Consider the following 57,671-nt stretch of genomic DNA (forward strand, 5'->3'; position numbering starts at 1 on the left):
CACGACGCGTCGGCGAAGGGCAGCGACGCTCCGTCCGCGACCGACACCGGGCGACCGAACATCCGCTGCGCCGCGTCGCAGGCGTCCGGCATCGGCTCGGCGAGCATCGGGGTCGCGCCGAGGCGCCGGGCCACGAGCTCCGCCGGACCACCGGTGCCCGCGCCGACGTCCAGCAGCGTCGCGTCCCGTCGTACGCCCATGGTGCGGGCGAGCCACTCCAGACCGGACGGGCTGCCGCTCCCGCGACAGGCGGCCGGGAGGGCGTGGTCGTCGCCGAGCTCGGCGACGGCGTCGGCCACCCAGTGGGCCATCGTGTCGAACTCGGCATCCATCGCGGTGTCAGTGCTCACCGGATCAGGTACCCCTCGGGGGCACCAGCCAGTCAGTGCCTCAGCGCCGCAGCAGCCGACCGATCCCGCCGCGCAGACCGACGACGTAGAAGCCGGAGTTGCCGTCGGAGTACCAGACCTGGCGACGCTCCACGTCCCACGCCGGCTGCGACATGGCGAAGGCGCCGAGCGCGGTCGGGTTGAGCGTCTTGCTGCCGAGCAGGATCGGGCGGTTGAAGTAACCGATCTCGCGCGGCTTCTCGAGGTTGCTGATGTCGAAGAGCCGCAGGCCGGAGGCGATCATCGAGCAGGCGACGATCTTGGGGTTGGTGGGATAGGGCACCGAGCAGTAATGCCCGGCGTAGCCCTGCACAGGGATGGCCGCGCCGGGGTCGAGGAGCTGGCTCTGACGGTTGGCCGGCTGGTGGACGGCGAGCCGCAGGTCGGACACGACCTTCGGGCGACGCGGGTCGGCGATGTCGATGATCCGCGCGGCACCGACGGCCTGATCGCCGGAGAAGTTCTGGTATTCGTCCACCTCGAGCAGGTAGGGCCGGCCGTTGCGCGTGAACGGCTCGGCGACCTGCGGCAGCGAGACGGAGCCCCAGGTGAGGTCGGAGACGACGCGCACCTTCGGGTCGCGGCGGCGGTCCTGGATGGCGCTGACGTCGAGCACGCGCAGCCCCACGGTCTCGACCGGGCCCTGCTGGGTGCCGAGGTTGGCGACGTACATCGTCCGGCCGTCCTGGGAGAAGCGCAGACCGTGGTAGTTGACCTGCGACTGCTCGAAGATCTTGCGGGGCTCGCGGGGCTTGGTGATGTCGACGGCCGTGAGGTTCTGCCCGGCCGCGCCGGCGACCCAGAAGGTGCGACCGTCCGGGGAGAAGCCGCTCTCATGACCGAACGCCGCCTGGCGCGACGACGACAGCAGGCGAGGCTTGCGGCAGTCGGTGCGGACGTCGTAGAGGTCGACGACGCCGACGTTGGTCGCCGGGTTGCCGAGCACGGCCGCGAGGATGCCGCGGCGCTGGTTGACCAGCAGCGACTCGTGGGGGCTGAGCATGGCGGTGCTCGTGAGCTGGGCGGTCTTGCGGGGCTTGCTGGGGTTGGTCATGTCGAGCACGACGACCCCCAGGCCCTGGATGGCGTTGAAGAGGACGTCGCGCGGGAAGAGCAGCGTGGAGTCGTAGAACGCGCAGACCCGGCCGGTCTTGTCGCGGTAGCGCAGGACCTTGAAGCCCCCGGAGCCGCCCTGCTGGGCGACCTGGACGGTGTTGCACTGATAGCCGCGGCGAAAGCGCCCGCTGGTGTAGTCGGTCAGCGGGACCCGGCCCTGACGCCCGGTCTCGAGCCGGTCGTCCGGCCCCTGGCACCGCGCCTGGGGCGTGGCCGAGGGCAGTCGCGGCGCTTCGGCCGAGGCCTGCACCCAGGCCAGGCCGGCGGCCGAGAGGGTGACCACGACGAGCGCGGCCAGGAGCCGTCGTACGGCGGGGTTCGGCGTGGTGGCTCGGGCGGGTCGGGGCATCGTTGCTCCAGGGTCGGCGGGGTCAGGTCGTCATTGTGCGTCAGTCGGACCCGCGGCGGGGCCGTGTCCGACGACCAGGGCCAGGACCCGTCCCATCAGGTCGTCGGGCACGTCCTCGGGCGCGATCATGCGCTCCATGGCCAGGCCGTTGGACAGGGCCATCAGCAGGGTCGCGAGCTCCGAGGCGGGCATCGGCAGGGCCGCACCGGCCTTGGTGGACTGCTCCTCCATTGCTGCCGTGACCGCCGCGTGCAGGGCGGCGCGCCGGTCGCGGAAGGCGCCGTCGGGGTCGTCGGAGCGCACCGCGCGCTGCCAGAGCTCGAAGAAGAGCAGGTGCCAGTCGCGCTGCTCGTCGCCGGCGGCGGTCAGCCGGTCGCCGAGCACCTGCGCGCGCACGGCCAACGTGTCGTCGAGGTCGTCGACGGCCTCGAGGCCCAGGTCGAGGTAGGCCGACGTCCGGTCCTCGGCCAGCGCCGCGACCAGCCCCTCCTTGCTGCCGAAGTTGGAGTAGACGGCGCCCTTGGTGAAGCCCGCGTCGGCCGCCACGTCGTCGAGGCTGGCGCCGTCGATGCCCTGCCGCGCGAAGACGCGCGCTGCGGCGTCGAGGAGGGCCCGTCGTACGTCGTCGCGCGCGGGCCTGCGGCGCCGGTCCTGCAGCTGGTCCTGCTGCCGCTGTTGGTCTGGACGGGAGGTTGACACGGCCCGCACGATACCGGAACGTATCGGATACTGTTGAGTATCGACTGACCGAGGAGCCCCCGATGCTGATCGGCACCGCGCGCCGCACCACCCCCCGTCCGACGGACCGCCTGCGCCCGCTGGTGCGGTGGGGGCTCAACCACGCGCTGCCGAAGCGGGTCATCGGCGGCGCCGCCCGCAAGGGTGACCTGCACGCCCAGCTGATCGTGGCCACCAGCACCAGCAGCGACGTGCCGCTCGAGATCTTCGAGCGGATCCGTGCCGAGGGGCCGCTGCAGCGCTCCCAGTTCGCGTTCGTGACCGCGCACCTGCCGGTGGTCCGCGAGGTCCTGGGCAGCCCCGACGTGCGCGCCGGGGTCGAGATCGGCAACGGCGCCGGACCCCTTGGCCGGCTGGGCGCCTGGGCCGCTGAGACGACCCCGATCGGCCCCCTGACCCCGCCCTCGCTGCTGGTCACCGAGGCGCCCGACCACACCCGCATGCGCAAGCTCGTCACACGGGTCTTCACCGTCAAGGCGGTCCAGGGCCTCCGCGAGCGCACCGAGCAGATCGCCGACGACCTGCTGGACTCCCTGGCGGACCTGCCCTCCGACAGCCCCGTCGACCTGATCTCGACCTACTGCGCGCTGCTGCCCGTCACGGTGATCGCCGAGATCCTCGGGGTTCCCGAGGCCGACCGCGGCAAGGTCCTGGAGTTCGGCACCGGTGCGGCGCCGAGCCTCGACCTCGGGCTGAGCTGGCGGCAGTTCCGCGACGTGGAGGCCGCGCTGTCGCGCTTCGAGGCCTGGCTGACCGACCACATCGAGCTCAAGCGCCGCGAGCCCGGCGACGACCTGCTGAGCAAGCTCGTCACCGCGCGCGACGACGACGGGCTCGCGCTCACGGACGCCGAGCTCAAGGCCACGGCCGGGCTCGTGCTGGCGGCCGGCTTCGAGACGACGGTCAACCTGCTCGGCAACGGCATCGCGCTGCTGCACGACCACCCCGAGCAGCTGGCGCTGCTGCGCCGCGAGCCCCAGCACTGGTCGACCGCCGTCGACGAGGTCCTGCGCCTCGACCCGCCGGTGCTGCTGACCGGGCGCACCGTCGTGCGCGACACCGAGATCGCCGGCGTCGCGGTGCCGCGGGGCGCCGTGGTCACCACGCTCCTCGCCGGCGCCAACCTCGACCCCGACGTCTTCGAGGACCCGCTCACCTTCGACGTCACGCGCGCCAACGCCGCCGAGCACGTCTCGTTCTCCGGCGGGCGTCACTTCTGCCTGGGCGCGGCCCTCGCGCGCATGGAGGGCGAGGTCGGCCTGCGCCGGCTCTTCGACCGCTACCCCGACCTGCGCCTCGAGCCCGGTGCCGAGCGCCGCGAGACCCGCATCCTGCGCGGCTTCGCGAACCTCCCGGCGACGCTGGGCTGACGTCTTCCTCGCTGGTCGAGCAGTGAGGAGCGTCAGCGACGAACGCCCGTCGAGACCGCAGCCACCTCACCGGGTCTCGACACCCTCGGGCCTAGCGGCCCTCGCGGCTCGACCACCGACGAACACTCGCTGGTCGAGCCCGAGGAGCGAAGCGACGAGGCGTCGAGACCCCTAGGGCGACGCGGTCCCCTCGCCGCTCCCGGCGAACAGGAAGACCAGCACCGCGATCACCGCCAGGACGGCCAGGACCGTGGACACGATCTTGATGACCGACCAGGGCCGGTCGCCGGTGACCTCGCCGGTGTTGGCGTTGACCATGACCTGCCACTGCTTGCCGGCGTGGACGTAGGTCGCGAGCCACAGCGGCAGCAGCACGAGCTTGAACATCACCCGGGCGTACTGGACGTTGACCTGGTGCACGCGCTGCTCGTCGCCGCCGATGTCACGGCGTACGTCGCCCTCGATGACCTCGCGCATCTCCTTGCGGGCGATGGTCGAGCCGTCCTGGGGGTCGACGTCGTAGCGCAGGGCGGAGTAGCCGGAGAGGTACTCCGGCTGGTAGGCCACCGCGGTCTCGAGCTTCCACGGCCCCATCTCGTCGAGGCGCTTGGCGGGCAGGCGCTGCGAGGCGGGGACGGTGACGTCGTCGAAGGCCCGGGAGACGTGGCCGGAGGCGGGATGCCAGCGGGTGTGCCGCTCCTGGTAGGTCTCGGTGCGGGTGCCGCCCTTGCCGTCGGAGACCTGGCGGGTCTTGGTGACGTAGTAGTGCTCGCCGCGCTCGCCCTGGTAGGCCGACGCGGTGTTGGCGTCGAAGGTCCAGTGCGGGACGTAGGTGCCCTTCAGGGACTCGGTCGAGCCGACCTTCTTCAACGCGTTGGGGGCGAACCAGCGCGAGCCGATCCACTCCTGGAAGGCCGCCTGCGCGCCCTTGCGCGGGACGCCGAACGGCACCACGGCCTCCGGGGCGACGACGCCCGCGGGAGCGGTGAGCGCGATCAGGTGGCCGCTGCAGAACTGGCAGGTCTCGGCCAGGTCGGTCGACTCGATCTCGGCCGCGCAGCCCTGGCACTTGAGCACCTGGCCACCGATCGTGGCGACCTTGACGTGGGCGTTCTCGGCCATCCAGGCGTCGAAGGAGTGCTCGTCGACGGTCGTGTCGTCGCCGGCCTCGATCGCGTGGTCGGCACCGCAGGCACCGCACTTGAGCGCGGTCGTGCCGGGCGCGTAGGTGACCTGCGAGCCGCAGGTGGGGCACGAGGCGAACATCGCCCTCGGCTTGTCGGGCACCGGAGGTACGTCGGCAGCTCGAGGCCCGTCCTGGGGCGGGAGCGGCGGCGGGGTGGTCGTCATGCCTGCGGCGGCAGCGGCGGCGGGGTGACACCGAACAGCGAGGCGAGCTCGGGCACCTCGCCCGCGGGCTTCCACGCCGACATCGACTCGGTCCACACCAGCGTCTCGCGGCTCAGCTTCTCCGCGGCGACCTGCGCCGGCAGCGCCGAGAGCGCGAAGGGGCCGGCCTGCGCGCCGTTGACCGCGACGTACCACTGCGCGGCGGCGCCGGGCAGCGGCGGCGGACCGGCCGGGGCGGCCTGCTGGGAGCTGGCCATGGCACCGGTGGCGGCCTGGCCGAGGCCCATGCCGACGATCATGCCCGTGCCCTGACCGGCGGCGCCGGGGTTGTTGGCGGCGTCCTCGAGGGCGTTGGCGGCCTGGAACTTGGTGTATTGGTCGAGGTTGCCGAGGATCCCCATCTGGCTGCGCTTGTCGAGCGCCTCCTCGACCTCGGGCGGCATCGAGATGTTCTCGATGACGAAGCGGGGCAGCGTGATGCCGAACTCCACGAGGCTCTCGCTGAGGGTGCCGACGAGCTGCTGGGAGATCGCCTGCTGGTTGGCGGCGAGGTCGAGCATCGGGACGTTGGCGGTCGCGAGCGCCGAGGTCACCTGGGAGACGATCGTCTGGCGCAGGAACTCCGAGACCTCGTCGGTGCGGAAGTCGGGGTCGGTGCCGACGAGCTGGCGCAGCAGCACGCTCGCGTCGGTCACCCGCAGCGAGTAGGTGCCGAAGGCACGCAGCCGCACCATGCCGAACTCTGCATCGCGGACGGTGAAGGGGTTCTGCGTGCCCCACTTCATGTCGGTGTACTGCCGCGTGCCGACGAAGTAGACCTCGGCCTTGAACGGCGAGTTGAAGCCGTACTTCCAGCCCTTGAGGGTGCTCAGGATCGGGAGGTTCTGGGTGGTGAGCTCGAAGGTGCCAGGGGTGAAGACGTCGGCGATCTGGCCCTCGTTGACGAACACCGCGGTCTGGCCCTCGCGGACCACCAGCTGGGCGCCGTTCTTGATCTCGTTGCCCTGGCGGGGGAAGCGCCAGACCAGGGTGTCGCGACTGTCGTCGAGGAACTCGACGATGTCGATGAACTGGCCGCGCACCTTGTCCATGAAGCCCATCTGGCGGTTCTCCTTCGTCGACGGCCTCGATGGCCGTGGGATCGGCCACCACTGTCCCAGGTCACCGGCGGGCGGTGAAGGCTTTTGTGGCAGTGTCGTCGAGGTGACCTCGCTGGCTGACCCCCTCGACCTGCCCCACGGCCCCGCCTGGGCCAACCGCTTCGCCCTCGCGCCGCTCACCAACACCCAGAGCCACGCCGACGGCACCCTCTCCGACGACGAGCACGACTGGCTCGTCGCGCGCGGCCGTGGCGGCTTCGGGCTGGTCATGACGTGTGCTGCGTACGTCGACCGCGCGGGGCAGGCGTGGCAGGGCCAGCTCGGCATCGCCTCCGACGAGCACCTGCCCGGGCTGACCCGGCTGGCCGACTCGTTGCGCGCGACCGGCGCGCGCTCCGCCGTGCAGCTGCACCACGGGGGGCGCCGCGCCGACTCCGCCCTGACCGGCCAGCCGCTCCAGGCGCCGTGGGACGACCCCAAGACCGGCGCCGTCGCGCTCACCACGGCCGGCGTCGAGGCCATGGTCGAGTCCTTCGTCGCGGCCGCCGTCCGTGCCGAGCGCGCCGGCTTCGACGGGGTGCAGGTGCACGGGGCGCACGGCTACCTCGTCGGCCAGTTCCTCGACCCCCGCCACGAGCGCACCGACCGCTACGGCGGGAGCCTGGAGAACCGGATGCGCCCGACCATGGAGGTGCTCGACGGCATCCGCTCGGCCACCGGCCCGGACTTCCAGGTCGGGCTGCGGCTCTCGCCGGAGGGTTTCGGCGTCACTGTCGCCGAGGGCGTCGAGACGACGCGGCAGGTCCTCGCCAGCGGGCTGCTCGACCACCTCGACCTGTCGCTCTGGGACGTCTTCATGAAGCCGCGCCACGACCAGGGCGACCGGCGGCTCATCGACCACTTCACCGACCTGCCCCGCCACGGCGCCCGCCTCGGCGTCGCCGGGCTGGTGCAGTCGGCCGCCGACGCCACCTGGTGCCTGGAGCAGGGCGCCGACATCGTCACCGTGGGCACCGGCGCGATCCTGCACCACGACTTCGCGGCACAGGCCATCGCCGATCCCGGCTTCCGCGTGCGCGAGCGGCCCGTGTCGCGCGAGGTGCTGCGCGACGAGAGCGTCGGCGCCGCGTTCATCGACTACCTCGCCGACGGCTGGGACGGGCTCGTCGCCTGAGATCACTTGCATGTCGTGATCGGGCTGTCCACAATGTCTGCCGTGGACCCGAAACTCCGCCTCGCGATCGTCTCCGAGGACGAGGTCATCGTGCGTGGCCTGGTCTCGGTGGTGGCTGACCTCGCGGAGACGATCGAGGTGCAGCAGGCGCCGGGACCGGGCCCGGACGACGCCCCCGTCGACGTCGTGCTCTATGACGTGATGAAGCTGCACCACGGCTCCGGTGACGACCTCGTGCGGTGGGTCAAGGAGACCGACGCTGCCGTGGTCGCCGCGGCGCGCGAGCTCCGGCCGGGCCTGGCCGACCAGGCCCTCGAGAAGGGTGTCGACGGCGTCATCGCGCTGTCCGCGAGCACCGAGGAGATCCGCGAGGTCATCCAGGTCGCGGCCTTCGGCGACCTGATGGGCGACGGCACCTCCGCCTCGATCGACTACACCCTCAACCCCGACCACGACGACACCAGGGGCGTCCTCTCGGCTCGCGAGACCGACGTCCTGGCCCTGGTGGCGGCCGGCATCTCCAACGACGAGATCGCGCGGCGTCTCTTCCTCAGCATCAACACGGTGAAGACCTACGTGCGCACGGCCTACCGCAAGATCGGCGTCACCAGCCGCTCGCAGGCCGTCGGGTGGGCGCTGCAGAACGGCTTCCACCCCTGACGGGTGGGGCTCACCCCTGCGTCACGGCACGCAGGCCGCACGTGGCGGGACCCTCGAGGACCTCACCGTCCTCGGCGAAGCGCGAGCCGTGCAGCGGGCAGTCCCAGCTCGTCTCGGCGTCGTTCCACCGCACCACCCCGCCGAGGTGCGTGCAGACCCCGGACACCCGACGCACGACGCCGTCCACGGTCGACTCCGCACCTGGCCCGCCCAGGTGGTCGAAGGCGACCCGGCCCTCGCCCTCTGTGGGCGTGGACGCTCGCGTGAGCAGCGGCCGCAACCAGCCGGTGGTCATCTCCAACCCCACCTCGCCGTTGGCGAGCGCCAGCATCGGGAGCCCGCGCAGCTCGGCCGGGCGCTCGGTGGAGAAGACGTCGGCCCAGTCGCACTCGCCGCCTAGCATGCGCGCGGACAGGACCATCGCGGCGGCGACGCCGTTGGTCATGCCCCACTTGGCGTAGCCGCCGCAGACCAGCAGGTGGTCTGCGCCGGGGAGGACCGGGCCGGCGTAGGGCAGCGAGTGGGCGGGGACGTAGTCCTGCGCCGACCACGCGTGCGTCTCGTCCCCGGCCTCCGGGAAGTTCTGCCGGGTCCACACGCGCAGCTCCTCGAGACGGGCGAGAGGAGAGCTCTCGCGTCCGGTCGGGTGACCGTTGCCGCCGACGAGCAGGAGCGCGGAGGTCTCGTCCCGGGCGTCGCGCAGCGAGCGCGAGGGGGCGTCGGCCGCGATGCACATCTCATCGACGAGTGACGTCGGGGTGCGGAAGGCCAGGCCGTAGGAGCGCTGGGCCTTCATGCGGGCGAAGAAGCCACCGCGGTCCAGGATCGGCATGTTGGTCGCGACCACGACGTGGTGGCCGCGACAGTCCCCGAGGGCCGTCGACACGGTGGTCGGACCGCTGCCCGAGACACCGCGCACCCGCGCCTCCTCGATGATCTCGCCGCCGTGGGCCCGCACCTGGTCGGCCAGTGCGTCGAGCAGTGCCACGGGGTCCACCTGCAGCTGGCCGGGGAGGCTGACGGCGCCGGCGGTCTCGAACGGGAGGGCCGCCCGGCCCAGCCAGGTCACCGGGAGGCCGGCCTCGAGCCCGAGCTCCAGCTCGCGCCGCACGGCACGCTGGCCGGAGGCGCCGTTGGCGTAGGTCACCGCGCTGCGCTCCTGGGCGTCGACACCGTGCTCCTGGCAGAAGTCGCGCACCCAGGACTGGGCGGCCTCGTTGGCCGAGACGTAGCGACGCAGTGTCGCGAGCGGGTGCTTGCGCGCGATCTCGGAGAAGCGGGTCCCCTGCAGCACGCTCACCTTGGCCGTGCTGCGTCCCGTCGTCCCGTGCCCGACGCGCCCCGCCTCCAGCACCAGGACGCTCTTGCCGGCCCGAGCGAGCAGGAGCGCCGTCGTCAGTCCGGACAGCCCGGCACCGACCACCACGACGTCGTAGGTCCCACCCACCTCCGTCCTGGTCGGGGCGTCGCGGGGGTGGAGGTCCTGCCAGAGGGAGGTGAGTGCCATGGGTGCCGGTACCCACTCACCGCCCATGACCCGGCCGGGGTCCGGCCCTCGGTCACTAGGCTGACGTCGTGTCCGAGCTGTCGATGTCCTCCTTCTCCTTCGAAGACCTGACCAACGACGAGGTCGAGGCCGCGGAGGCCCTCTACGGCGGCCTCGCCGACGACGTACGACGCCTGCTCGACCTCACCATCCGCACCGGCGTCGATGCGGAGCAGGTCGCGCGTGCCCGGGCGCTGCTGCAGCAGGCCGCCGACGTCCTCGCCGCGGACGCCCCCGACGGACCGGCCGGGATCCACTACAACGCCCACGGCCGCTCGTGGAACTGGGGCAACACCGTGGTGGGCCTGCGCAACGCCTTCGCCCCGCCGGTGCGACTCGAGTGGAGGGACGACGGCACCGTCCGCTCCGCCGTGGAGCTCGGGGCCGCCTACGAGGGACCGCCGGGCAGCGTCCACGGCGGAGTCTCCGCCCTGCTGCTGGACCACCTGATGGGCGAGACCGCCAGCGCCGCACACACCCGCGTGACGGTGACCGGCACCCTCACGTTGCGCTACGTGCAGCCGCTGCCCCTCGGGGCGGTGCGCATGGAGGCGGCAGTCACCGACGAGTCCGACCGCAAGATCACCGTCACCGCCACGATCCGAGAGGACCGTGACGACGCCACCCCTGCGGTGGAGGCCCACGGCCTCTTCATCATCCCGCGCTGGGCGCAGCAGCCCGAGACCCCGACCGGCATCGGATCGCTCGACTGAGGGGTCGTGCGGCGGGCCTCAGCGGTCCACGAGCCTCTCGGGCGGCACCTCGGCGGCGCACAGCGCCAGGTCGGCGTCGCTGCCGCGCCGGCGGACCAGGCTGAGTCGGCACCCCTGGCGCTCGACCCGACGCTTCTCGTCGACCAGTGCCGCAGCCACCTCGGCGTCGAGCCGCGTGGCGGCCGACAGGTCGACCTTGAGCGTCACGGCCAGGGGGGAGAACGTGTGGAGGGCCTCGCAGATCACCGCCGTGTCCTGCCCACGGCAGGCTCCCTCCAGGCGCAGGCGACCGGTCGAGCTCTCGAACGAGATGGAGACCATCGGACATCCTCCTCAATCCCCGGGACCCCGGTGTCCCAGGTCTCGAGGTTACGTCGCAGGTCGGTCCGCGTCACCCGCCCGTCGGGGGGAGGCCAAGGGACCCGGGAGACCTCCCCGCCGTCAGCCGAGGTCGAGCCCCAGTCGCGTCGTGAGCTCGTCCCTGGTGGTGCCGAAGACCTCGACCAGCCGCGCTCCCCGGTCACCGACCTCGAAGGTCGCGACGTCGGTGTAGACGCGGCTGACGCAGGCGAGCCCGGTGAGGGGATAGGTGCACGACGGCACCAGCTTGGGCGTCCCGTCCTTGGCGAAGAGCGTCATCATCACGAAGACCTGCTTCGCGCCGATGGCGAGGTCCATCGCCCCGCCGACGCCGGGGATCGACCCCGGCGCGCCGGTGTCCCAGTTGGCCAGGTCGCCGTGCTGCGAGACCTGGAAGGCGCCGAGGACGCACACGTCGAGGTGGCCGCCGCGCATCATCGCGAAGGAGTCGGCCTGGTGGAAGTACGCCGCCCCCGCCAGCTCGGTCACCGGGATCTTGCCGGCATTGGTCAGGTCGGGGTCGATCTCGTCGCCGTGCGCGGCCGGTCCCATGCCGAGCATCCCGTTCTCGGTGTGCAGCACGATCCCCGAGCCCGGCGCCAGGTGGTCCGCCACCAGCGTGGGCTGACCGATGCCGAGGTTGACGAACGACCCCGCCGGGATGTCGCGGGCGATCGCAGCAGCGATCTCGTGCCTGGTGCGGGGAGTGCGCGGGCCGCTCGTGTCGCTGATCATGCGACCACGACCCGGTCGACGTAGATCGAGGGCGTCACGATGCTCTCGGGGTCCAACCCACCGACGTCCAGGACCTCGCTCACCTGCGCCACCACCGTCGTCGCGGCCGTGGCCATGACCGGCCCGAAGTTGCGGGCCGTCTTGCGGTAGACAAGGTTGCCGGCCCGGTCGGCACGGTGCGCGCCGATCAGCGCCACGTCACCGCGGATCGGCATCTCCAGCACGTAGGTGCGCCCGTCGATCACCCGCGTCTCCTTGCCCTCGGCCAGCGGCGTCCCGACCCCGGTCGGGCAGAAGAACGCCCCGATCCCCGCACCGGCTGCCCGCATCCGCTCCGCGAGGTTGCCCTGGGGCACCAGCTCCAGCTCGATGCGGCCCTCCCGGAAGAGCCCGTCGAAGACCCACGAGTCGGCCTGCCGGGGGAACGAGCAGACCACCTTGCGCACCCGCCCCCTCGCCAGGAGCGCCGCCAACCCGGTGTCACCGTTGCCGGCGTTGTTGGACACCACCGTCAAGTCCGTCGCGCCCTGCTGGATCAACGCGTCGATCAGTGCGACCGGCATGCCCGCCATCCCGAAGCCGCCGACCAGCACCGTGGCTCCGTCCTCGACGTCCGCCACCGCCTCGGCCGCGCTGTCGCAGACCTTCACGAGCTCCGCCCGGCGTTCTCCAGCACGACCGCCAGCGCCTGGCCGACCCCGATGCAGATCGCCGCGACACCCCACCGCTCGCCGCTCTCCCGGAGGCGGTGGGCCAGGGTCGCCAGGATCCGCGCCCCCGACGCCCCGAGCGGGTGACCGATCGCGATCGCACCGCCCTGGGTGTTGACGATCTCGGGGTCGATCCTCCAGGCGTCCACGCAGGCCAACGACTGCACCGCGAAGGCCTCGTTGAGCTCGACCGCACCCACGTCGCTCCAGGTGATCCCGGCCCGCGCGAGCGCCTGGTCGGCAGCCTCGACCGGGGCGAAGCCGAAGTCCTGCGGGTCCAGGGCGTGCGCCCCGCGACCGGCAATCCGCGCCACCGGTGCCAGCCCGACGTCGACGCCCTCTCCCGCGATCAACACCGCCGCGGCCCCGTCGCTGAGCGGGGAGGCGTTGGCGGCCGTGATGGTCCCGCCCTCCGCCACCGAACGGAACGACGGACTCAGCCCGGCGAGCTTCTGCGCGGTCGAGCCAGGGCGGATGCCCTCGTCACGGGTCAGGTCGATGCCGGGCACCGGCACGACCAGGTCGTCGTAGAAGCCCGCCTCCCAGGCAGCGTGGGCCAGGTGGTGCGACCGGGCGGCGAACTCGTCCTGCCGCTCCCGCGAGATCGAGAACCGCTCGGCCAGCATCTCGTTGGCCTCGCCCAGCGAGACCGTCCACTCCGCCGGCATCCGCTCGTTGACCAGTCGCCACCCCAACGTCGTCGAGACCGCCGTCACGTTGCCGGCCGGGAATGCCCGCGAGGGCTTCGGCAGCACCCACGGCGCCCGGGTCATCGACTCCACACCACCGGCCACCACCACGTCGGCATCACCTGACTCGACCGTGCGCGAGGCGATCATCGCCGCGTCCAAGGACGACCCGCACAGGCGGTTCACCGTCGTCGCCGGCACCGAGGTCGGCAACCCCGCGAGCAGCACCGCCATCCGTCCCACGTTGCGGTTGTCCTCCCCCGCGCCGTTGGCGTTGCCCCACACCACGTCCCCGATGCGGGCCGGGTCGAGGTCGGGCGCCTTCGCCAGCACCCCGGTCAGGGCGGCGGCAGCGAGGTCGTCCGGCCGGACCTCGGCCAAGGCCGACCCCCACCGTCCGAACGGCGTGCGGGCGGCGGCGTACAGGTAGGCACTGCCGGGGGTCTGGCGGGTCATGCGTGCTCCTCCTCGAGGACGGACCGGGCGATGCGGAAGGCCGCGGTGGCGTCTGCGACCCCGCCGTGGACCGCCGCCTGGAGCAGGGACTCCCTGATCTCCTCGATCGTGAGGCCCTCCTCGCGGATGGCGTGCAGGTGCGCCTCGAGGTCGTCGTGGTGACCCTGCACGACCAGGGCAGTCAGCGTGACGAGCAGGCGACTGCGGCGGTCCAGCCCGGGACGACTCCAGAGCGTGCCGGCTGCGTGCTCCGCGAGCACCTCCTCGACCTCGCGCGTCAGGTCGTCGGCGGCGTCGACGGGCACCTCCCCCAGCACGTGCTGGCGGATCAGCGCCGCGACCGCGACGGGCGCCTCCGCCGGGGCGAGGTGGCCCACGCCGGGCAGGACCTCGAGGCGACCGTCGCCCACACCCTCGGCGACCTCGCGGAGCAGGTCCGGAGGCGTGACCACGTCGCGCTCCCCCGCCACGGCGAGCACCGGCGCGCGGACCTCCCCCAACCGGTCGCGCACGTCGAAGTCGACCAGCGCCGCACACACCTGGACGTAGCCGTCGTCGACCGTGTCCCGCAGCGCGCCGAGCAACGCCGAGGCCACCGCCGGCTCGCGGTCGACGAAGCCGGGGGCGAACCAGCGCTCCGCCGAGCCGGGCACCATCACCTGCGTGCCGGACACGGCGACCTGCCCCACCCGACCGGCCCACATGGCCGCGTCGCCGATCTTCGCGCCCGTGCACAGCAGCACCGCGGAGTCCACCCGGTCCGGGGCGTCGAGGAGCAGCTGCAGACCGACCGCACCACCCACGGAGTCACCGGCATAGGCGAAGGTCCCGCCGACCTGGTCGCGCTGGGCCAGGACGTCGTCGACGACGACCAGCACGCCCTGCGCCAGCTCGGCCATCGTGAAGCCGTCGTCTCGCACTCCCCTGTTGTGCCCGTGACCCGGGAGGTCCCACGCCAGCACGTCGAACCGATCGGTCAGCCCGGCCGCGCAGGCAGACCACAGCGTCATCGCCGTGGTGCCGAGCGACGGGCCGAGGACGAGCAGGGGCAGGTCGTGACGGTGCGCGGCGCCGGTCAGGCGGACCGCGGTGACGCTGGGGATCGACGGGCTCACCGGACCAGTCTCACGGACGCCTCAACCACCGTGGCGCTGAGCGCGGTCGGGGTCGTAGAGCCCGCTGAGGCGACCGTCGGGATCGAGCCCGACCAGGAGCGCGTCCGTGACCTCGCGCAACGCCTGCACTTGCGGGGGGGTCAGCTGGTCGAGGACGCGTCGCCGGACGGTGTCGACGTGGCCCGGGGCTGCCGTCTCGACAGCCGCCACCCCCTCGGCCGTCAGCGTGGCGTTCGTGGCGCGGCCGTCGTCGGGGCACGGGGAGCGCTGTACCAGACCGCGGTCCTCCAGCCGTCGTACGACGTGCGACAGCCGCGGCAGCGTGGCGTTGGTGCGCTGGGCGAGCACCGTCATGCGCAGGACCCGGTCGGGCACCTCGGAGAGCATCGCGAGGACGTAGTACTCGAAGTGCGTGAGCCCCGAGTCCGCGCGCAGCTGGGAGTCCAGCACCCCGGGCAGCAGCTCGGTGACGGCCACGAGCCGCAGCCACGCGGCTCGCTCGTCCTGGCTCAACCAGCGCGGCTCCATGCCCCCACCCTAGATCATAAGTTGACGGAACAACCATGTCGGTTAGGCTGTTGATTGAAGCAACAACCATCCTCAGGAAGAGGTCCCCATGACCGTCAACGCCGTCCGCCTCAACCACGCCGTGCTCTTCGTCTCCGACCTCGAGCGCAGCATCACCTTCTACCAGCAGGCCTTCGACATGAGGATCGTCGCGCGCGAGCCCCGTGCCGACGCCGCCTTCCTGCGCCTGCCCCGCTCCGGCAACCACCACGACCTCGGGCTCTTCGGCGTGGGCGCCCAGGCCCCGCGCCCCCGTGGCTCGCTCGGGCTCTACCACCTGGCCTGGCAGGTCGACACGATCGAGGAGCTCGAGCAGGCCCGCCTGACCCTGGCCGACCTCGACGCCCTCACGGGCGAGTCCAGCCACGGCGCGACCAAGAGCGTCTACGCCCACGACCCGGACGGCAACGAGTTCGAGGTGATGTGGATGCTGCCGAAGGCCAGCTGGGGCGACTACGCCGACGCCGCCCCCGTCGAGCGTCTCGACCTGGCCGGCGAGGTGCGCCGCTGGGCCGGGGTCCGCACGGCTGCCGAGCTGGTCCCGATCGAGGCGTCGTGACGACCGCGACCTACCCGGCGCCCGTCGTCGCGACGTACGGCTCCACGGACCCGGCCGCGCCCCTGGTGGTCCTGCTGCACGGCCGCGGCTCGGCAGAGCACGAGATCCTCGGGCTCGCCCAGCACCTGCCCGTCGGCCCGGCCTACGCCGCCGTGCGTGCTCCGATCGCCGAGGGCGGTGGCTACGCCTGGTTCGCCAACCGGGGCATCGGGCGCCCGGTCGCCGCGTCGCTCGAGAGCACGATGGCGTGGTTCAGCACGTGGCTCGACGACGTCGCCCCCGCGGGACGGCCGGTCGTGCTCGTCGGGTTCAGCGGTGGCGCGGCCTTCGCCGGCGGCCTGGTCCTGGACGACCCCGCTCGCTTCGCGGGCGCGGCGATCCTCTTCGGCACGCTGCCCTTCGACGCCGGGGTCCCGACCGACGCGGGTCGCCTGGCCAACCTGCCGGTCCTCGTGGCGCAGGGCGACGTCGACCACGTCATCCCGCGCGAGCTGCTCGACCGCACCTGGGACTACCTCCTGGCCGAGTCCGCAGCGACGACGGCCACGTTGCGGCGACCCGGCGGGCACGGGATCGATGCCGAGACCGTGCATGCACTGGGCGAGTGGATCACCACGCTAGCTCTCCTCCACGGACGACCGATGAGGCCCGAGGACGCCGAAGCGACCCTGCGGTCCGCGCGCGGATCGCGCCGCGCCGTGACTCCCTTCACCGACGCCGACCCCGCCCTCGACGCGGCCTGGGGCTACGGCGTACAGGACCTGGACCGGCAGCAGCGCCTGGCCGCCGGCGAGACCGTCATCGGCACCAAGCTCGGACTCACCAGTGAGGCCAAGCAGCAGCGGATGAATGTCGCGGAGCCCATCGTCGGGTTCCTCACCGACGTCATGCGGGTCGACGAGCACTCGGTCGCTGCGTCCCTGGGCCGGTGGATCCAACCGCGGATCGAGCCGGAGATCGGCTTCGTGACCGGGCAGGACATCACCGGACCCCTGGCGCTGGCCGAGGCCGCCCGGGCCGTCGATGCGGTCACCGTCGCGGCCGAGATCATCGACTCGAGGTACGACGACTACCGCTTCCGGCTCCCCGACGTGGTCGCCGACAACACCAGCGCCGCCGGGCTGGTGGCGGGTCCGCTGGTCCGGCTCGACGACCTCGACGCCCTGGTCGACGTCCGGTGCGAGCTCGAGGTGGACGGCCAGGTCGTCCACGCGGCCACGGGCGCTGCCATCCTCGGCCACCCGCTCCTCGCGATCGTCCACCTGGCGACGCACCTGGGCCAGCAGGGCCGGACCCTGCCGGCAGGCTCGCTGGTGCTGGCCGGGGCCCTCACCGACGCCGTCCCGCTGGTCGCCGGCAGCAGCTACGTGATCCGCATGGACACGCTCGGAGACCTGTCAGTCCGGCTGTGACGGCCTGCCCTCGGGCGGTCCGCTCATCCTGCGCAGGAGCAGCCCCAGCACCACCAGGGTGACGGCGCAGAGGATCCCGATCGGAGCCTCGATCGCCCAGACGGCCTCGTGGCCACGAGCGCTCGAGACGAAGGGCACGACCAGGATCGGCAGGCACGTCGACGCGATCCACACGAGCTGACCCACTACGGTCGCGTAGCCCATCGGGTGGCGTCGCAGCAGGAGGACCCCGCTGAGCGCGAGGGCCGGGAGGAAGAACGCCAGGTCAAGGACGTGCACCGGGTTGCTGGGCACGCGCCAGTCGCTGGCACTGGTCGACGGCCGCCCGGCCACCAGGTCCGGCACGATCTCGCTCATCCAGACCGCGCCGAACAACAGCGCGACGGCCACCAGGAAGCCAGCGGTCCTCGGCATCGCCCGGTGCGCGAACCGCGACTCGACCTGCGCGACGTCCACGGCGGACACGCTGCCGATGAGCGCGAAGAGGGCCAGCCCGAGCACCCCCACCCACACGAGGAACAGCGGCCCGAAGTGGAGGGAGAAGGCGTAGATCGCGTAGTTGTAGACCGTGAAGGCCAGAAGTCCCAGCAGGCACAGATGGGACCGCACGGAGCCACGGGCAGCCGCGACCGCGAGCGCCGCCATCGCCGGGGCGGCCAGGGCGAGGTTGACGACGTCCTGCGCGACGGCGGTGTCGGCGAGCAGGGCCGTCTCGCGGCCGTAGACGCGCGAGGTCGCCACGAGACCGACCACGCTGCCGGCACCCGCCAGCAGAGCGGCCGCCAAGGACAGCCAGAGCCAGGGTCTGGGCAGCGTCATGCGGGGCTCGGCACCGAGTCCCGCGCAGCGACGACCAAGCCCGCCGACCATCCCGGGGCACGACCACCCTGGGGCGGGTGGATGGTCGACAGGTCGTGACCGCTGCGCGCCAGCAACCACGCGACGAGCGAGTTGGAGTTCCACATCTCACCCGCGCCGAGCTCGTCGCGACCCCAGGTGGCGGTGGGGAAGGCAGGAGCCAACGACAGGGTGAGCTCGGCCCGGACCGCGTCACTGCTGACCCGTCGCGGGCTGTCGACAGCCTCCGCGAGATCCGGGATCGTGCCCCCCCGCCACCGTCGGACCTCATAGCGGAAGTAGCGCGACCGGCCCAGCCACCTGGACCCCACCGGTCCGTGGCAGACGACCCCGAGGTGCGGCTCGCTCGAGCCCCAGGCGGGCCCCATCTCGATGGTCCACTCGTCGTCGCCCAGCGCAACCACGAGCGCCGCGTGGAAGAGGTCGCCGCGAGGGCGGTGCTCGCGCCCAGCGGCGATCGCCTCGAGGAGCCGACCGTTGGTGCGCACGCAGTGCGTGTTGTCACCAGCTCCGAGCGGCAACCAGAAGAGGTCGACGCTCGCCGGCAGCATCATCGGGTCACTACCCACAGCGCATCACCCTCCCCCACCAGTGAAGTCCGCCTCGGCAGAACCCACCAGGGACGAACGTCCTGACGCCGACGATGCTCCGCCTCACCCCCAGGGGCGAGTAGCGTCGTGGCTGCGGCGCCGTTGTACCTCCATGCCCGACATCCCCCTGGCCCTTGCCCTCGTCTGGCTCGTCCTGGGGGTGGCGGCCGTGACCGCCGTCCTCGTACGACGCCGTCTCAAGCGCAGCAGGTCCCATCAGGTGGCCGGTACGGGAGAACGTCACCACCAGCACCCTCGGATCCACTAGCATCCCCCGGATCCATTCAGGGGGGTTCCAGACGTCAGGAGAGCTCGTTGTCCAGCTGGACGACACGAGGCGTTGTGGCGCCGGCACTGGGCGTCGTATTCCTCACCGCGGCACTGGTCGTCGACCTCGTCGCCAACGTCCAGCTCACGGCGGCCTACGCCACGGCGTCGGTGCTCGCCTCCATCAGCTGCCGCCCCGGACGCACGGCGGCGGTCGCGTGGCTCTCCCTCGCCGCCGCGTTCGTGTCGGGCGCGTCGCACGACACCCTCGGTGACACGGGCTGGTCCATCCGGCTGGCCAGCTGCCTCGTGGCGGGCGCGGCCTCGGTCGTCGCAGCCCACATGGCCAACCAGTACCGCCGCCGGATGCAGCACACCACCAGCCTCGCCCAGGACCTGCTCGATGCCCTCGCCGTCGAGCTGACGGGCGCTCGCACGGAGACCGAGGTCGCGGACGGCTTCCTCGGGAAGGCTGCCGGGCGGCTCGGAGCCGCGTCGGCGATGATCTTCGTGGTGGAGGAGGACGTGCTGCGGTCCGTCTCCTGGCTCGGACGCGGGGGGCCTCAGGCCGACGCCTACACCGAGATCCCGCTCGCCGCCGACCTTCCCGGGGCCGTTGCAGCCAGGTCGGGCCTGCCCCAGCACTACTCCGACCGGGCTGCGATCCTCGACGCCTTCCCGGCCCTGGCCGGCTACTATGAGGAGGAGCGCAGCCTCCACGTGCTCCCGCTGGTCGACGGGGACGCCTCCATCGGCCTGCTGGCGCTGACGTTCCCGCCGGGTGTCGTCGAGACGGCGGAGGAGCGGGGCCTTCTGGTCTCCCTCGCAGGCGCGCTGACGGCCGCCCTGACCCGCGCCCGGTCGCTCGCGCAGACCGATGCGGAGGTGCAGCGCACCGCGATCCTGAGCGAGGCGTCACGCACCCTCTCCCACAGCCTCGACTGGGACGAGACATTGGAGGAGGTGCATCGTCTCCTGGTCCCGCGGATGGCCGACTGGTGCTCCCTGCACCTGCTCCGCAACGGCACCCTGGAGACCGCCGCGGTCTGGCACCGCGACCCGGACACGAGCGCCTGGGCCCAGGGCATGCGGGACGTGTTCCCGGTCGACATGACGTCACCGACCGGCGCCCCGGCCGTCGTGCGGACCGGAGAGCCTGAGCTCTACGCCCACATCCCCGAGGAGCTCATCGAGGCCGCGGCGGTCAACGAGGAGCACGGGGCGCTCCTGAAGCGGCTCGGCCTGGTCAGCGCCGCGGTGGCCCCGCTGCGCAGCGGCGACGAGGTGATCGGCGCGCTGAGCCTGGCCTATGCGGAGTCCGGCCGGCACTACGGCCCCGAGGACACCGAGCTCCTGGTCGACCTCGCCGCGCGGGTCGCCTCGGCCCTGAGCAACGCCGACAGCTTCACCCGTCAGTCCCAGCGACTGACCGAGGTCATGAAGGTGGCGGCGGCCGCCCAGCAGGCGATCCTGGCCCCGCCTCCGCCCCAGGTGGGGCCCTTCGCCCTGTCCGCCCGCTACGTGAGCGCGGTCGAGGAGGCGCAGATCGGTGGCGACCTCTACGAGGTCGTGGCCCTCCCCGACCGGGTGCGGGTCCTGATCGGTGACGTCCGCGGCAAGGGCCTGGGTGCCGTGCGCACGGCGACCATCGTCCTGGGCGGGTTCCGCTCGGTCGCGGTGCTCGACATCCCCGTCGACGAGGTCGCGCGCCAGCTCGACAAGCACGTGCAGGTCTACCTCCACGACGAGGAGGACTTCGTCACCGCGGCGCTGATGGACCTCCACCACGACGGTCGCTTCAGCCTGGTGCTGTGCGGGCACCCGCCGCCGGTCCTCACGCACGACGACACGTGGCGCACCCTCGAGGCCACGCCCACGGTCCCCCTCGGCCTCGGGTCTTCGCCCCGGCCGGCCCATGGGCGCATGGTCCCCGGCGACCGGCTCATCCTCTTCACCGACGGCCTCCTCGAGGCGCGCCAGCCGGACGGCTCGTTCGTCGACCCCGAGCCGCTCTGGGCGATGGTGGCGTCCCAGCCGTTCCCCTACCTCCTCGACTCGTTGCTCGACGCGTTGCGGCACTGGACCGGGGAGCGCCTCCGCGACGACCTGGCGATGCTGTCGATCGAGCTCCAGGAGCCCGACCCGGCGCCGGACGCACCCGAGGGACCCGCGCTGTCACGTGTCGCCCGGGTCCTTCCTCCCGACGGCGCCAGCGTCGGTCTCGCCCGCCGTCTGGTCCGCACCCTGCTGAGGGCGACGCCCATGGAGGCCGCGACCGACGACGCCGAGCTCGTGGTGAGCGAGCTGGTCACCAACGCCCTGGTCCACGCCGGCGGCGAGGTCCACCTGATGCTCGCCCTCGACGGGTCCGGCCTCCGGGTCGAGGTCGCCGACGACAGCGCCCACCCGCCCGTACGCCGGGACTACTCGACGTCCTCGGGCACGGGCCGTGGCCTGCACCTGATCGAGAGCCTCGTGACGCGCTGGAGCACGTTTCGACTCGGCCACGGAAAGGTGGTCTGGGTCGAGATGGAGGATCCGCGCGGGCTCCCGTTCGCCGGAGCCCGCGCACCCTTCCCGGTGCCCGAGCCCGCCGCCGAGGACGTCGCCCTCGTCGAGCTGCGCAACGTGCCGCTCCTCATGCACGCCGCGTGGCAGGAGCACGCCTCCGCGCTGCTGCGCGAGTACCTCCTGGTCAAGCTGGACGACGACCCCACCATCCTCGAGCGGCACGCCCAGGCCAGCGACGCGATGAACCTCCTGCACGAGCAGGTGCCGGCCCCCGACCTGGGAGCCGACCCGGACGCCGTGATGAGCAGCGCGCTCGAGCCCCACGTCTCCATCGCGAGCATGACCCTGCGCGTGCCGGGCAGGTCGGTCGCGCACTTCGCGGTGCTCGACGAGCTCGTCCGTGACGCCCTGCAGCTCGCCGCCTCCCTCCAGCTCCTCGTCCCCCCGACACAGCCGGAGGTCCGGGCGATGTCGCACTGGTTGTGCCGCGAGGTGGTCGAGCAGTCCGGGACCGGCCGGGCACCGCAGGCCTGGAGTTCTCCGGAGCCGCAGCAGGTCTCCACCCCCGGCGCCTCGCAGCTCTGGGTCGAGGGTTGGGACTCCTGCGAGGTGTCCGACTCCCCGCAGGCCCTGATCGCCACCAATGAGGCCAGCCTGATCGTCGCGGTGAGCCGCACGGCTCTCGCGGCGCTCGGCTACGACCAGGAGGGCGACCTGGTCGGTCGTCCGGTCACCTGCATCGTCCCGTCGCGCTACCGGCAGGCCCACATCGCCGGCACCACGCTGCACGTCATCAACGGTCGTGACGCCCTGCTCGGTCGGGCCATCACGGTGCCGGTCGTCCTCGCCGACGGCCGTGAGGCGATGCGCGACATGACGGTGACGTCACGCTCGCTCCCCACCGGCAGGCGGCTGTTCGTCGCGGACCTCACGACAGGGCGCGACGAGTCGTGAGACCTCAGCCGAGCCGCCGAGCGAGGTAGGGCGCCGTCACCCCGACCCCCGCGGCGGCGACCTGACGGGGAGTCCCGACGGCCACCACCTCGCCGCCGCGATCGCCCCCGCCCGGGCCGAGGTCGATCATCCAGTCGGCGCCGGCGATGGTGTCGAGGTCGTGCTCGACGAGGACCACGGTGTCGCCCTCGTCGACGAGGCGGTGCAGCTGGCGCAGCAGCACGACGACGTCGGCGGGGTGCAGCCCGGACGTCGGCTCGTCGAGGAGGTAGAGCGTGTGACCGCGGCGGGCGCGCTGCAGCTCGGTCGCCAGCTTGATCCGCTGGGCCTCGCCACCGCTGAGCTCGGTCGCGGGCTGCCCGAGACGCAGGTAGCCCAGCCCCACCTCCCGCAACGTCTCGAGGCTGCGCGAGGCGGCCGGGCTGTCCGCGAGGAAGCCGGCCGCGTCGTCGACGGTCATCGCGAGCACGTCGGCGATGCTGCGCTCGCGGTAGGTCACCTCCAGCGTCTGCTCGTCGTAGCGCGCACCGTGGCACGTCGGGCACGGCGCGTAGGTGCCGGGCAGGAAGAGCAGCTCGATCGCGACGAACCCCTCCCCCTGGCAGGTCTCGCAGCGCCCCTCGACGGTGTTGAAGGAGAAGCGGCCGGCCGTGTAGCCGCGGGCGCGCGCCTCGTCGGTGGCCGCGAAGAGCTTGCGGACGGCGTCGAAGAGCCCGGTGTACGTCGCCAGGTTGGACCGCGGCGTCCGGCCGATCGGGCGCTGGTCGACCCGCACCATCCGGTCGACCGCCTCGAGCCCGTCGGCCCTGGCCACCGGCGCACCATCGGTCCCCACCGTCTCTGCGTCCTCCTCATCGCCCTCGGGCAGCCCGAGGTGCTCACGCACGAGCTCGGCGAGCACCTGGGTGACCAGGGTCGACTTGCCCGACCCCGACACCCCGGTGACGGCGGTCAGCACACCGGTCGGCACGTCGACCGCGAGGTCGGTCAGGTTGTGCCGGGTGACGCCGCTGAGCCGCAGCCAGCCGCGTGGCTCACGGGGCTCGCGCCCCTCGACCGGACCGAGGTCGAAGAGGTGCCGCGCCGTGACTGACTCGGCGACCTGCTCGAGCCCCGCGACGGGCCCGGAGTAGAGCACCCGGCCGCCACCCTCACCGGCCCCGGGGCCGATGTCCACGACCCAGTCGGCTCGTCGTACGACGTCCATGTCGTGCTCCACGACGAAGAGCGAGTTGCCGGCGGCGACCAGCGCGTCGAGCACGGCGAGCAGCGGCTCGGCATCGGCGGGGTGGAGGCCTGCGGAGGGCTCGTCGAGGACGTAGACCACGCCGAAGAGCCCGGAGCGCAGCTGGGTGGCGATCCGCAGGCGCTGGGCCTCGCCCGGCGAGAGGGTGGTCGAGCTCCTGCCCAGCGAGAGGTAGCCCAGGCCCAGGTCGAGGAGGACCTCGATGCGCGCCAGCAGGTCGGCGCACAGCCGCACCGTCACCTCGGTCTCTGCCTGGGTCGCGAAGGGGCGCAGCAGGTCGGCCACCTCGGCCAGCGAGGTGGCGTTGACCGTGGCGATCGAGGCGCCGGCGAAGTGCACCGCGAGCGCCTCCGCCTGGAGGCCGGTGCCGTGGCACTCACCGCAGGCAGCCTCCTCGACGAAGCGGAGGGCACGGGTGCGCATCTGCTCGCTCTTGGAGTCGGCGAGCACGTGGAGGACGTGCTTGCGGGCGCTCCAGAACTTGCCGTAGTAGCCGTGGTCGATGCGGTCGCGCTCCGGCTTGATCAGCACCGAGGGCTGCTCGTCGGTGAAGAGCAGCCAGTCGCGGTCCTTCTTGCGCAGCTTCTCGAAGGGCCGGTCGACGTCGATCCCGAGACCCGTCACGATGCTGCGCAGGTTGGCCCCCTGCCACGCACCGGGCCACGCGGCGATCGCGCCGTCGCGGATGCTCTTGGACGGGTCGGGGACCATCAGCTCCTCGGTCACGTCGTGGACCTGGCCGAGGCCGTGGCAGCGGGGGCACGCACCCGCCGCGGTGTTGGGCGAGAACGCCTCGGCCGCGAGGTGCCGGGCGCCGTCGGGGTAGGTGCCCGAGCGGGAGTAGAGCATCCGCAGCAGGTTGGACAGCGTGGTGATCGTGCCGACCGTCGAGCGCGAGCTGGCGGCGCCACGGCGCTGCTGGAGCGCCACGGCAGGTGGCAGGCCGGTGACCTCCTGCACGTGCGGGGCGTCGACCTGCTGCAGGAGCCGACGGGCGTAGGGCGCGACGGACTCGAAGTAGCGTCGCTGCGCCTCGGCGTACAACGTGCCGAAGGCCAGCGAGGACTTGCCCGATCCGGAGACGCCGGTGAAGGCGACCATGGCGTCGCGCGGCACGTCGACGTCGACGTTCCTCAGGTTGTGCTCGCTGGCACCACGCACGTGGACGAAGTGGTCGTTCGGGTCATGGGTCACCCGATCCGTTACCCGCCACCCTCGCGCTGAACCGTCCGCCGGGGCCCTCAGCCCACTCCGGACCCGAGGGCTGAGGTGCGGACCTGCCGGGTGTCGGCGTGCCGGAACACGACGAGCGCCACCAGACCGGCCACCACGCAGCTCGCGGCGGCGCCGAGGAAGATCGTCTGCAGCTGGACCAGCCCGGCGTCCTGCAGGATCCGGCTGAACTCCCGGCACCGGCTGTCCCCCTGGCCGCACACCTCCATCGGGGTGGGGAGGTCCGCCTGCTCGGCGAAGTAGCGACGCAGCCCGATGGCAGTCAGCACGCTGATGCCCACCAGCTTGCCGACGGTGCGCGCGACGATGAGCAGGGCGCTGGCCAGGCCGTGGACGCTGGCGTCGGTGGCCGCGAGCAGGGCGGCGTTCACCGGCGCCATCGCCAGGCCGATCCCCAGCCCGGCGGCCACCAGCGGCACCGTGGCCACCGGGCTCTCCAGCGCCTCGAACGCCCACTGCGACATCCACCCGAAGCCGACGGCGGAGACCGCCATCCCCAGCGCCGTGACCACCCCGGCGTTGAGGTGGTGGCTCAGCCACCCGCCGAGGAAGGCGCCGATGGGGAGCCCGACGAGGAAGCGCACCAGCACCAGCGCGGCCATGAGCTGAGAGTCGTTGTAGACCGTGAGCCGGGCGAAGATCGGAATGTCCACCAGGGCTGCGATCACCGCGGCGCCGACGAAGAAGCTGACGACCAGTGCCCCCCACGCCGGCGTCGCCGCCACCGCGCCCGGCGGCACCAACGGGTGGGTGACCGCCCGGTTGCGGAGCCAGAACAGCACGGCCGCGACCGCGCTCGTCGTCAGCAGCCACGGTCCTGCGGGTGAGAAGACCTGGACCTCCGGGTCGGCGGTCGAGAAGGTGAGGATCACCCCGGCCAGGACCACGGAGAGCAGCAGCGCGCCGAGCACGTCGACCTTCGCCAGGGTGTCGCGCCAGGACCGGAGGTCGAGGAGCGGCCGGCGCGCCGTCAGGCACCGCAGCACCAGCAGCGCCGTCAGCGCGAGGCAGGCCAGCGCCAGCGGGGAGAGCCACCGGCTGTCGCCGACGACGGGCAGGAAGGCGAGCCCCACGGTGATGTCTGCCAGGAGCCGATCGGGCTGGGTCATCACCAGCACCAGGCAGGCGAGTGCCGAGGTCGCCAGCGCCAACCCCGGCCAGTCGAGGCCGCGCGGCGCCGCGGGCCCGACGTCGTTCCTCACCGCGCTCCCGACGGCGCGCTGCTGGCGGATGACGGCGGCCAGGACGAAGCCGACGGCCAGGTTGATCCAGAAGATCGTGCGCCAGCTGCCGAAGGCGAGCACGACCGCGCCATAGACCGGGCCCACCACGTTGCCGAGCTCCTGCACCGCCCCGACCACGCCGAGAGGCATCCCGCGGCGGTGCGGCGGATAGAGGTCGGCGACGAGCGCGAGCGTCGGCGGCAGCAGCCCGCCGGCCCCCACACCCTGGAGCAGGCGGCCGACCACCACACTGCTCAGGTCGTACGCCGCCGCCGTGACCAGCGAGCCGAGCCCGAAGACGACCAGCGCGCCGACGAGCACCGGCAGCCGGCCGCGGATGTCGGCGATGCGACCGATGAGCGGCAGCATCGCGATGTAGCCGAGCAGGAAGCCGGAGATGATCGGCGCGGCCTTCTGCAGGTCCTCCGCCGAGAGCCCGGCCGAGCCCATCATGTCGGGCAGGGCGAGCACCACGACGTAGTTGTCCGCCGCGGCGAAGCCCACCGCGACCGCGGCCAGTCCCAGCAGCAGCCGGCCGCGCCGGTCCACTGCCGTGGGCGATACGTCGGGCACGGTCACGGCCTCGTGATGTCCTGGAGCGTGCCGTAGTCGTCGACGCCCACGGTGTAGTCCACGGTGCCTTTCGAGCCGTAGAACGGGCCTGACACCTCCACGCTCCGCAGCCGTCCGTCCTCGTCGATGTGGAACACGACCGGGAAGTCGGCGGACTCGTCGGCGCTCGGGATCGAGGCGTCCACCACCGCGCCGGGCAACGAACCGGCGTAGGTGCTCAGCACCAGCTCGCCGTCGCGGACGCGCTCGCCCTCCTCGATGCCCGTCGCGTCGACCAGCCATGACGACAGTCCGGTCTCGGGGTCCATGAGCCGGGCCGGGTCCGGCGCACCGTAGTCCGCGGGGTTCACCTCGGCGAACTCGGTCGTGAAGGGCAGCTGGGCGTAGACCGTGCCGTCCACCGAGACCACCGGCACGTCGACGTCCAGCCCGTTGACGACCACGGTCAGGTCCCCCTCGAAGGCGGGCGCGTGCGTGGCGGCGCCGGTCGCCTCCAGGACGCCGTCGACCTCGGCCGGGAGCTCCTCGGCGCTCAACGAGAGGGTCACCCCGCTGGTGTCGTCCAGGGCCTGCTTCGCCGCAGCCAGCACCTCCTGGGGGCTCTCCTCGGACCCCCCGCCCCCGTCCCCGGAGCAGGCACCGAGGGGCACCACCAGGACGGCCAGCAGGAGGACCGCACGGGTGCGACCACCTCGCGCCGCATGGCCACGTGCTCCTGCCCCCGTCACTCCACGATGTCTGCTCACATCCCCAGCGTCACGCCCCCGGCGCCTCCCCACCAGGGTCGGAGGTCCGCACCTGACGGGGCCTGCTCGAGCGCGGTCGGCTGTCAGGCGCGGTCCCTCGCACCGGGCGGCTGGAAGGGCGTGGTGCCGCAGGCGAAGAAGTACGGCGTCCGGTCGATCGGGGCCCGGATCGTGGCGGTCGTCGACCCTGCGAACCGTCGGCCCGTGACCGGGTCGCGCCAGCACCCGGGCGGGAACACCACCCGGCGGGTCGTGGCGCCCTGGGTCACGACCGGGGCGACCAGGACGTCGGGACCGAGCAGGTACTGCTGGTCGAGCCTCCCGACCCCGCGCATGCCTGGGTGGGCGAGCCACATCGGTCGCGTGATGGGCATGCCGGTGCGCTTGGCCTCGCGCCACAGCCTCAGGATGTAGGGCTCCGCGGCCCGGTGCAGCAGCAGGGAGTCGCGATGGATCTGCGCGGCCCGGTCGTCCCAGCTCCACGGGAACTTCTGACCCTGCACGGGTCCACCGTGCACCCGGTTGCCCGGCGTGAGCGCGGCGTACCACGACCACCGCAGGAACAGCTCGCGGCTCGGGGGACCGGAGAGCAGGTCCATGTAGCCGCCCGTGTCGCAGTGGAAGCCGTAGGCACCCCCGATCGCACGGTTGAGCATGTCCGTGGTGAGGGCGGCGATGCCGGTGGTGCGGGTCCAGTTGGACTCGTAGTCGCCGCACCAGTTGGCCGACTCGTAGGCCGCCGACCCCGGCCGCCCGGAGTAGCCCGAGCGCACGTAGAACATCGGCTCGGTGCGCTCCGGGTGCTCCCGGTGCCACTCCTCGATGATCCGACGTGTGGCCCGGTGGAAGTCGATCGGGTAGCGGTTGTGCGCGGTGCGGCCGGTCGAGCCGTCAGCGAAGCGCATGTCCCACATCGTCTGCTCGCCGAAGTCCTGCATGAACCCGTCCGCCCCGGCATCGAGCACGGCACGGATCCGTTGCCGCCACCACCGGATGGTGGCCGGGTTGGTGAAGTCGAGCTGCACCGCCAGCCGACCGGGCGCGAGCGTGTCGGAGAAGACGTACGGCGACCCGTCGACCCGCGTGGCGCCGTACCCCTGCCGCAGCGCGGTGGTGAAGGCGTCGTCGTCCTCCAGCCCCTGACCGTCGTTGCCGGCCCAGGCGCGGAAGTAGACCAGCGGACGCATCCCGTGGCGCCTGATGAGCGTGATGATGTCGTCGAGGCGCCCGACCCTCTTCAGCAGCCACCACGCCTCGAAGCTGAACGCCTCGTAGGGCAGGTCGAGCTCCTCGATCTTGCGCAGCGAGGCGCGGATCTCGGCCTCGTAGGTCGCCGGGGACTTGCCCGTGGTGCCGCCGCTGAGGGTCTGGGCGAAGATCGGCGCCACCTGCCAGCGCGGGGGCACCGGCGTGCGCCCCGTGATCGCCGTCAGCGTGCGGATCGCCTTCGGCCCCGATCCCGGAGCGACGGTGAACCTGAGCCCGCGCGAGCTGCTGTCCACCTGCCAGGCGTCGTCACGGTCCGAGCGCATCCGCCACCGCGACAGCTCGCTCTGCTCCAGGAAGAAGCCGTAGGGCCGGGACGAGATGAACTGCGCCTGCTGGTACCACCCCGACTGCGGCTGGCCGGCGAAGGGCGGCTCGTCGAAGATCGTCTGCTCGATCCAGTTGAAGAAGCTCTCCCCCGCCTGGTCCATCGCGTTGCGACGCCCACCGAATCCGCGGAACGCCTCGTCGCGCCCCGAGGTGAAGCTCGCCCCCACGAACGCGACCCCCGTGTCGGGGACCAGGCGCACATGCGTCCGCACGGCGTCACCGCGGTCGGGGCGCACCTCCACGACCGCCCTCCGGCCGGTCGGGTCGTCGGTCGCCACCCGCAGCCGGAGTCCGCCGTCCGGCAGGCGCCTCGAGGACAGCACGTCGGTGAGGGAGTACGTCGCCCCGGCCGACAGCGTGAGGAACGGGTTGGCGGTGACCACCGGGAACGGCTCGGCCTGGGTCATCTCGACCCGGCCGACCGTGAAGGTGATCGGGGCGTAGCGCGGAGGGACGACGTCGGTGTCCCCCACCGTGCCCAGCACGTCGGACACGTGCAGGCTCGGGGTCGGACGGCCGCTGGTGGGCACGGAGGACAGCACCTCGCGGCCGGAGTCACGGAAGGACAACCCGAACGGCCTCGACCGCACCACGGCGCTGGCGCTCCCCGCGCGCACCCGCAGGCTCTGGCGCGGCGCCTCCCGGGAGGTGCGAGCCGTCAGGCCGAGGACCTCGATCGTGCGCTGCGCCATCCGCTGCTCCCCCAGCGCGTTGGGGTGCACGATGACCGGGTTGTCCCCCAGCACCGCCGGCTCGATCCACCGGCGTCCCGCCGGCTGGCAGGCGTCGTGCCCCTCCGAGACCCGCGCGAAGTCGACGTACTCCGCCCCGGTCGCGCGGGCCGCCCGGCGGATCGCGTCGTTGAGCACCGTCTGGATCCGACGCACGTAGGGAACGTCGCCCTGCGCCACCGGCATCGTGGGGAAGCAGCCTCCTGTGCGCGGCAGGACCCACGGGATCCCCAGGATCGCCACCCGCGCCCGCGGCGCCCGCTCCCGCACGCCGCGCAGCGCCCGCACCAGAGCGGGGTACGTCGTCGTGCGGATGGTCCGGGCGAAGGAGTCGCCGTAGGTGTCGCGACACGGGCTGCCCCGTCCCAGCGTGGCGAGGCCGGCCGTGCCGCAGGCGGCCTGGATGCGGAGGAACCCCAGGCTGTCGTTGAGCCCGATCGTCATCGTCACCAGCTCGGTCCCGCGCTCGAGGGCGTCGAGCTGGGGCGGCACGTCGGGGTACTGCGAGGTCCGGAAGTGACCGGTGTCGGCGCCGCCGCAGGTGACGTCCACCCGCCGGGCACCGACGGCCGCGGCGATCAGGCTCGGATAGCTGCGGGTCGAGCGCTGGCACTGCGGGGGCGCGGCGGTGTCCAGCGGCATCACGCCGGCCGCGGAGCTGAAGGAGTCACCCATCGCGACGTAGCGGATCGCACGCCCGTCCGCGGTCCCGCCGGCGGAGCCCGCGGCGCCGGCGGAGCGGTCGCTGGCGGAGAGGTCGCTGGCGGACGAGCCGGGAGCCGTCAGGCCCGCGACGAGCATGACCAGGACGACGAGCAGGGCAGGGGTCAACAGACCGCGGCGGACACGCAACGGGGCTCCTGTGGATCGAGGGTGGAAGGGGTGGCGTGCGTGGTCCGGCGCGCCCCCACGGCGGTCATCAGCATCGGAAAGGCCCGGTGCAGCTCGCGGCGCCAGTAGCGCCAGGTGTGGGTGCCAGGTCCGTAGAGGTGCGCGGTCACCGACGCACCGGCCGCGCGCAGCCGCGCGAGCAGCCGGCGGTTCATCGCACCGATCGTGGCCTCGAGGAGGTCGGCGCCAGCCTCGGCACCACGGTCGAGCGGCCCGGGCGCGCCGTCGCCACTGGAGAGGTAGAGGGGGATCGAGCCAAGACGTGGGACCAGGTCGTAGGGGTTGTGGGCGGCCCACACGTCCCGATCGAGCACCGGATCACCCCAGAGCGCGGTGGGGTCGTCGCCACCGGAGGCCACGAGCCCGCTCGTCAGTGCCGGCCCGCGCACGTCCATCAGGGTGTGCACGACACCGCTGAAGCTCGCCGCGGCCGCGAACATCCCGGGGTGGCGCGCGGCGTAGGACAACGCACCGAACCCGCCCATCGACAACCCGGCGACCGCCCGCCGTGTGCCGCCGCCGTAGTCGCGCTCGACGATGCGCCTGAGCTCCCGGAGGTGGAAGTCCTCCCACCGGGGTGCGCCGCCGCGCCCGTGGTGGGCCCAGTCGGAGTAGAAGCCGGCCCATCCCGCAGGCGGCATCACCACGATGACGCCGTACGTCGCCGCGAGCCGCTCGACATCGGTGTTGCGGGTCCAGACCCGGTGGGCGTCGCGCTCGCAGCAGCCGTGGAGCAGGTAGAGCACCGGCCAGCGTCGTGCGCTGCCGGACGACCAACCGCGCGGCAGCAGGAGGCGTGCCGTCGCACGACCCTGCAGGGCGGGCGAGGCGATCGTGACGTCCACCTCGCGACCCGGACGGATCCAGCGCTCGTCCACGACTCGGGCCGACCCGGGCGCAGCCGAGCCGGCCGTGGTGATCGACGACGACACGGGCGCGGGCCCCGCCCCGGGCGCCGCGCCCAGCAGCAGCGCGAGGACGAGTGGCGCGACCAGGCGCCACCCCGCACCGCTGCTGTTCCCCATGTCGGCCCCACGGATCCTGTCTCGACGGTCCGAGACCGTTGCGTACGGACCTGTACGCGACCAGCAAAGTACGGAGCCGTACCCGACTTTGTCAAGCGTGCCGGCGTCCCGGTAGCGTCGCTTCCGTGACCAACGCTCCCCCTGCTGCCGAGCGGCTGCCGCACGGCCCGCACGGCCTGTCGCGGGAGGAGGTCCGCGCCTCGCAGCGGCACCGGATGCTGGAGGCGACGCTCGTCGCGGTCGGCTCCCGGGGCTACGCCGCCACCACCGTCGCCCACGTGACCGCCCAGGCCCGCGTCTCCCGCAGCGCGTTCTACGAGCAGTTCGCCGACAAGCGCGACGCCTTCCTCGCCGCCTACGACCAGTGGGGCCACCGCTTCTTCGACGACCTGCTGCGCATCGGCAGTCGACCGGCCCCCCTGCGCGAGGTCGTGGCCGCCTGCGGCGAGCTGATCATCGACCGCGGCCTGCGCGAGCCCGAGGCGGCCCGGGCGTTCATCCTGGAGGTCTACGCCACCGGCGAGGTCGGCCTCCAACGGCGCGAGGAGATGCTCACGCTCGGCCAGAGCCTCTTCCACGGCCTCGCCGCCGAGCTCCGCCGCCAGCACCCCGACCTGCCGCCGCTGAACCCGTCCCTGGGTCTGGCCGTGATCGGCGCCTCCTTCGAGCTGTGCGCCCAGGCGTTGCGCCACCCCGACGACGACTCCCTCGACCGCGTGCGCCAGGCCGTCGAGGACCTCTGGCTGCTGGGGCTGACCGGCGTTCCCTCACCCCTGGCGTGACGTCGAGGTCGAGGTCTGAGGGCCTCCTCGCGATCTCGTGCAACCCTGGGAGCACGCGATGCGTGTAAGGGGTGTGCCGCACACAGTGACGAGGGATGCATCCGTGGTGGCGTTCGACTCCTGGCTGGTCGCACGCGAGCCGGCCCTGCAGCGCCTCGCGCTGCTCCTGACCAATGACGAGCACGCCGCCCAGGACCTCGTTCAGACCACGCTGGCCAAGCTCTACCTCGCCTGGGACCGCCTCGACGACCGCGACCGCCTCGACGGCTACGCGCGCCGGATCCTGCTCAACGAGCACCGCTCGGCCTGGCGGCGACAGTGGCGGCGCCGCGAGGTGATGACCGACGACCCACCGGACGTCGGCCAGCCGGCGATCGAGTACGACGGCAGCCGGGAGGCCGTCTGGCGCTTCGTCGCGTCACTGCCACCGCGACAACGCGCCGTGATCGTGCTGCGTTACTACGAAGACCTCTCGGAGGCGGAGATCGCCGACGCCCTCAGCATCTCGCTCGGCACCGTGAAGTCCCAGGCGAGCCGGGCACTCGCCGCACTGCGCACCCGCCTTCCCGAGGAGATGTCATGACCCGGCCCGAGGACCTCCTCAGCGACGCCCTGCGCGAGCGGATCGAGCACTTCGAGGCGCCCTCGACCCCGCTGAGTGACGTCGTCTCCACCGCACGGCACCTGCGTCGTCGCCGCAACCTCCGCGCCGGTGTCGCCACCGCAGCCGCCGCCCTGGTGCTCGCGGCACCGTTCGTCGTCAACGCCTCACGGTCCAGCGACACCGGCAACGGGCCGGCCGGCCCCTCGCAGGAGTCGACGGCGCCGGTGACGCTGGCCGACGTCGCCCTCGGCGCTCCCCCCACCATCGCCTGGATCGACGGTCGCGACTACGTCGCCGCTGACGGCACCAGGACCAGGCTGCCCTTCGACGACGTCGTCCGCGTCGTGCCCTACCGCGACTCGCTCCTGGTGGTGCGCCGCGGAGACGGTCACGTCATCTGGCTCGGCCACGAGGACGAGGCGCAGTGGTGCGGTCACGGCAGCCTGGCCCTCAGCCCGGACGGGGCCTCCACCGCCTTCGCCGTCAGCCCGGCGACCGCCGACTGCACGCGTGGCGGTGGCGAGATCACCCTCCACGTGGGACCCACCGGACCCTCCTCGACCGCCGACCGGACCCGGCCGATGCCGCTCCGGGACGCCGGCCTGGTCGGGATCCTCGGCGACGCGGTCGTCGCCAGCCCCTACAACGAGGGGCAGCCCGTGCTCCTCGGCCTCGACGGCACCACGACCACCCTCGACCCGCTCGCCAGGGTCACGGGCGTCAACGCACGCCTGGGTCTCGTCAGCGGGCGCCTCGCCGGCAGCCAGGACGCACCGCCCACCGGCGCGGTCCTCGACCCGACCACCGGATCCGTGAGCTGGACGAGCCCGGGCTGGCTGCTGCAAGACTTCAGCCCGGACGGGTCGTCGGTCGTCGGGCTGCGCCCCGGGGCCCCCGACGCACCCCTGACCTGGGGTGTCTTCGACGCCGCCTCCGGCAGCCAGCTCCACGAGTTCACCACCCCCGCGGGCTTCGCCTTCTGGACTGCCGTGTGGGAGGACGACCAACACCTCCTCCTGGACACCACCCAGGGCGACGCCCAGGCCCTCGTGCGGGTGGCCCTCGACGGCACGCTCCAGCTCGCGACCGAGCCCAGCCCGATCGACGCGGACTCCCCTGCTGGCCGCTACGCGCTGGCACCCAACGCCTTCCCGTGACGGGCGCGGAGCTTCTTGGCTGCGACCTTGGCCTTCCCAGGGCACAGTTCGACCGAGCCAGCCAGGGCCATGCAGCGGTAGGTCTGCTGGGCCACCTCCGAGAGTCAATGGACGGCAATCCGCCGCGATCAGGCGACGGTGCTGACGACGCGAGAGGTACCCGTTCCCGGACTAGGCTGAGCCCCATGGCGGCTGGCGCGACGATGCACACGTTTGAAGTCGAGTTGGCCGACACGGATCGCGGCGTCTACGAGACGTTCACACTGCGCGCGGCGCGGCATCCGTCAGAGACCGAGGCGTACCTCGTGACGCGCGTGCTCGCCTACTGTCTCGAGCACGAAGAGGGCATCGCCTTCAGCGAGGGCATCTCGGCGACCGACGCCCCGGCGGTGCTGGTGCGTGACCTGAGCGGGAAGCTGCTCGCCTGGATCGAGGTCGGCGCACCGGATGCCGCGCGGCTTCACACGGGCAGCAAGGCTGCCGAGCGCACGACGATCTACACGCACCGCGACCCGGCCAAGGTGCTCGCGCAATGGGCAGGGGCGAGGATCCACCGCGCCGCCGAGATCGTGCTGCACAGCTTCGATCCCGGGTTCATCGATTCAGCGGTGGCCAAGATGGAGCGCCGCAACACGATCACGCTCACCGTCACGGAGCGGCAGCTCTACCTGGAGCTGAACGGCGTGCACCTCTCATCGGCGGTGCACGACCACCCGATCAGCTAGCGGGAGGGGGCCAAGGGCAGGACCCGGACCACCGAGGTGGTCCGGGCCGTGCTGCCTTTTCGCGGCAACGCTAGAGGGCTGCCCCGATCGCCACGAACGCCATGGAGAGCACGAACAAGATGCCGACCAGCGGGAGGACGAACCGCAAGTACTGGTCATAGCGCACCTTGGCCAGTGCCAGGCCACCCATCACGACCGCCGAGGTGGGGGTGATCAGGTTCACCAGCCCCGAGGCCGACTGGTAGGCCGTGATGACCATGGCCCGCTCGACACCGGCGAAGTCCGCGAGCGGCGCCAGGATCGGCATCGCCAGGGCCGCATGGCCCGACGTCGACGGGACGAGGAACGCGAGCGGGATGTTGATGAGGAACATCCCCGCACCGAACAGCGCGTTGGAGCTGCCGTCCACCAGGTTCTCCATCGAGTGGAGGATCGTGCCGGTGATCTCCGCGTTGTTCATGATCACGGTGACGCCGCGAGCCAGCACGATGATCAGGCCGACCCCGATGAAGTCACCTGCGCCGTGAACGATCGTGTCGGTCAGGCCCTTCTCCCCGAGGCCGCCGATGAGGCCGACCACGAGAGCCATCACCAAGAACAGGGCGGCGAGCTCAGGGAAGTACCAGTCCAGCTGCCAGCCGAAGCTCTCGGCGGCCGGGCCGTTGATGACCTGGGCCCACGGGACGATCGCGAAGATCATGAAGGCGAAAGTCAGACCGACGATCGAGAGCACTGTCTTCTCGCGTCCGGTCAGCGGGTCCGCGGCCCGGACGCCCTGGGCACGGAGCTCGACGTCGCCCTCGACCGCGCCGACGCGGGAGGACGCAGGGTCCGCGTGCACCTTCCTGGCGTAGCGGACGACCCACCACACGCCGACGGGCACGAGCACCAGATACATGAGGAACCGGAAGCCGATGCCGTCGCCGATCGAGATGCCGGCCGCGTCGGAGGCGACGCCGGTGGCGAAGGGGTTCACGGTGGACGCCAGCACACCGATGCCGGCACCGACCAGGATGGTGGCTGCGGCCACCATGCGGTCATAGCCCAGAGCGAGCATCAGCGGGATCAGCAGGCCGTAGAAGCCGAGCGTCTCCTCCGCCATGCCCTCCGTGGTGCCGCCGATCGAGAACAGCACCATGAGCACGGCGATCAGGATCGTCCCTCGTCCGCTCATCCGGGTCGCGATGCGAGCGACCCCGTTGTCGATCGCTCCTGTCCGCATCGCCATCGTGATGAAGATGCCGATCGCGAGGACGAACAGGAAGACTCCGGCCGCGCCGTACAGCTCGCCGGTCTCGTACGGGCCGATGTAGCCGTCTGCGTTCATCACTCCGTAGAGACCGTTGATCGGAGCCATGAAGAGCTCCATCAAGCGGTCGCCGAAGGAGAGCCCACCGTCCGTGCCGGCGTAGCTGCCGGGGACGGGTGCGCCGGTCTCCGCGTTGGTCGCGTACTTGCCGGTCGGGACGATGAAGGCGAGCGCCCACACCGCGATGGTGACTCCGAACAGCACGGTGAAGGCGCTCGGGAAACGGAAGGGCTCCTTCGTGCCTGTCCCCTTCTCCGGCGCGCCTCGTGACGTGGACGGAGAGGTGTTGGTCTTGAAGGCCACGACGGCCCCCCTCTCGTGAAAAGGCGAAGTGCCTTGGTCTCAAGGAACCAGTGCCGGATGCATGGAGAGACCTGTCCGGAGACCTGTCTCGTCAGGACTTTCGACTCTCGGTCCGGCCGCACCTCCGGCGGCACGCTGGCGGGGCATCACCGATGAGCACCTGATGAGAGAAGAACAGATGACACTGCACGTTGACTCGGAGGTCGGCCGACTGCGACAGGCGATCCTGCACCGCCCGGACCTCGAGCTGAAGCGACTCACGCCCACGAACCACGACGAGTACCTCTTCGACGACGTGCTGTGGGTCAAGCACGCCAAGCAGGAGCACGACGCGTTCGCCGAGGCTCTCCGCGACCAGGGCGTCCACGTCCACCTCCTCGACGAGCTGCTGACCGAGACGGTCGCGATCCCCGAGGCGCGTCAGTACATCCTCGAGCGGACGTTCGACGAGCGCGTCTACGGCCCGATGGCCCTGGATGCCCTGCACAGCGCCTTCAGCGGCATGGACGACGCGGAGCTGACGACGTACCTGATCGGTGGCATGACCAAGCGCGAGCTGCTCGAGCGCACACCCGAGCCGGCGTCGGTGCGCATCCAGTCACTGGACCTGGACGAGCTGCTCCTCCCGCCGCTCCCCAACCATCTCTTCACGCGGGACACCTCGGCCTGGGTCTTCGACGGCGTCTCCATCAACGCGATGCGCAAGCGCGCCCGGATGCGCGAGACGATCCACTACGAGGCGATCTACCAGTGGCACCCGGCCCTCGCCGCGGAGGACTTCCGCGTCTGGGGCGAGGGCTCGGCCAACGGGATGGCCACGACCGAGGGTGGCGACATCCTGGTGCTCGGCCGTGGAGCCGTGCTGATCGGCATGAGCGAGCGCACCACACCCCAGGGCGTCGAGCGCCTCGCCATCAAGCTGTTCGAGGCAGGCAGCGCGAGCAAGATCGTCGCCCTGTCGATGCCGCAGAAGCGTGCGTTCATGCACCTCGACACCGTCATGACGATGGTCAACGAGGACACGTTCACCAAGTACGTCGGCCTCGGAATGCTTCCGTCGTACACGATCGAGCCGGGCGACACCGAGAAGGAGCTGAAGGTGACGCCGCACCCCGCTGAGGGGATGCACGACGCCATCGCCTCCGCCCTGGGGATCTCGTCGATCAACGTGCTCACCGCGACCCAGGACGTTCACGCCGCGGAGCGCGAGCAGTGGGACGACGGCTGCAACGTGCTGGCCGTCCGGCCGGGTGTCGTCGTCGCCTACGAGCGCAACGTCACCACCAACACCTACCTCCGCAAGAACGGCGTCGAGGTGATCACCATCCAAGGCAACGAGCTCGGACGCGGCCGTGGCGGCCCTCGCTGCATGACCTGCCCCATCGAGCGAGAAGGAATCTGACCGTCATGGCCTACAACCTGCGCAACCGCAGCTTCGTCAAGGAGATCGACTTCACTCCCCAGGAGTGGAAGTTCCTCCTGAATCTCGCCGCCGAGCTCAAGGTGGCCAAGTACGCCGGCTCCGAGCAGCCGCGGTTGAGCGGCAAGAACATCGCCCTCATCTTCGAGAAGACCTCGACCCGCACCAGGTGCGCCTTCGAGGTCGCCGCATTCGATCAGGGCGCCCGGGTCACCTACCTGGACCCCGCCGGGTCGCAGATCGGCCACAAGGAGTCCATGGAGGACACCGCCCAAGTCCTAGGTCGCATGTACGACGGCATCCAGTACCGAGGCTCCGCCCAGACCAACGTCGAGACCTTGGCGGCGTACGCCGGCGTGCCGGTGTGGAACGGCCTGACCGACGAGTGGCACCCGACCCAGACGCTCTGCGACATGCTCACCATGCGCGAGCACGCCGGCAAGCACGACGAGGACATCGCCTTCGCCTACCTCGGCGACGCCCGCAACAACGTCGGCAACTCGCTGCTCATCGCCGGCGCCATGATGGGCATGGATGTGCGCATCGTCGCCCCACGATCCCTGTGGAACCACGACGACGTGCTGACCAAGGCCCAGGAGATCGCCGAGATCACGGGCGCCCGGATCACCCAGACCGAGGATGTGCAGACCGGCGTCGCGGGAGTCGACTTCCTCTACACCGACGTCTGGGTCTCGATGGGTGAGCCCGCCGAGACCTGGCTGGATCGCATCGAGGTGCTCAAGCCCTACCAGGTCAATATGGACGTCGTGAAGGCGACCGGCAACCCCAAGGTCAAGTTCATGCACTGCCTCCCGGGCTTCCACGACCGGCACACCAAGGTCGGCGAGGACCTCTTCCAGAAGACCGGCATGGACGCCCTCGAGGTGACCGACGACGTCTTCCGGTCCCGTCACTCGATCGTCTTCGACCAAGCCGAGAACCGGATGCACACCATCAAGGCCGTCCTCGTCGCCACTCTGGGGAGCTGAGGTGCGGATCGTCGTCGCGCTGGGCGGCAACGCGCTGCTCCAGCGCGGGCAGAAGCCGGACGCGGAGATCCAGGAGGCGAACGTCGACCGGGCGGCCGCAGCGCTGGCCGGCATCGCCGAGCACCACGAGCTCGTGATCACCCACGGCAACGGTCCGCAGGTCGGCGTTCTGGCGCTCCAGAGCGCCTCAGATCCGCACCTGACCACGCCGTACCCCTTCGACGTCCTAGGGGCGCAGACCCAGGGGATGATCGGCTACTGGTTGCTGCAGTCCCTGCAGAACCATGTGCCGAACCGTCAGGTCGCCGCCATCATCAACCAGACCCTGGTCGAGGCCGCTGACCCAGCCTTCGCCGACCCGACCAAGTTCGTCGGGGAGGTCTACACCGAGGCCGAAGCGTCGAGCCTGGCGACTGAGCGCGGTTGGGTGGTGAAGGCCGACGGCGCCGGCTGGCGCCGCGTCGTCGGATCACCGCGGCCGCAGCGCGTCGTCGAGACGCGGCTCATCCGCCTCCTGCTCGAGAGCGGCGCCGTCGTGGTCTGCGCCGGCGGGGGCGGCGTGCCGGTGATCCGCGACGAAGCAGGACTGCTGCGTGGCGTCGAAGCCGTCGTCGACAAGGACCTCACCAGCGCGGTCCTGGCCGAGGCACTCGATGCCGACGTGCTCATGGTCCTGACCGACGTGCCTGCCGTCATGGAGCACTTCGGCACGGTCGACCAGCGCCCGATCCACCGGGCGACTCCTGCCGAGCTCCGCGCTCTCAACCCGCCGGCCGGCTCCATGGGACCGAAGGTCGATGCGGTGTGCCGCTTCGTCGAGCTGACGGGTGGGACTGCCGCGATCGGCTCCCTCGACGACGTCGAGGCGATGCTGGGTGGAGAGGCCGGGACGATCATCACTCCGAGCGGCCGCTATGACGGTGAGGATGTGGCGCAGCGCGTGCCGAGTCGGCTTCGGATCGCGGCAGGCTGAGCCGACGAGCGCCAGCGCCGTCACGACTCTGCGTCGGTCCCTTGTCGAGGGCATGACAAAAGCCCCCGACCTGCGTCTTCGCAGGTCAGGGGCCAACAGGGAGCCGCCTGTCAGAATCGAACTGACGACCTAGTCATTACGAGTGACTCGCTCTACCGACTGAGCTAAGGCGGCGTGCTGCCCGGCGCAGTCAGGACCTGCCGGGCAACCCGGGGAAGTATACGGAGCACTCCCGCGGAGCGCGAAACCGGCACGACACCCGGGCGGCAGAGGCCCGGAGCGAGGCTCAGGCGGCGACGGCCTCGCGGTGGCGGCGCCCGGCCGCCTTGCCGGTGACCTGGCTCTGCGGAGCGTCGCACCAGCAGACGAAGTCCACGGTGACGCCCTCGGCGGAGTTGCGGATCCCGGTGACCTGGCTCGGGAAGATCAGGTAGCGGGTGGAGCATGCGGTGCAGGTGTGCGCGAACATTCGAGGACCCTCCCTCAGAGGACAGACGACGGTGACACCACCAAGTCTGCGTCGGGACAAGGCAAAGGGGTAGCCTCTCTTTCCTTCTGGTCCTCAAGGAGAAACCTATGCTTTCGTTGCATCAGCTCCGCTGCTTCCTCGCGACCTACGAGCACGGCTCGCTGACCGCGGCCGCCGAGGAGCTCGGCTACGCCCAGCCGAGCGTGTCCGAGCAGATCCGCGGGCTCGAGAAGACCCTGGGGGTCAGCCTGTTCCGCCGGGTCGGTCGCGGCGTCGTGCCGACCACGGTGGCCGACACGCTCCGCCCGCACGCCGAGCGCACCATCGCGGCGGCGGAGGAGACGCGGCTCGCCGCCCAGCGCGTACGACGGCTCGAGACCGGCACCATCCGCTTCGGGATGTTCGGCGTGGCCCGCCTCTACGCCGGGGCCGGCCTGGTGGCCGACGTGCTCGCGCGTCACCCCGGCGTGCGCGTGGAGCTGGTCGGGCAGAACTCGACCGAGGTGCAGGAGGACCTGCGCCGCGGGCGGCTCGAGGCGGCGATGATCGCGATCCCCAACGTGACCAGCGAGGGGATGGACGTGATCCCGGTGGCGCGCGACGAGCTCGTCTACATCAGCTCCGACCCCGAGCGTCTCAGCTCACCGGTGACCGCGGCGCGGCTGGGCAAGGCCTCGCTGGTCATGCCCGACACGACCTTCCGCGCCGACGACTCCGTGCGGATCATCCTGCGCCGGATGCTGCACGAGACCGGGCTCAACCCGCAGACCCGGATCGAGGTCGAGGACCCCGAGATCGCCGTCGAGCTGGTCGGGATGGGGCTGGCCGACTCCGTCATCCCCCGGGGCGCGGCCGAGCAGCTGCTCCCCCGTCTGGCACCCAACGCCGGCTTCGTGTCGCTGCGCCCACGGCAGTGGGACTACTTCGCGATCGTGCACCGCTCGGGCGCCACGCTGTCGCCGGCCGCCCAGCTGATGATCGAGCTCGCCACCGCGAGGATCCAGGCCATCGCCGAACCGCTCTAGGACGCGCGGGCCCTCAGCACTCCTTGCCGTCCTCGGGCACGGTGCCGTCGATCAGGTAGGCCTCGATGGTGGAGTCGATGCACTCGTTGTCGGAGTTGTAGGCGGTGTGGCCGTCGCCGTCGCGGGAGAGCAGCACGCCGGAGGCCAGCTCGTCGGCGAGCCCGACCGCCCACTCGTAGGGCGTGGCCGGGTCACGCGTGGTGCCGACGACGAGGATCGGGGCGGCGCCCTCGCCGCGGATGTCGAGCGCCGGCTCGGAGGACTCGACCTGGATGCCGCCGCAGTTGACCAGCCCCCAGGCGAAGAGGCGCCCGAAGGTCGGGGAGGCCTCCTCGAAGTCCGGCACCTGCGCCTCGACCTGGTCGGGCGCGATGGCGTAGGGGTCGTCGAGGCAGTTGATGGCGTAGATCGCCTCGGTGCTGTTGTCGAGGTACTGCCCGTTCTGCCGCGACGCGTAGGCGTCGGCCAGCAGCATCAGCGTGGTGCCGTCGCCGTTGAGGGCGGTGGAGAGGCCCTGGCTGAGGAGATACCAGTAGTCGCGGTTGTAGAGCGGGGTGACGACGCCGTAGAACGCGCTGCCGACGCTGAGCTCGCGCCCGTCGGAGGTCGGCAGGGGCTGGGCGTCGATGTCGTCGAGCAGCCCCTTGATGGTGGCCAGCCCCTCGTCGACGGAGTCGCCCAGGAAGCAGCTGTCGGTCTCGGCGACGCAGTTGTCGACGAAGGCCCGCAGGGCCACCTCGAAGCCACCGGCCTGTCCCAGGCTCTGCTCGCGCGAGGGCAGCGCCACGTCGACGGCCCCGTCGAGGACCAGGCGGCCGACCTTTGCGGGGAAGAGCTCGGCGTAGGTCGCGCCGAGCTTGGTGCCGTAGGAGGCGCCGAAGTAGGTGAGCGTCGACTCGCCCAGCGCAGCACGGAGCACGTCCATGTCGCGGGCGGCCTCGGCCGTCGTCACGTGCCCGACCAGGGCGTCGCTGTTGGCCACGCAGCCTTCGAAGAAGGACCGCAGTCCGTCGGTCAGCTCCTGCTCCTCCCCCGCGTCGTCAGGGTCGGGGTCGAGCGCGAGGAAGGTGGTCATGTCGTCGTCGGAGAGGCAGTCGACCGGGTCGGAGGCGCCTGTGCCGCGGGGGTCGAAGCCGACCACGTCGAAGTGCTCGCGGATCGGCGCGCGGAACACGTCGTCGGCCGCCTCGGCGTAGGCCACCCCGGAGGCGCCGGGGCCACCCGGGTTGACGACCATCGAGCCGATGCGGGCGTCAGGGTCGGTGGCGGGCACCTTGACCAGGGCCAGCCCGATCGTCTCGCCGCCGGCGTCGCGATAGTCGATCGGCACCTCGAGGGTGCCGCACTGGTTGTCGCCGCAGTCCTCCCACGCGATGGTCTGGGAGTAGAAGCGAGCGAGGTCGGGGCTCGGCGGCTCCTGGGAGCCCTCGGCGGGCGGGGTCGAGACCACCACAGCCGGCCCGGACGAGCCCGAGGAGCCCCCCTCGGAGTCGTTGCCGAGCAGGACGGACAGCCCGGTCAGGACGCTGCCCCCGACCAGCGCGACCACCAGCAGGACGATGATCACGATGCGGGTCGTGCGGCTCACCTGTTGCTCCCCTCGGGCACCTTCAGTGCCACCATCATGGAGTCCAGAGCCAAGGCGATCGGCACGTTGAACTCGAGCATCTGCTCGCGGGCCTCGAAGATCCAGCCGATCCGGCGCAGGTTGAGCTCGGGCGTCGAGGTCGCGGCGACCTTCTCGATGTCACCGCGGATCTCCTCGTTGACCAGCGCGCCGGTCGCCCGCACGGCGACGGCGATCGCGTCGCGGTAGACCGAGACCAGGTCCATCAGCCCGCGGTCGACGACGTCGAGGTGCCGACGCTTGGCGCGGGTCTTCTGGGCCTTGTCGAGCGCGGCCAGCGCCGGGGCGTACTCCCGGGGGCGTCGACCCCGCTCCACCACGCCGTAGGAGGTGTCGAGGTCCTTCTTCTCCAGCGCGTCGAGCTCGCTGGTGATCGCGTCGGCCTCCTCCTTGGTCACCTCCACGAGGTTGGCCGAGGCCGTCATGCAGGCACCGAGGCTGGTCAGGCGGGCCGGCAGCGACACGATCTCGCGGCGCCGGTTGCGGGTGGCCTCGTCGCGCGCGAGCGCGCGGGCCCGGCCGATGTGGCCCTGGCTGGCCCGTGCGGCGTAGGAGGCAAGCGCCTCGTTGACCCCGTCGACCCGCGTGAGGAAGCCCGCCACCTCGGGCGTCGTCGGCGTGGCCAGCGTCACGAGGCGGCAGCGCGAGCGGATCGTGGGCAGGACGTCCTCGACGGTCGGCGCGCAGAGCATCCACAAGGTGCGGTCGGTCGGCTCCTCGATCGCCTTGAGCAGCGCGTTGCACGCCTGGTCGGTGAGCCGGTCGGCGTCCTCGACGATCATGATCTGCCAGCGCCGTCCGGCAGGGGCGAGAGCGGAGCGGCGCACGAGGTCGCGGACCTCGTCGACGCCGATCGACAGCTTCTGGGTGCGGATGACCGACACGTCGGCGTGGGTGCCGCCGAGGACGGTGTGGCACTCGTGGCAGACCCCGCACCCGCCCTGCTCGCACTCGAGCGCGGCCGCGAAGGCGATCGCGGCGTTGGAGCGGCCGGAGCCCGGCGGACCGGTGAAGAGCCAGGCGTGGCTCATGCCGTGGCCGGCCACGGCGGTCGAGAGCGCCTTGACCGTGTGCTGCTGCCCGACCAACTGGTCCCAGACCGTCATCGCACGGCCTGCGCGAGGAGAGGCTCGAGTCGAGACCGTACGGCGCCCGCGAGGTCGTCGATCGAGCCGCGCGCATCGAGCACGAGGTAGTGCCCGGGATCGGCCTGGGCCATCGCGAGGAAGGCTGCGCGCACACGCTGGTGGAAGTCGAGCGACTCCCCCTCGATGCGGTCACGCCCCTCGAAGCGGCTCAACCCCGCGGCCGGCTCGAGGTCGAGCACGACGGTCAGGTGGGGGCGCAGGTCGCGGGTCGCCCAGCGAGCCACCTGCTCGACCTCGTCGACGGCCAGCGCACGACCGGCCCCCTGGTAGGCCAGCGTGGAGTCGACGTAGCGGTCGGTGATCACGACCGCCCCGCGGTCGAGCGCGGGCTGCACGAGGGTCTCGACGTGCTCGGCCTTGTCGGCGGCATAGAGCAGCACCTCGGTGCGGTCGGCGAGCGCGCCGGTCTCGGGGCTCAGCACGATGCGGCGCAGCTCCTGGCCGACCGGGGTGTCACCCGGCTCGAAGGTCAGCACGACGTCGTGGCCGCGCTCCTCGAGCCACGTCCGCAGCAGGCGCGACTGCGTCGACTTGCCCGATCCCTCGCCGCCCTCGAAGCACACGAAGACCCCGGTCGAGGTGTAGACGCCGCCGCTGCTCACGCGCCGAACCTACGAGACGACGCCGACAGCGGGAAGTGCGGGGCGGGGTGCGGGGCAGCCGTGGCCCGTTTCATCAAGGTATGCAGACGGAGCGGCACCTCCCACGATGGAGCGGCGAGCCGGCCGACAGGCGTAGGGCTCGTCGTACTTCCCACGGCGACACGCCACCCCCCACGGGGTGCACGCCATGGGAAGTGGCGTTTCGTCGACATACCTTGATGAAGCGACCCAGCCAGCACCCCGACCTCAGGCCTTCTTCGCCGCAGCCTTCTTCGTGGTCTTCTTGGCCGCCGTCTTCTTGGTGGCAGCCTTCTTCGTGGTGGTCTTCTTCGCAGCAGCCTTCTTGGCGGGCGCCTTCTTGGCTGCGCCCTTCTTGGCCGCCTTCTTCGCCGGACCCCGCTCGCGGCGGTCGGCGAGCAGCTCGGCGGCGCGGGCGAGGGTGATGGCCTCGACCGAGTCGTCCTTGCGCAGGGTGGCGTTGTATTCACCGTCGGTGACGTATTCACCGAAGCGGCCCGACTTCACCACGACCGGCTGGCCGGAGACGGGGTCGTTGCCGAGCTCCTTGAGCGGCGGGGCTGCGGCGGCACGGCCACGCTGCTTGGGCTGGGCGTAGATCTTGAGCGCCTCGTCGAGCCCGATGGTGAGCAGCTGGTCCTCGGAGGTGAGCGACCGGGAGTCGGTGCCCTTCTTGAGGTAGGGCCCGTAGCGGCCGTTCTGCGCGGTGATCTCCTCGCCGTCCTCGGCCTCGCCGACGACGCGCGGGAGCGAGAGCAGCTTGAGGGCGTCCTCGAGCGAGATCGTGTCGAGCGACATCGACTTGAAGAGCGAGCCCGTGCGGGGCTTGTCGTTCTTCTTGGCGTCCTCGGGCAGCAGCTCGGTGACGTAGGGGCCGTAGCGGCCGTTCTTGGCCACGACCTGCAGTCCCGTCTCGGGGTGCACGCCGAGCTGGATCTCCTCGCCGGCCGGGTTGGCGAAGAGCTCGACGGCCTTCTCCATGGTCAGCTCGTCGGGCGGCAGGTCGTCGGGCACGTTGGCCCGCTTGCCGACCGGGTTGCCCTCGTCGTCGGGACCCTCGAGGTAGGGCCCGTAGCGACCCACGCGCAGGTTGATCCCCAGCTCGGGGTCGCCGATCGGGAAGGTCGCGAGCTCACGGGCGTCGATGTCGCCGAGCTCGTGGACCAGGTCGTAGAGGCCCTTGACGTTGTCGGAGCCGTAGTAGAACTCGCCGAGCTCGGAGACCCGGTCCTTGCGGCCGCCGGCGATGTCGTCGAGCACGTCCTCCATCTCGGCGGTGAACTCGTAGGACACCTGCCGGGTGAAGTGCTCCTCCAGCAGCCGGATCACCGAGAAGGCGAGCCAGGCCGGGACCAGAGCGGTGCCCTTCTTGTAGACGTAGCCGCGGTTGAGGATGGTGCCGATGATCGCGGCGTACGTCGACGGGCGACCGATCTCGCGCTCCTCGAGCTCCTTGATCAGGGTGGCCTCGGTGTAGCGCGCGGGCGGCTTGGTCTCGTGGCCGGTGGCCGAGACCGACGCGGCCGAGACGGAGTCGCCCTCCTCGAGCGCCGGGAGGCGGGTCTCCTGGTCGTCCTTGGCCGCCCCCTCGTCGGTGCCCTCGACGTAGGCCTTGAGGAACCCGTGGAAGGTGATGACGCGACCGCTGGCGGAGAACACGACGTCCTCGCCGGCGGCGGACGTGCCGCCGAGGCGCACGGAGACCGACTGGCCGACCGCGTCCTTCATCTGCGAGGCGACGGTGCGCATCCAGATCAGCTCGTAGAGGCGGAACTGGTCGCCGGTCAGGCCGGTCTGCGCCGGGGTGCGGAAGGACTCGCCGGCGGGACGGATCGCCTCGTGGGCCTCCTGCGCGTTCTTGACCTTGGAGGCGTAGACGCGGGGGCTGTCGGGCAGGTAGTCGGCGCCGTAGAGCTCGCGCACCTGCGAGCGGGCGGCCTCGACCGCGCCGCCCGACAGCGTGGTCGAGTCGGTGCGCATGTAGGTGATGAAGCCGTTCTCGTAGAGCCGCTGCGCGACCGACATCGCGACCGACGCGCTCATGCCGAGCTTGCGGCTGGCCTCCTGCTGCAGCGTCGTCGTGCGGAACGGCGCGTAGGGAGAGCGCTTGTAGGGCTTGGCCTCGACCGAGCGGACGTCGTACGTCGAGTCCTGCAGGCTGGAGACGAGGGCCTCGGCGCGCGTGCGGTCGACGTGGACGACCTTGGACGCGTCCTTCAGCAGACCGTCCTGGCCGAAGTCGGAGCCGCGGGCGACGCGGGTGCCGTCGAGGGAGTGCAGCTTGGCGGGGAACATCCGCTGGTCGTGCTTGCTGCCGGCGTCGAAGGTGGCCTCGAGGTCCCAGTAGGACGCGAGGCGGAACTTCATCCGCTCCCGCTCCTTGTCGACGACCAGGCGGGTGGCGACGGACTGCACGCGGCCGGCGGAGAGGCCGGACATGACCTTCTTCCACAGGACCGGGGAGACCTCGTAGCCGTAGAGGCGGTCGAGGATGCGACGCGCCTCCTGGGCCTCGACGAGGTCGTCGTTGATCTGGCGCGGGTTCTCCACCGCAGTGAGGATCGCGGCCTTGGTGATCTCGTGGAAGACCATCCGGTGCACGGGGATGCCCTTGGGCTTCAGCTCGTCGAGGAGGTGCCAGGCGATGGCCTCTCCCTCGCGGTCCTCATCGGTGGCGAGGTAGAGCTCGTCGGCGTCCTTGAGCAGGCCCTTGAGCTTGGAGATGTGCGACTTCTTGTCGCGTGGCACGACGTAGTAGGGCGTGAAGCCGTTCTCCACGTCGACCGCCAGCCGACCCCAGGGCTTGTCCTTGATCTTGGCCGGGGTGTCGGCAGCGTTGTTGGGCAGGTCGCGGATGTGTCCGATGGAGGACTCCACGACATAGCCGTCACCGAGGTAGCCGCCGATGGTGCGGGCCTTCGCCGGGGACTCGACGATCACCAACTTGTGTGCCACTGCGTTGCCATTTCCTTACTGCTGCGAGAGGAGTGAGCGGGGAGGACAAGGGCTCACGGCCGATCACGGTAGCGCGTGCTGTCCAGCGCCCCGACTTCCGACGGCCCCGGCGGACCTGTGGAGGAAGCCCGTGCACTGTCCGCGCGGCGTGTCACCGTGAGGTCCTCGATCCCTGACCGCCCCTGCTCGGAGGTGCTCCCGATGTACGACGACCCGCACGACCGCTACTCCCTCGACCCTGACTGGCACGACCGGTTGCGCCACCTGGTGCTGGTCGACGGCCGCCTCGTCGACACCTGGACCGAGCCGATCGAGGGCACCCGGTGGGAGGTCCACGCCCGCCGCTTCGACGAGGCGCAACGACGCGCTGCTCCGCCCGCACCCCCGGAGCCACCGCCCTACGAGCGGGCACTGCTCTGGCTGGAGGACGCGTGCGGTGGCCGCGACGCCGTCCTGGCGCTGGACGCCGCGCCGCTCGACGACACCGACGGCCCGGGCGAGCCCGAGGCGCACGACCCCGCCGACCGGGAGCGCCTGGCCCACACGACCGAGCTCCTCGACGGTGTCGCCGCGACCGTGCTGAGCAACGCGCTCGGTCCAGCGCGAGCCGATGAGCTCGGCATCGCCCTGCGCCGGGCGCTGAGGCTGGTCTGGCAGGCGCGCCCCGACGTCGTACGCCGCCCGCGCTCGCCGCAGCACCTCGCCGGCACGCTGTGCTGGGTCGTCGGCAAGGCCAACGGGGTCTTCGGGCAGCAGGGCCCGGTGCGGATGCGGGACGTGCGCGAGGCGCTCGACCTCGGCGCTCAGCTCGGGACCGACCACGCCGTGGTCGAGGACGCGCTGTGGGGCCTGCGTCCGCGCCACCGCGTGTGGTTCCGCCCCTCGGGGCTGCCCGACCTCGTGCTGACCGGGCACGCCGACCTGCTGTCCTCCGACGTGCGGGTCCACCTGGTGCGGATCCGCGACCAGGCCCTCGAGGCGCAGGCCGCGCACGCGGCCTGAGCGTTCTACCGTGGACGGTAGAATCGGAATCGTGCCGACGCTCAACATCAAGGACCCCGAGGTCTACCGGCTCGCCGCCGCGCTCGCCGCCCGGCGCGGGACGTCGATGACGGGCGCGGTGCGCCAAGCACTGGAGGAGGCGGCCGAGCGGGATCGCCGGGAGCGCGACGGCCTGGCCGAGCGGCTGCTCGCCTGGGGCCGGCACACCCAGGCGCTGTCCGACGATCCGGTGCTGACCGACGACGACCTCTACGACGAGCGCGGGCTGCCGCGGTGATCCTCGACTCCTCGGCCATCGTGGCGATCGTGCAGGGTGAGCCCGAGGCCAGGCTCTTCGCCCGCCTCATCGAAGGGGCGAGCACGCTGCAGATCGCGGCACCCACCTTCGTGGAGACGGCGGTCGTCCTCGGCCGGGGACGACGTGAGGGAGTGGACGACCTGCTCACGGGCTTCGGCGTCGAGGTCGTGCCCTTCACGCTCGAGCACGCCGAAGCCGCACGCGTCGCCTACGCCCGCTACGGCAAGGGCTCCGGCTCCCCGGCCCGGCTCAACCTGGGCGACTGCTTCTCCTACGCCCTGGCGACGGTGAGCGGCCAGCCGCTGCTCTTCAAGGGGGACGACTTCACCCACACCGACGTGGTCGCGGCGGCGCCCCCGAGCTGACGGGTCACTCGACCTCGAGGAACCCCTCGCTCACCATCTCGCGGGCGACCGGCAGGTAGGCGTCACGCACCATGTCGGGCTCGGCGTCGGTCAGCGTCGCGACCGCCTCGAGGATCTGGCCCAGGCTGAGCTCGCCGTCACTGGCACCGACCATCGCGGCCTCGATGGTGTCGGCCTGGCGCGCCCGGCGGAAGCCGCGCTGCTGGCGCAGCACGATCGTCTCGGGGTCCTCGGCGCCGGCCGGCCCCGCCGTCTCCTGACGTACGTCGGGGCGCGCGACCAGGTGCGTGTCCAGGTCGACCTCGACGCGGACCGCCTCGCCCCACGCGTGGATGGCGGGCGCGATCGGCTGCTCGACGTCGTAGGGCCACTCGAGGAAGTCGCTGACCACCTCGACGGCACCGACCTCCGAGCCCGTCGCGCGCAGGTTGATCCACCCGAAGCCGATGCCCTCCACGCCCTGCTCCTCGAACCACGAGAGCCAGGTGTCGTAGCGGCGCAGGTAGTCGGGCGTGCCGTGCAGACCCGCGTCCTTGAGCCACAGCTCGACGTAGACCGCCGGGTCGACGACCTCGCGCTGCACGACCAGCGCGTCGCAGTCGCCGACCAGCCACTCGGCCAGCCGCTCGTCCCACGCCCGCCCCTCGGCGATGACCCAGTTGGCCAGGACCTGGCACCAGCCGCCCTCGGCGAGGTGGTCGGGCGCGGCCCGCACGATGTCCTCCACCACGCGATCGCCGGGCAGCCCGGAGTCGCGGTAGACCAGCCGCTCGCCCGTGCCCGGCGAGATCACGAACGGCGGGTTGGTCGCGATCAGGTCGAAGCGCTCGCCCGCCACGGGCTGGAAGTAGGAGCCGTCACGCACGTCGACCCGGTCGGCCACGCCGTTGAGCGCGGCGTTGAAGCGGGTGAGCCGCAGCGCGCGCTGGTTGACGTCGGTGGCCACGACCCGGTCGGCATGACCCGCGAGGTGCAGCGCCTGCACGCCGCAGCCGGTGCCGAGGTCGAGTGCACGGCCCACCGGCTCACGGATCGTCAGCTGCGCCAACGACGTGGAGGCCGAGCTGATCCCGAGCACGTGGTCCGTCCCTACCCGCTGCGGTCCGCCGTCGAGGCCCGGGGTCAGGTCGCTGACGACCCAGAAGGCCTCGTCGTCCGTCGCGTAGGGCCGGATGTCCAAGCGGGCGGCCACCTCGCTGACCGACTGCTCGACCAGGCCCTCCGCGGTCAGCCGGTCGAGCAGCCCCGGCAGGGCCGCCTCGGCGTCGGCGACCGGCACGGGGGTCTGGAGCAGGAAGAGGCGCGCCAGCGTCTCGACGGCGCTGCCTCCCGTCGTACGACGGCGGGCCGGGGTGGTCTCGTTGCGCATGAGCGCGGCGTGCCCCTCGGGCCCCAGGACGTCGGCGACGCCGTCGTAGGTGAAGCCGGCCTGCTGGAGGGCGGCGCGGAGCCGGACCGGGAGGTCGGAGGCAGCGGGGGCGACTGAGGCAGAAGGGGTCACGGACCGAGGTTAGGGCCCCGGTCGACGCGGGCGAGCGGCATGGCCCGATCGGGTGGCCACCCCCACCCGTTCGAGCCAGGCGACGACGCCCGCTCGGGCGTACTAGCACTTTCGGGCACCCCGATCCGCGCGATCTCCTGCACGGCAGACAGAGCGCTCCTAGCATCCAGTGAGGGAGAACACACGTGCGACCTGGGACGGGCCCTGGGGCGCCCTATGGGGAGGGAAACCCAATGCATCGTCTCAAGCGCGCCTTCGGAGCGGCCGTGGCCACCAGCGTCCTCGCCTCGGGGGCCGGCATCGCGACCGCCGCCACCGCCGCCACCGCTGCTGCTCCGCAGCCCACGCAGGAGCAGAAGATCCTGCTCGGTCTCCTGGAGGCCCTGAACCTGCCGGTGCTCTCCGGCGTCCCCGGCGTCGGGTCACTCATCACGTTGACGGATCCGGTCTGGACTGTCGGAGGGATCATCAACCCCCTGGTCACCAACACATACACGTGGATGAGCAACGGCATCCCGATCCCCGGCGCACCGAGCCTCCCGACCTACACGCCGACCGCAGATGATGCCGGCACCCAGATCACCGCGCTGGTCACCGGCTCGCTCCTCGGCATCCTGCCGGTCTCGGTGCTCACCGACGCGCTCAACATCCCGCTGCCCGCGGGTGGCGGTGGGGGCGGCGGCACGCCCGATCCGACCGCGCTCATCGCAACCGTGCTCCCGCTTCTCTCCGGCGTCCCGGTGGTGGGGAGCATCCTCGCGATGCTGCCTGTCGAGTGGAACCTGCCCGGTGTCACGACGACCATCCAGTGGTTCAGCAACAGCATCCCCATCCCCGGAGCGACCGGAGCGACACTGCCCCTCACCGACGCGCTCGCAGGATCTGACGTCAGTGCCGTCGTGACCGGCTTCGTCGCCGGCCTCCCGTTGGTCTCGGTCATCACCGATTCCCTCGGCATCTCCCCCGCCGAGCCCGACGCCGTCACCGCCACCGCCGCTCCGACCGTCACCGGTCCCGGCAAGGTCGGGACGACCCTGACCGGCACCGACCCGACGTGGAGCACGGAGAACGTCGCCACGACCTACCAGTGGCTGCGCAACAGCGTCGTGATCCCCGGCGCCACCCAGAAGACCTACCTGCTGGTCGGTGAGGACTTCGGCAAGCAGATCGCGCTGAAGACCACCGGCACCAAGAACGGCGTCACCGGCACGGCCTCGAGCTCCCCGGTGCTGGCCAAGCTCGGTGACGCGCTGACCGCGACGGTCAGCCCGTCGCTCAGCGGCAACGCCGCCCCCGGCAACCTGCTGACCGTCCAGCCCGGCACGTGGGCCGGCACGCCGACGCCGACCTTCGGCTACCAGTGGTATGTCAACGGTGCGCCGATCAGCGGCGCCAACGCGTCGACGTACGTCGTCAAGGCGACCGACGCGGGCCGCAACCTCGCCGTCCTGGTCACCGCCAACCGCACCGGCTACTCCCCGGGCACGGCACCCACCGCGGCCGTGAGCGTCGCCAAGGTCGCGTCGCGCACCAAGCTGGCCCTGCCCAAGAAGAAGGTCGCCCAGGGCAAGGCCGGGCTGCTCAAGATCACCCTCGCCGCCACCGGCCTCAAGGTCGCCGGCAAGGTGACGGTCTTCGACGGCAAGAGGAAGCTGAAGACCTACACGGTCCGCAGCGCCGACAACGGCACGCGCACGGTCACGCTGCCCAAGCTCAAGCCCGGCAAGCACGCGCTGACCGCGGTGTTCGGCGGCAGCGTCGCCACCACTGCGTCACGGTCGGCCAAGGTCGTGCTGACGGTGCTCAAGAAGAAGAGGTAGCTCCCGCGCCGCCCACGGGCGCCGCACCGGGCTCGGCCCGGGGCGGCGCCCCCGGCACGTGGTAGTAGGCCGTCAGCGGACGGCCGGCCTCGAAGAGCTCGACCGCGCCGCGGTAGATGCCGTGGCGCAGCTCGGCCTCGTAGCCCTTCAGGCTCGGGCAGCCGACCTCGCGAGCGTGCGCCAGCTCGGCCTCGACGTCGTAGGGCACCCGCACGAACGCGATCGAGAAGGCCGCCGGCTCGAGGCTGTCAGGGACTCCCTCGAGGATGACGTAGAGCGGGGTGGGGTCGCCCATGCAGTTGCCCACGCTGCCGGTGTTGAAGAGCGTGCGGCGCTCGAGCTGGGTCTCGTAGAACGGGTCGTGCGAGTCGGCGTAGCCCACCACGTCGGGCACCGGCCCGTCGCCGACCGCCGCGATCGTCGCCTCGGTGTTGGCGAACTGGCCGAGGAACTCCGCCTCGTCGTGCACGTAGCGCACGCGCCGGTGCACCGTCTCCGACGAGGCGTGCATCAGCCGGATCCGGCGACCGCTCATCGTGAGGTCGTGGCAGAACGGCAGCGAGCGCAGCCACTCCCCCTGGCCCTCGCCGAGCTGCCCGGACCACCAGCGCAGCGCGGCGTCGTCGTAGTCGCGGTGCGGGTCGGGCAGGAAGTCGTCCCAGTTGCCCAGCACGTTGACCTCGCAGCGCTCCTGGCACAGCTCGACCACCTCGCGCCCGCGCGGGCCCTTGCCGACGTAGTCGCCGAGGTTGAAGATCCGGCTGATCCCGCGGGCGTCGATGTCGGCGAGCACCGCCTCCAGCGCGGTGAGGTTGCCGTGCACGTCCGAGATCAGCGCGATGCGCTCCACTGCTCCGCTCATGGGTCCATCCAAACATCGTCGGAGAAGCGGCAGGCCCGCCCGGTCGGGACCGGGCGGGCCTGGGTGCTGCTGGGTGCTGCGGTGGGTCAGACGATCGGCGTGGGCCTCGTGGGGTCCGTGACGACCGGCTGCGTGGGCGTCGGTGCCGGCGGGGTGCCGGCGTCGTCGCCCATGACCGACTCGCGCTGCTTGGAGATGTAGACGGCACCGACGATGACCGCGGTCGCGACGAGCGCGATCAGGATCCGTACGACGTCGTTCTCGTCCTCGCCGACGCTCAGCGAGACCACGGCGCCGACGATCAGCAGCGACACCAGGTTCATCACCTTGATGAGCGGGTTGATCGCGGGACCGGCGGTGTCCTTGAACGGGTCGCCGACGGTGTCACCGATGATGGTGGCCTCGTGCGCCGCCGAGCCCTTGCCGCCGTGGTGACCGTCCTCCACGAGCTTCTTGGAGTTGTCCCAGGCGCCACCCGCGTTGGCGAGGAAGACCGCCATCAGGGTGCCGGTGCCGATGGCCCCGGCGAGGAAGCCGGCCAGCGCCGTGACGCCGAGGCCGAAGCCGACCGCGATCGGCGCCAGCACCGCCAGGATGCCCGGCGTGGTGAGCTCGCGCAGGGAGTCCTTGGTGACGATGTCGACGACCTTGCCGTACTCCGGGCGACCGGTGCCCTCCATGATCCCGGGGATCTCGCGGAACTGGCGGCGCACCTCGTAGACCACGGCACCCGCGGCACGTGCCACGGCGTTGATGGCCAGGCCCGAAAAGAGGAACACGACGGCCGAGCCGAGCAGCACGCCCACGAGCACGGACGGGTCGAACACGAAGAACCCGGTGAGCTCGTCGAGCGCGTCGGCCTCGTCGAGCGACTCGATGGCCGAGGTGGCGTAGGAGCCGAACAGCGCCGTGGCCGCGAGCACCGCGGTCGCGATCGCGATGCCCTTGGTGACGGCCTTGGTGGTGTTGCCCACCGCGTCGAGCTCGGTGAGGATCTGCGCACCCTCGGGGCTGACGTCGCCGGACATCTCCGCGACGCCCTGGGCGTTGTCGGAGACGGGCCCGAAGGTGTCCATGGCGACGATGACGCCGACGGTGGTGAGCAGGCCGCAGCCCGCGAGCGCCACGGCGAAGAGCGACACCGTGAGCGACGCGCCGCCGAGGAGGAACGCCCCGAACACCGCGGTGCCGATGACCAGCGTGGTGTAGACGGCCGACTCGAAGCCGACCGAGAGGCCGGACAGGATGACCGTGGCCGCGCCGGTGAGCGAGGACTTGCCGACGTCCTTGACCGGCTTGTACTCGGTGCCGGTGAAGTAGCCGGTCAGGGCCAGGATGCCGGCGGCCATGACGATGCCGAGGACCACGGCCACCGACGCGATGAGCGCGGGGTTGCCCTCCGGGGCTCCCGAGATCAGCTCGAGGGTGTTGGTGCCGAGGCCCTCGAAGTCGGCGAAGCTGGTCGGCAGGTAGACGAACGACAGGAGCACGCACGCCACCGCGGAGATGCCGGCGGAGAGGTAGAACGCCTTGTTGATCGTGGTGAGGCCGCTCTCGCCGACCTTGGGTCGGGTCAGGTAGACGCCCGCGACGGCCGTGAGCGCGCCGATGGCCGGGATGAGCAGGGGGTAGACGAGGCCCTTGTCGCCGAACGCCTGCGACCCGAGGATGAGCGCGGCGACCAGCGTGACGGCGTACGACTCGAAGAGGTCGGCCGCCATGCCGGCGCAGTCACCGACGTTGTCGCCCACGTTGTCGGCGATGGTCGCTGCGTTGCGCGGGTCGTCCTCGGGGATGCCCTGCTCGACCTTGCCGACGAGGTCGGCGCCGACGTCGGCGGCCTTGGTGAAGATGCCGCCGCCGACCCGCATGAACATGGCGAGCAGCGCGGCACCGAAGCCGAAGCCCTCGAGGACGTCGGGTGCCTGGTCCCGGAAGAGCAGGACGACGATGCTGGCGCCCAGCAGGCCGAGGCCCACGGTGAGCATGCCGACCATCGCGCCGGTGCGCAGGCCGATCGTCATGGCCGGCTCGCGGCCACCGGGCTCGTTGGCCGCCGCGGCGACCCGGACGTTGGCTCGCACGGCGAGGTTCATCCCGAGGTAGCCGACGGCGGCGGAGAAGCCGGCCCCGGCCAGGAAGAAGATCGAGCGGCCGATCCGGACCGACATCTCGTCCGCGGGGAGCGCCAGCAGGGCGAAGAACGCGATGGCGGCGAAGATCGCCAGCGTCCTGAACTGCCGCGTCAGGTAGGCGTTGGCGCCCTCCTGGATGGCTTGGGCGATGTTCTGCATGTTGGCGGTGCCTTCACCGGCAGCAAGGACTTCCTGGCGGAACATGAACGCCATCGCGAGCGCGCCGAGCGCGATCAGGGCGACGACGATGACCAGGACGAGATTGCCGCCGGAGAGGTCCACGACAGCGGGAGTGATCCCGGCCATGTGCGTCCTCCTGCGAGATGAGAGCGAGCCAGAGTGTGGCTCAGGTCACGGAACGAGCCGGAGTCTACGCACGCCAGGCGCCCGGCACGGCAGGAGGTGTGACGCACGCCACGTCGGCGTGTCGCTGGACGCGGGCATGGCGGAGCGCCCGGCACCTGACGGTGACGGGCGGCGAGGGGGCGCTCAGGCCAGGGCGGCCTCGGCCGACTCGTGGATCACGAACACCTTGGCGAGACCGGTGATCCGGAAGATCTTGAGCAGCCGGTCCTGGTTGCAGATGAGCTGCAGCGAGCCGTCGTGCGCGCGCACCTTCTTGAGCCCACCGACCAGGACACCGAGGCCCGTCGAGTCGAGGAACTCCACGGCCTCCATGTCGATCACCAGGTCGTAGACGCCCTCGGCGACCAGCTCGGTGATGCGGTCACGCAGCTTGGGCGCCGTGTAGACGTCGATCTCCCCGCCGACGGCCACGATGGTGCGACCACCGACCTCGCGCGTGTCAAGAGTCAGGTCCACGTTCTCTCCCATGAGGCGGTCATCAGTTCCGAGGTCCAGGCTCCCACCGCACACCTGGACTGGAATATGAAACCACGCCCGCTGCTCACCTGCACAAAGAAGTAAAGAGTACGGCGCGGCACCGGGGTTTCAGACCGGCTCTCAGCGGGTCCGCGCGGAGGTGCCGGGGCTGCGATGTCGGTCGTCCCTGAGAGGCTGGACGGATGACGTCGACGGCCTCCTCCCGTGCTCGCCGCGGTTCCGAGACCTTGCGACGCCTGGCCGCAGTGCCCGGCCGCGAGGACCGCCTGACCCACCTCGAGACCCTGCCTGCGCGGGCGGCGGTGCACGCACCGTGGCCGTCCTGGGTCACCGACGACGTGCGCGCGGCCTTCCTCGCGCGTGGGCTGGACCAGCCGTGGCGTCACCAGGTCCAGGCGGCCGACGCCGCGCACGTCGGGCAGCACGTCGTCCTCTCGACCGGCACCGCGTCGGGCAAGTCGCTGGCCTACCAGCTGCCCGCGCTCACCGCGATCCGCGACGCTCGCGGGAGCCGGGGCCAGCGGGGCGCGACCGTGCTCTACCTCGCGCCGACCAAGGCCCTGGCACAGGACCAGCTCTCCGGGCTCACGTCCTTGGGCCTCGACGTGCGCGTGACGACGCACGACGGGGACAGCAGCCACGACCTGCGTGACTGGGCGCGCGACCACGGCGAATACGTCCTGACCAACCCCGACATGCTGCACCGCTCGCTGCTGCCCGGCCACGCACGGTGGGCGGCGTTCCTCGGCTCCCTGCGCTACGTCGTGGTCGACGAGTGCCACCACTACCGCGGGGTCTTCGGGGCGCACGTCAGCCAGGTGCTGCGCCGGCTGCGCCGGGTGTGCGCCCACTACGGCGCCCACCCGACCTTCGTCCTCGCCTCCGCCACGGTCGCCGAGCCCGAGACAGCCGCCGGTCGGCTCACCGGGCTGCCGGTCACGGCCGTCACCGAGGACTGCTCACCACGGGGCGAGGTGTCGCTCGCGCTGTGGGAGCCGCCCTTCACGTCCTACGTCGGCGAGAACGGCGCGCCCGTGCGCCGGGCCGCCTCCTCCGAGACCGCCGACCTGCTGGCCGACCTGGTCGCCGAGGACGTGCGCACCCTCGCCTTCATCAAGTCGCGCCGCGGCGCCGAGCAGGTGGCGATCACGGCGGCCGGGTTGCTCGCCGAGGTGGACCCGTCCCTG

Annotated in this window: 49 protein-coding genes and 1 tRNA gene (1 of these 50 running past the window's edge); 20 read left to right on the forward strand and 30 right to left on the reverse strand. The window is 71.7% G+C overall.

Annotation, left to right across the window (positions count from 1 at the left end; translation table 11 throughout):
• The 3 genes from AAG827_RS03935 to AAG827_RS03945 all read right to left on the reverse strand — a co-directional run.
• On the reverse strand, positions 1-350 hold a 350-nt coding region (locus AAG827_RS03935), incomplete at its 3' end, for a class I SAM-dependent methyltransferase (RefSeq protein ID WP_341924506.1).
• A 40-nt stretch (positions 351-390) separates the two neighbouring features.
• Positions 391-1,854: a hypothetical protein gene (locus tag AAG827_RS03940; protein ID WP_341924507.1), complete on the reverse strand. Its 1,464-nt coding sequence runs from the start codon at positions 1,852-1,854 to the stop codon at positions 391-393.
• Between the two features lie 30 nt (positions 1,855-1,884).
• On the reverse strand, positions 1,885-2,553 hold the full coding sequence (locus AAG827_RS03945; protein WP_341924508.1) for a helix-turn-helix domain-containing protein: 669 nt from the start codon (positions 2,551-2,553) through the stop codon (positions 1,885-1,887).
• Positions 2,554-2,615: 62 nt separating this feature from the next.
• Between AAG827_RS03945 and AAG827_RS03950 the strand changes: the two genes are divergently transcribed.
• The gene (locus tag AAG827_RS03950; RefSeq protein WP_341924509.1) at positions 2,616-3,962 is read left to right on the forward strand and encodes a cytochrome P450; all 1,347 of its coding nucleotides are present in this window, start codon (positions 2,616-2,618) and stop codon (positions 3,960-3,962) included.
• Positions 3,963-4,133: 171 nt separating this feature from the next.
• Here the strand turns inward: AAG827_RS03950 and AAG827_RS03955 are convergent, their stop codons facing one another.
• Both AAG827_RS03955 and AAG827_RS03960 read right to left on the reverse strand, forming a co-directional pair.
• Positions 4,134-5,312, reverse strand: coding sequence for a hypothetical protein (locus AAG827_RS03955; RefSeq protein ID WP_341924510.1), 1,179 nt, complete (start codon positions 5,310-5,312; stop codon positions 4,134-4,136).
• On the reverse strand, positions 5,309-6,412 hold the full coding sequence (locus AAG827_RS03960) for an SPFH domain-containing protein (protein WP_341924511.1): 1,104 nt from the start codon (positions 6,410-6,412) through the stop codon (positions 5,309-5,311). The genes AAG827_RS03955 and AAG827_RS03960 overlap by 4 nt, the downstream gene beginning before the upstream one ends.
• Before the next feature lie 103 nt (positions 6,413-6,515).
• Here AAG827_RS03960 and AAG827_RS03965 point away from each other — a divergent pair, with 103 nt between their 5' ends.
• A complete protein-coding gene (locus tag AAG827_RS03965; protein WP_341924512.1) occupies positions 6,516-7,586 on the forward strand; it encodes an NADH:flavin oxidoreductase in 1,071 nt (356 codons plus the stop codon).
• A gap of 42 nt (positions 7,587-7,628) precedes the next feature.
• Positions 7,629-8,246, forward strand: coding sequence for a response regulator transcription factor (locus tag AAG827_RS03970; protein ID WP_341924513.1), 618 nt, complete (start codon positions 7,629-7,631; stop codon positions 8,244-8,246).
• Between the two features lie 10 nt (positions 8,247-8,256).
• On the opposite strand, the gene AAG827_RS03975 is transcribed toward AAG827_RS03970, so the two are convergent.
• Entirely contained in the window at positions 8,257-9,753 is a 1,497-nt protein-coding gene (locus AAG827_RS03975) for an FAD-dependent oxidoreductase (RefSeq protein ID WP_341924514.1), read from the reverse strand.
• Positions 9,754-9,821: 68 nt separating this feature from the next.
• Here AAG827_RS03975 and AAG827_RS03980 point away from each other — a divergent pair, with 68 nt between their 5' ends.
• Positions 9,822-10,505 carry a PaaI family thioesterase gene (locus AAG827_RS03980; protein WP_341924515.1) on the forward strand — a complete coding sequence of 228 codons (684 nt, stop codon included), beginning with the start codon at positions 9,822-9,824 and terminating at the stop codon, positions 10,503-10,505.
• A gap of 18 nt (positions 10,506-10,523) precedes the next feature.
• Here the strand turns inward: AAG827_RS03980 and AAG827_RS03985 are convergent, their stop codons facing one another.
• The 6 genes from AAG827_RS03985 to AAG827_RS04010 all read right to left on the reverse strand — a co-directional run bounded on the left by AAG827_RS03985 (position 10,524) and on the right by AAG827_RS04010 (position 15,098).
• A complete protein-coding gene (locus AAG827_RS03985) occupies positions 10,524-10,826 on the reverse strand; it encodes a hypothetical protein (RefSeq protein ID WP_341924516.1) in 303 nt (100 codons plus the stop codon).
• Between the two features lie 120 nt (positions 10,827-10,946).
• Positions 10,947-11,600 (reverse strand): 3-oxoacid CoA-transferase subunit B, encoded by a 654-nt coding sequence (locus AAG827_RS03990; protein WP_341924518.1) that lies wholly within the window; start codon positions 11,598-11,600, stop codon positions 10,947-10,949.
• The gene (locus tag AAG827_RS03995) at positions 11,597-12,250 is read right to left on the reverse strand and encodes a 3-oxoacid CoA-transferase subunit A (protein ID WP_341924519.1); all 654 of its coding nucleotides are present in this window, start codon (positions 12,248-12,250) and stop codon (positions 11,597-11,599) included. The genes AAG827_RS03990 and AAG827_RS03995 overlap by 4 nt, the downstream gene beginning before the upstream one ends.
• Positions 12,247-13,455, reverse strand: a complete 1,209-nt coding sequence (locus AAG827_RS04000) for a thiolase family protein (RefSeq protein WP_341924520.1) — start codon at positions 13,453-13,455, stop codon at positions 12,247-12,249. The genes AAG827_RS03995 and AAG827_RS04000 overlap by 4 nt, the downstream gene beginning before the upstream one ends.
• Entirely contained in the window at positions 13,452-14,570 is a 1,119-nt protein-coding gene (locus tag AAG827_RS04005) for an alpha/beta fold hydrolase (RefSeq protein ID WP_341924521.1), read from the reverse strand. Before AAG827_RS04005 ends, AAG827_RS04000 begins: the two co-directional genes overlap by 4 nt.
• Positions 14,571-14,591: 21 nt before the next feature.
• Positions 14,592-15,098, reverse strand: a complete 507-nt coding sequence (locus tag AAG827_RS04010; protein ID WP_341924522.1) for a MarR family transcriptional regulator — start codon at positions 15,096-15,098, stop codon at positions 14,592-14,594.
• Positions 15,099-15,186: 88 nt separating this feature from the next.
• Here AAG827_RS04010 and AAG827_RS04015 point away from each other — a divergent pair, with 88 nt between their 5' ends.
• Both AAG827_RS04015 and AAG827_RS04020 read left to right on the forward strand, forming a co-directional pair.
• Positions 15,187-15,696, forward strand: coding sequence for a VOC family protein (locus tag AAG827_RS04015; RefSeq protein ID WP_341924523.1), 510 nt, complete (start codon positions 15,187-15,189; stop codon positions 15,694-15,696).
• Positions 15,693-17,108: a fumarylacetoacetate hydrolase family protein gene (locus tag AAG827_RS04020; protein WP_341924524.1), complete on the forward strand. Its 1,416-nt coding sequence runs from the start codon at positions 15,693-15,695 to the stop codon at positions 17,106-17,108. Before AAG827_RS04015 ends, AAG827_RS04020 begins: the two co-directional genes overlap by 4 nt.
• Here AAG827_RS04020 and AAG827_RS04025 read toward each other — a convergent pair.
• Complete coding sequence (locus AAG827_RS04025) at positions 17,094-17,927, reverse strand: hypothetical protein (protein ID WP_341924525.1); 834 nt, start codon at positions 17,925-17,927, stop codon at positions 17,094-17,096. The two genes, AAG827_RS04020 and AAG827_RS04025, sit on opposite strands and share 15 nt — an antisense overlap.
• Positions 17,924-18,535, reverse strand: coding sequence for a hypothetical protein (locus AAG827_RS04030; RefSeq protein WP_341924526.1), 612 nt, complete (start codon positions 18,533-18,535; stop codon positions 17,924-17,926). Before AAG827_RS04030 ends, AAG827_RS04025 begins: the two co-directional genes overlap by 4 nt.
• Before the next feature lie 363 nt (positions 18,536-18,898).
• On the opposite strand from AAG827_RS04030, the gene AAG827_RS04035 reads away from it, so the two are divergent.
• On the forward strand, positions 18,899-22,288 hold the full coding sequence (locus AAG827_RS04035; RefSeq protein ID WP_341924527.1) for a SpoIIE family protein phosphatase: 3,390 nt from the start codon (positions 18,899-18,901) through the stop codon (positions 22,286-22,288).
• Between the two features lie 4 nt (positions 22,289-22,292).
• Here the strand turns inward: AAG827_RS04035 and AAG827_RS04040 are convergent, their stop codons facing one another.
• The 5 genes from AAG827_RS04040 to AAG827_RS04060 all read right to left on the reverse strand — a co-directional run bounded on the left by AAG827_RS04040 (position 22,293) and on the right by AAG827_RS04060 (position 31,552).
• Entirely contained in the window at positions 22,293-24,728 is a 2,436-nt protein-coding gene (locus tag AAG827_RS04040) for an excinuclease ABC subunit UvrA (protein ID WP_341924528.1), read from the reverse strand.
• Between the two features lie 47 nt (positions 24,729-24,775).
• Positions 24,776-26,563, reverse strand: a complete 1,788-nt coding sequence (locus tag AAG827_RS04045; RefSeq protein WP_341924529.1) for an MFS transporter — start codon at positions 26,561-26,563, stop codon at positions 24,776-24,778.
• 2 nt (positions 26,564-26,565) lie between these two features.
• Positions 26,566-27,291: an LppX_LprAFG lipoprotein gene (locus AAG827_RS04050; RefSeq protein ID WP_341924530.1), complete on the reverse strand. Its 726-nt coding sequence runs from the start codon at positions 27,289-27,291 to the stop codon at positions 26,566-26,568.
• 101 nt (positions 27,292-27,392) lie between these two features.
• Positions 27,393-30,488, reverse strand: a complete 3,096-nt coding sequence (locus AAG827_RS04055; protein ID WP_341924531.1) for a TIM-barrel domain-containing protein — start codon at positions 30,486-30,488, stop codon at positions 27,393-27,395.
• Positions 30,464-31,552, reverse strand: a complete 1,089-nt coding sequence (locus tag AAG827_RS04060; RefSeq protein ID WP_341924532.1) for an alpha/beta hydrolase family protein — start codon at positions 31,550-31,552, stop codon at positions 30,464-30,466. The genes AAG827_RS04055 and AAG827_RS04060 overlap by 25 nt, the downstream gene beginning before the upstream one ends.
• Positions 31,553-31,677: 125 nt before the next feature.
• Here AAG827_RS04060 and AAG827_RS04065 point away from each other — a divergent pair, with 125 nt between their 5' ends.
• From AAG827_RS04065 to AAG827_RS04080, 4 genes are all read left to right on the forward strand, one after another.
• Positions 31,678-32,334: a TetR/AcrR family transcriptional regulator gene (locus tag AAG827_RS04065; RefSeq protein WP_341924533.1), complete on the forward strand. Its 657-nt coding sequence runs from the start codon at positions 31,678-31,680 to the stop codon at positions 32,332-32,334.
• Between the two features lie 103 nt (positions 32,335-32,437).
• Positions 32,438-32,917 (forward strand): SigE family RNA polymerase sigma factor, encoded by a 480-nt coding sequence (locus tag AAG827_RS04070; protein ID WP_341924534.1) that lies wholly within the window; start codon positions 32,438-32,440, stop codon positions 32,915-32,917.
• The gene (locus tag AAG827_RS04075) at positions 32,914-34,095 is read left to right on the forward strand and encodes a hypothetical protein (protein ID WP_341924535.1); all 1,182 of its coding nucleotides are present in this window, start codon (positions 32,914-32,916) and stop codon (positions 34,093-34,095) included. The genes AAG827_RS04070 and AAG827_RS04075 overlap by 4 nt, the downstream gene beginning before the upstream one ends.
• Positions 34,096-34,280: 185 nt before the next feature.
• Complete coding sequence (locus AAG827_RS04080; protein ID WP_341924536.1) at positions 34,281-34,820, forward strand: YaeQ family protein; 540 nt, start codon at positions 34,281-34,283, stop codon at positions 34,818-34,820.
• Between the two features lie 70 nt (positions 34,821-34,890).
• Here the strand turns inward: AAG827_RS04080 and AAG827_RS04085 are convergent, their stop codons facing one another.
• The gene (locus tag AAG827_RS04085; protein WP_341924537.1) at positions 34,891-36,432 is read right to left on the reverse strand and encodes a YfcC family protein; all 1,542 of its coding nucleotides are present in this window, start codon (positions 36,430-36,432) and stop codon (positions 34,891-34,893) included.
• A gap of 178 nt (positions 36,433-36,610) precedes the next feature.
• On the opposite strand from AAG827_RS04085, the gene AAG827_RS04090 reads away from it, so the two are divergent.
• The 3 genes from AAG827_RS04090 to arcC are packed head-to-tail and all read left to right on the forward strand — an operon-like array spanning position 36,611 to position 39,814.
• Positions 36,611-37,834: an arginine deiminase gene (locus AAG827_RS04090; RefSeq protein WP_341924538.1), complete on the forward strand. Its 1,224-nt coding sequence runs from the start codon at positions 36,611-36,613 to the stop codon at positions 37,832-37,834.
• Between the two features lie 5 nt (positions 37,835-37,839).
• Positions 37,840-38,841 (forward strand): ornithine carbamoyltransferase, encoded by a 1,002-nt coding sequence (gene argF, locus AAG827_RS04095; RefSeq protein ID WP_341924539.1) that lies wholly within the window; start codon positions 37,840-37,842, stop codon positions 38,839-38,841.
• A 1-nt stretch (position 38,842) separates the two neighbouring features.
• Positions 38,843-39,814, forward strand: a complete 972-nt coding sequence (arcC, locus tag AAG827_RS04100; protein WP_341924540.1) for a carbamate kinase — start codon at positions 38,843-38,845, stop codon at positions 39,812-39,814.
• A gap of 101 nt (positions 39,815-39,915) precedes the next feature.
• On the opposite strand, the gene AAG827_RS04105 is transcribed toward arcC, so the two are convergent.
• Both AAG827_RS04105 and AAG827_RS04110 read right to left on the reverse strand, forming a co-directional pair.
• Positions 39,916-39,988, reverse strand: a tRNA-Thr gene (locus AAG827_RS04105).
• Between the two features lie 112 nt (positions 39,989-40,100).
• Positions 40,101-40,283, reverse strand: a complete 183-nt coding sequence (locus AAG827_RS04110; RefSeq protein ID WP_341924541.1) for a hypothetical protein — start codon at positions 40,281-40,283, stop codon at positions 40,101-40,103.
• Positions 40,284-40,390: 107 nt separating this feature from the next.
• On the opposite strand from AAG827_RS04110, the gene AAG827_RS04115 reads away from it, so the two are divergent.
• On the forward strand, positions 40,391-41,308 hold the full coding sequence (locus tag AAG827_RS04115) for a LysR family transcriptional regulator (protein ID WP_341924542.1): 918 nt from the start codon (positions 40,391-40,393) through the stop codon (positions 41,306-41,308).
• Between the two features lie 13 nt (positions 41,309-41,321).
• Here AAG827_RS04115 and AAG827_RS04120 read toward each other — a convergent pair whose 3' ends face one another.
• From AAG827_RS04120 to topA, 4 genes are all read right to left on the reverse strand, one after another.
• On the reverse strand, positions 41,322-42,896 hold the full coding sequence (locus tag AAG827_RS04120) for an alpha/beta hydrolase (RefSeq protein ID WP_341924543.1): 1,575 nt from the start codon (positions 42,894-42,896) through the stop codon (positions 41,322-41,324).
• The gene (locus AAG827_RS04125; RefSeq protein ID WP_341924545.1) at positions 42,893-44,041 is read right to left on the reverse strand and encodes a DNA polymerase III subunit delta'; all 1,149 of its coding nucleotides are present in this window, start codon (positions 44,039-44,041) and stop codon (positions 42,893-42,895) included. Before AAG827_RS04125 ends, AAG827_RS04120 begins: the two co-directional genes overlap by 4 nt.
• Positions 44,038-44,685, reverse strand: a complete 648-nt coding sequence (tmk, locus tag AAG827_RS04130) for a dTMP kinase (protein ID WP_341924546.1) — start codon at positions 44,683-44,685, stop codon at positions 44,038-44,040. The genes AAG827_RS04125 and tmk overlap by 4 nt, the downstream gene beginning before the upstream one ends.
• A gap of 246 nt (positions 44,686-44,931) precedes the next feature.
• Entirely contained in the window at positions 44,932-47,658 is a 2,727-nt protein-coding gene (topA, locus tag AAG827_RS04135) for a type I DNA topoisomerase (RefSeq protein WP_341924547.1), read from the reverse strand.
• Between the two features lie 201 nt (positions 47,659-47,859).
• Here topA and AAG827_RS04140 point away from each other — a divergent pair, with 201 nt between their 5' ends.
• Genes AAG827_RS04140 through AAG827_RS04150 form a run of 3 tightly spaced genes read left to right on the forward strand, consistent with a single transcriptional unit; the run spans position 47,860 to position 49,323 of the window.
• A complete protein-coding gene (locus AAG827_RS04140) occupies positions 47,860-48,660 on the forward strand; it encodes a hypothetical protein (protein ID WP_341924548.1) in 801 nt (266 codons plus the stop codon).
• 31 nt (positions 48,661-48,691) lie between these two features.
• Positions 48,692-48,937 carry a type II toxin-antitoxin system VapB family antitoxin gene (locus tag AAG827_RS04145; RefSeq protein ID WP_341924549.1) on the forward strand — a complete coding sequence of 82 codons (246 nt, stop codon included), beginning with the start codon at positions 48,692-48,694 and terminating at the stop codon, positions 48,935-48,937.
• Positions 48,934-49,323: a type II toxin-antitoxin system VapC family toxin gene (locus AAG827_RS04150; RefSeq protein ID WP_341924550.1), complete on the forward strand. Its 390-nt coding sequence runs from the start codon at positions 48,934-48,936 to the stop codon at positions 49,321-49,323. Before AAG827_RS04145 ends, AAG827_RS04150 begins: the two co-directional genes overlap by 4 nt.
• A gap of 4 nt (positions 49,324-49,327) precedes the next feature.
• Here AAG827_RS04150 and AAG827_RS04155 read toward each other — a convergent pair whose 3' ends face one another.
• Positions 49,328-50,824: a methyltransferase gene (locus AAG827_RS04155; protein ID WP_341924551.1), complete on the reverse strand. Its 1,497-nt coding sequence runs from the start codon at positions 50,822-50,824 to the stop codon at positions 49,328-49,330.
• A 233-nt stretch (positions 50,825-51,057) separates the two neighbouring features.
• Between AAG827_RS04155 and AAG827_RS04160 the strand changes: the two genes are divergently transcribed.
• On the forward strand, positions 51,058-52,644 hold the full coding sequence (locus AAG827_RS04160; protein ID WP_341924553.1) for an Ig-like domain repeat protein: 1,587 nt from the start codon (positions 51,058-51,060) through the stop codon (positions 52,642-52,644).
• On the opposite strand, the gene AAG827_RS04165 is transcribed toward AAG827_RS04160, so the two are convergent.
• The 3 genes from AAG827_RS04165 to AAG827_RS04175 all read right to left on the reverse strand — a co-directional run bounded on the left by AAG827_RS04165 (position 52,628) and on the right by AAG827_RS04175 (position 56,463).
• Positions 52,628-53,506 (reverse strand): metallophosphoesterase family protein, encoded by an 879-nt coding sequence (locus tag AAG827_RS04165; protein WP_341924554.1) that lies wholly within the window; start codon positions 53,504-53,506, stop codon positions 52,628-52,630. The genes AAG827_RS04160 and AAG827_RS04165 overlap by 17 nt on opposite strands.
• An 86-nt stretch (positions 53,507-53,592) precedes the next feature.
• Positions 53,593-55,947, reverse strand: coding sequence for a sodium-translocating pyrophosphatase (locus AAG827_RS04170; RefSeq protein ID WP_341924555.1), 2,355 nt, complete (start codon positions 55,945-55,947; stop codon positions 53,593-53,595).
• A gap of 183 nt (positions 55,948-56,130) precedes the next feature.
• On the reverse strand, positions 56,131-56,463 hold the full coding sequence (locus AAG827_RS04175) for an STAS domain-containing protein (protein ID WP_091111217.1): 333 nt from the start codon (positions 56,461-56,463) through the stop codon (positions 56,131-56,133).
• 203 nt (positions 56,464-56,666) lie between these two features.
• Here AAG827_RS04175 and AAG827_RS04180 point away from each other — a divergent pair, with 203 nt between their 5' ends.
• Positions 56,667-57,671, forward strand: the 5' end (the start) of a protein-coding gene (locus tag AAG827_RS04180; RefSeq protein WP_341924556.1) for a DEAD/DEAH box helicase. Its footprint extends 1,323 nt past the window's final position; 1,005 of the gene's 2,328 nt are visible here — the first part of the coding sequence; its start codon is at positions 56,667-56,669; the stop codon falls past the right edge of the window.

Origin of the sequence: Nocardioides psychrotolerans (assembly GCF_943371775.1) — a bacterium.
GTDB classification, from domain to species: Bacteria; Actinomycetota; Actinomycetes; order Propionibacteriales; family Nocardioidaceae; genus Nocardioides; species Nocardioides psychrotolerans_A.

Bases quoted from the DNA above. Each gene is read 5' to 3' on its own strand.
- AAG827_RS03940 (WP_341924507.1), bottom strand. From the start codon at position 1,854: ATGCCCCGACCCGCCCGAGCCACCACGCCGAACCCCGCCGTACGACGG.
- AAG827_RS03950 (WP_341924509.1), top strand. From the start codon at position 2,616: ATGCTGATCGGCACCGCGCGCCGCACCACCCCCCGTCCGACGGACCGC.
- AAG827_RS03955 (WP_341924510.1), bottom strand. From the start codon at position 5,312: ATGACGACCACCCCGCCGCCGCTCCCGCCCCAGGACGGGCCTCGAGCT.
- AAG827_RS03960 (WP_341924511.1), bottom strand. From the start codon at position 6,412: ATGGGCTTCATGGACAAGGTGCGCGGCCAGTTCATCGACATCGTCGAG.
- AAG827_RS03975 (WP_341924514.1), bottom strand. From the start codon at position 9,753: ATGGCACTCACCTCCCTCTGGCAGGACCTCCACCCCCGCGACGCCCCG.
- AAG827_RS03985 (WP_341924516.1), bottom strand. From the start codon at position 10,826: ATGGTCTCCATCTCGTTCGAGAGCTCGACCGGTCGCCTGCGCCTGGAG.
- AAG827_RS03990 (WP_341924518.1), bottom strand. From the start codon at position 11,600: ATGATCAGCGACACGAGCGGCCCGCGCACTCCCCGCACCAGGCACGAG.
- AAG827_RS04000 (WP_341924520.1), bottom strand. From the start codon at position 13,455: ATGACCCGCCAGACCCCCGGCAGTGCCTACCTGTACGCCGCCGCCCGC.
- AAG827_RS04010 (WP_341924522.1), bottom strand. From the start codon at position 15,098: ATGGAGCCGCGCTGGTTGAGCCAGGACGAGCGAGCCGCGTGGCTGCGG.
- AAG827_RS04015 (WP_341924523.1), top strand. From the start codon at position 15,187: ATGACCGTCAACGCCGTCCGCCTCAACCACGCCGTGCTCTTCGTCTCC.
- AAG827_RS04025 (WP_341924525.1), bottom strand. From the start codon at position 17,927: ATGACGCTGCCCAGACCCTGGCTCTGGCTGTCCTTGGCGGCCGCTCTG.
- AAG827_RS04060 (WP_341924532.1), bottom strand. From the start codon at position 31,552: ATGGGGAACAGCAGCGGTGCGGGGTGGCGCCTGGTCGCGCCACTCGTC.
- AAG827_RS04075 (WP_341924535.1), top strand. From the start codon at position 32,914: ATGACCCGGCCCGAGGACCTCCTCAGCGACGCCCTGCGCGAGCGGATC.
- AAG827_RS04080 (WP_341924536.1), top strand. From the start codon at position 34,281: ATGGCGGCTGGCGCGACGATGCACACGTTTGAAGTCGAGTTGGCCGAC.
- AAG827_RS04090 (WP_341924538.1), top strand. From the start codon at position 36,611: ATGACACTGCACGTTGACTCGGAGGTCGGCCGACTGCGACAGGCGATC.
- argF (WP_341924539.1), top strand. From the start codon at position 37,840: ATGGCCTACAACCTGCGCAACCGCAGCTTCGTCAAGGAGATCGACTTC.
- AAG827_RS04110 (WP_341924541.1), bottom strand. From the start codon at position 40,283: ATGTTCGCGCACACCTGCACCGCATGCTCCACCCGCTACCTGATCTTC.
- AAG827_RS04115 (WP_341924542.1), top strand. From the start codon at position 40,391: ATGCTTTCGTTGCATCAGCTCCGCTGCTTCCTCGCGACCTACGAGCAC.
- AAG827_RS04125 (WP_341924545.1), bottom strand. From the start codon at position 44,041: ATGACGGTCTGGGACCAGTTGGTCGGGCAGCAGCACACGGTCAAGGCG.
- AAG827_RS04140 (WP_341924548.1), top strand. From the start codon at position 47,860: ATGTACGACGACCCGCACGACCGCTACTCCCTCGACCCTGACTGGCAC.
- AAG827_RS04160 (WP_341924553.1), top strand. From the start codon at position 51,058: ATGCATCGTCTCAAGCGCGCCTTCGGAGCGGCCGTGGCCACCAGCGTC.
- AAG827_RS04165 (WP_341924554.1), bottom strand. From the start codon at position 53,506: ATGAGCGGAGCAGTGGAGCGCATCGCGCTGATCTCGGACGTGCACGGC.
- AAG827_RS04170 (WP_341924555.1), bottom strand. From the start codon at position 55,947: ATGGCCGGGATCACTCCCGCTGTCGTGGACCTCTCCGGCGGCAATCTC.